The organism is Shewanella sp. 1180_01, from assembly GCF_052850535.1.
The window spans coordinates 1-57,671 of record NZ_VXCT01000030.1 but is presented as its reverse complement, the minus strand read 5'-3'; the positions used below and the strand labels follow the sequence as shown (position 1 = coordinate 57,671).

42 protein-coding genes and 1 pseudogene are annotated in these 57,671 nt (G+C 46.8%); 15 read left to right on the top strand and 28 right to left on the bottom strand.

Annotated elements, in window-relative coordinates; genetic code table 11:
• Positions 1-25: 25 nt before the first annotated feature.
• A complete protein-coding gene (locus FW758_RS15440) occupies positions 26-781 on the top strand; it encodes a DsbA family protein (protein ID WP_446445843.1) in 756 nt (251 codons plus the stop codon).
• Positions 782-958: 177 nt separating this feature from the next.
• On the opposite strand, the gene FW758_RS15435 is transcribed toward FW758_RS15440, so the two are convergent.
• The 5 genes from FW758_RS15435 to FW758_RS15415 form a co-directional block, all read right to left on the bottom strand.
• Positions 959-1,486 (bottom strand): cytochrome b/b6 domain-containing protein, encoded by a 528-nt coding sequence (locus tag FW758_RS15435; RefSeq protein ID WP_071940125.1) that lies wholly within the window; start codon positions 1,484-1,486, stop codon positions 959-961.
• Between the two features lie 125 nt (positions 1,487-1,611).
• On the bottom strand, positions 1,612-2,133 hold the full coding sequence (gene hemG, locus FW758_RS15430; protein ID WP_071940224.1) for a menaquinone-dependent protoporphyrinogen IX dehydrogenase: 522 nt from the start codon (positions 2,131-2,133) through the stop codon (positions 1,612-1,614).
• 390 nt (positions 2,134-2,523) lie between these two features.
• Positions 2,524-4,149 carry a di-heme oxidoredictase family protein gene (locus FW758_RS15425; RefSeq protein ID WP_446445842.1) on the bottom strand — a complete coding sequence of 542 codons (1,626 nt, stop codon included), beginning with the start codon at positions 4,147-4,149 and terminating at the stop codon, positions 2,524-2,526.
• A gap of 155 nt (positions 4,150-4,304) precedes the next feature.
• Positions 4,305-5,465: an imelysin family protein gene (locus tag FW758_RS15420; protein ID WP_006085915.1), complete on the bottom strand. Its 1,161-nt coding sequence runs from the start codon at positions 5,463-5,465 to the stop codon at positions 4,305-4,307.
• A gap of 41 nt (positions 5,466-5,506) precedes the next feature.
• On the bottom strand, positions 5,507-6,913 hold the full coding sequence (locus FW758_RS15415; protein WP_432367992.1) for a hypothetical protein: 1,407 nt from the start codon (positions 6,911-6,913) through the stop codon (positions 5,507-5,509).
• A gap of 266 nt (positions 6,914-7,179) precedes the next feature.
• On the opposite strand from FW758_RS15415, the gene FW758_RS15410 reads away from it, so the two are divergent.
• From FW758_RS15410 to FW758_RS15395, 4 genes are all read left to right on the top strand, one after another.
• Positions 7,180-8,388: an MFS transporter gene (locus FW758_RS15410; RefSeq protein WP_006085917.1), complete on the top strand. Its 1,209-nt coding sequence runs from the start codon at positions 7,180-7,182 to the stop codon at positions 8,386-8,388.
• Positions 8,389-8,600: 212 nt separating this feature from the next.
• Positions 8,601-9,440, top strand: a complete 840-nt coding sequence (locus tag FW758_RS15405; protein ID WP_300476861.1) for a TIGR03899 family protein — start codon at positions 8,601-8,603, stop codon at positions 9,438-9,440.
• A 142-nt stretch (positions 9,441-9,582) separates the two neighbouring features.
• Positions 9,583-11,817 carry an EAL domain-containing protein gene (locus FW758_RS15400; protein ID WP_446445841.1) on the top strand — a complete coding sequence of 745 codons (2,235 nt, stop codon included), beginning with the start codon at positions 9,583-9,585 and terminating at the stop codon, positions 11,815-11,817.
• Positions 11,814-13,712, top strand: coding sequence for a sensor histidine kinase (locus tag FW758_RS15395; protein ID WP_446445840.1), 1,899 nt, complete (start codon positions 11,814-11,816; stop codon positions 13,710-13,712). The genes FW758_RS15400 and FW758_RS15395 overlap by 4 nt, the downstream gene beginning before the upstream one ends.
• Before the next feature lie 257 nt (positions 13,713-13,969).
• On the opposite strand, the gene cysC is transcribed toward FW758_RS15395, so the two are convergent.
• The 5 genes from cysC to cobA form a co-directional block, all read right to left on the bottom strand.
• Complete coding sequence (gene cysC / locus FW758_RS15390) at positions 13,970-14,587, bottom strand: adenylyl-sulfate kinase (RefSeq protein ID WP_006082881.1); 618 nt, start codon at positions 14,585-14,587, stop codon at positions 13,970-13,972.
• Positions 14,588-14,651: 64 nt separating this feature from the next.
• Positions 14,652-16,376: an SLC13 family permease gene (locus tag FW758_RS15385; RefSeq protein WP_446445839.1), complete on the bottom strand. Its 1,725-nt coding sequence runs from the start codon at positions 16,374-16,376 to the stop codon at positions 14,652-14,654.
• Positions 16,377-16,379: 3 nt separating this feature from the next.
• Positions 16,380-17,822: a sulfate adenylyltransferase subunit CysN gene (gene cysN, locus FW758_RS15380; RefSeq protein ID WP_446445838.1), complete on the bottom strand. Its 1,443-nt coding sequence runs from the start codon at positions 17,820-17,822 to the stop codon at positions 16,380-16,382.
• An 82-nt stretch (positions 17,823-17,904) separates the two neighbouring features.
• Positions 17,905-18,813 (bottom strand): sulfate adenylyltransferase subunit CysD, encoded by a 909-nt coding sequence (gene cysD, locus FW758_RS15375; protein WP_446445837.1) that lies wholly within the window; start codon positions 18,811-18,813, stop codon positions 17,905-17,907.
• A gap of 134 nt (positions 18,814-18,947) precedes the next feature.
• On the bottom strand, positions 18,948-19,793 hold the full coding sequence (cobA, locus tag FW758_RS15370) for a uroporphyrinogen-III C-methyltransferase (RefSeq protein WP_446445836.1): 846 nt from the start codon (positions 19,791-19,793) through the stop codon (positions 18,948-18,950).
• A 445-nt stretch (positions 19,794-20,238) separates the two neighbouring features.
• On the opposite strand from cobA, the gene FW758_RS15365 reads away from it, so the two are divergent.
• Together FW758_RS15365 and FW758_RS15360 are read left to right on the top strand one after the other, a co-directional pair.
• A complete protein-coding gene (locus tag FW758_RS15365) occupies positions 20,239-21,123 on the top strand; it encodes a phospholipase A (protein WP_311998933.1) in 885 nt (294 codons plus the stop codon).
• Positions 21,124-21,316: 193 nt separating this feature from the next.
• Positions 21,317-22,873, top strand: a complete 1,557-nt coding sequence (locus tag FW758_RS15360) for a S41 family peptidase (protein WP_446445835.1) — start codon at positions 21,317-21,319, stop codon at positions 22,871-22,873.
• 88 nt (positions 22,874-22,961) lie between these two features.
• Here the strand turns inward: FW758_RS15360 and FW758_RS15355 are convergent, their stop codons facing one another.
• The 5 genes from FW758_RS15355 to FW758_RS15335 form a co-directional block, all read right to left on the bottom strand.
• Positions 22,962-24,698 (bottom strand): hypothetical protein, encoded by a 1,737-nt coding sequence (locus FW758_RS15355; RefSeq protein WP_446445834.1) that lies wholly within the window; start codon positions 24,696-24,698, stop codon positions 22,962-22,964.
• 339 nt (positions 24,699-25,037) lie between these two features.
• Positions 25,038-25,823 carry a monofunctional biosynthetic peptidoglycan transglycosylase gene (gene mtgA, locus FW758_RS15350; RefSeq protein ID WP_446445833.1) on the bottom strand — a complete coding sequence of 262 codons (786 nt, stop codon included), beginning with the start codon at positions 25,821-25,823 and terminating at the stop codon, positions 25,038-25,040.
• 750 nt (positions 25,824-26,573) lie between these two features.
• Positions 26,574-27,356 carry a phosphoadenylyl-sulfate reductase gene (locus FW758_RS15345; protein ID WP_446445832.1) on the bottom strand — a complete coding sequence of 261 codons (783 nt, stop codon included), beginning with the start codon at positions 27,354-27,356 and terminating at the stop codon, positions 26,574-26,576.
• A complete protein-coding gene (gene cysI / locus FW758_RS15340) occupies positions 27,349-29,046 on the bottom strand; it encodes an assimilatory sulfite reductase (NADPH) hemoprotein subunit (RefSeq protein ID WP_446445831.1) in 1,698 nt (565 codons plus the stop codon). The genes FW758_RS15345 and cysI overlap by 8 nt, the downstream gene beginning before the upstream one ends.
• Before the next feature lie 99 nt (positions 29,047-29,145).
• On the bottom strand, positions 29,146-30,945 hold the full coding sequence (locus FW758_RS15335; protein ID WP_446445830.1) for an assimilatory sulfite reductase (NADPH) flavoprotein subunit: 1,800 nt from the start codon (positions 30,943-30,945) through the stop codon (positions 29,146-29,148).
• A gap of 419 nt (positions 30,946-31,364) precedes the next feature.
• Here FW758_RS15335 and FW758_RS15330 point away from each other — a divergent pair, with 419 nt between their 5' ends.
• The 3 genes from FW758_RS15330 to FW758_RS15320 all read left to right on the top strand — a co-directional run bounded on the left by FW758_RS15330 (position 31,365) and on the right by FW758_RS15320 (position 34,986).
• Positions 31,365-32,891 (top strand): Re/Si-specific NAD(P)(+) transhydrogenase subunit alpha, encoded by a 1,527-nt coding sequence (locus FW758_RS15330; protein WP_446445829.1) that lies wholly within the window; start codon positions 31,365-31,367, stop codon positions 32,889-32,891.
• 11 nt (positions 32,892-32,902) lie between these two features.
• Complete coding sequence (gene pntB / locus FW758_RS15325) at positions 32,903-34,387, top strand: Re/Si-specific NAD(P)(+) transhydrogenase subunit beta (protein WP_446445828.1); 1,485 nt, start codon at positions 32,903-32,905, stop codon at positions 34,385-34,387.
• 218 nt (positions 34,388-34,605) lie between these two features.
• The gene (locus tag FW758_RS15320) at positions 34,606-34,986 is read left to right on the top strand and encodes a hypothetical protein (RefSeq protein WP_446445827.1); all 381 of its coding nucleotides are present in this window, start codon (positions 34,606-34,608) and stop codon (positions 34,984-34,986) included.
• A gap of 197 nt (positions 34,987-35,183) precedes the next feature.
• On the opposite strand, the gene FW758_RS15315 is transcribed toward FW758_RS15320, so the two are convergent.
• From FW758_RS15315 to hldE, 4 genes are all read right to left on the bottom strand, one after another.
• The gene (locus FW758_RS15315) at positions 35,184-35,768 is read right to left on the bottom strand and encodes a hypothetical protein (RefSeq protein WP_012088381.1); all 585 of its coding nucleotides are present in this window, start codon (positions 35,766-35,768) and stop codon (positions 35,184-35,186) included.
• 156 nt (positions 35,769-35,924) lie between these two features.
• On the bottom strand, positions 35,925-36,404 hold the full coding sequence (locus tag FW758_RS15310; RefSeq protein ID WP_006082899.1) for a TetR family transcriptional regulator: 480 nt from the start codon (positions 36,402-36,404) through the stop codon (positions 35,925-35,927).
• Positions 36,405-36,554: 150 nt separating this feature from the next.
• Positions 36,555-37,382: a hypothetical protein gene (locus tag FW758_RS15305; RefSeq protein ID WP_446445826.1), complete on the bottom strand. Its 828-nt coding sequence runs from the start codon at positions 37,380-37,382 to the stop codon at positions 36,555-36,557.
• Positions 37,379-38,809 carry a bifunctional D-glycero-beta-D-manno-heptose-7-phosphate kinase/D-glycero-beta-D-manno-heptose 1-phosphate adenylyltransferase HldE gene (gene hldE / locus FW758_RS15300; RefSeq protein ID WP_006082901.1) on the bottom strand — a complete coding sequence of 477 codons (1,431 nt, stop codon included), beginning with the start codon at positions 38,807-38,809 and terminating at the stop codon, positions 37,379-37,381. The genes FW758_RS15305 and hldE overlap by 4 nt, the downstream gene beginning before the upstream one ends.
• A 103-nt stretch (positions 38,810-38,912) precedes the next feature.
• Here hldE and FW758_RS15295 point away from each other — a divergent pair, with 103 nt between their 5' ends.
• The gene (locus FW758_RS15295) at positions 38,913-39,839 is read left to right on the top strand and encodes an LpxL/LpxP family Kdo(2)-lipid IV(A) lauroyl/palmitoleoyl acyltransferase (protein ID WP_220592122.1); all 927 of its coding nucleotides are present in this window, start codon (positions 38,913-38,915) and stop codon (positions 39,837-39,839) included.
• 169 nt (positions 39,840-40,008) lie between these two features.
• Here the strand turns inward: FW758_RS15295 and FW758_RS15290 are convergent, their stop codons facing one another.
• The gene (locus FW758_RS15290) at positions 40,009-41,739 is read right to left on the bottom strand and encodes a potassium/proton antiporter (protein ID WP_006082903.1); all 1,731 of its coding nucleotides are present in this window, start codon (positions 41,737-41,739) and stop codon (positions 40,009-40,011) included.
• Between the two features lie 921 nt (positions 41,740-42,660).
• Here FW758_RS15290 and FW758_RS15285 point away from each other — a divergent pair.
• On the top strand, positions 42,661-43,575 hold the full coding sequence (locus FW758_RS15285) for a L,D-transpeptidase family protein (RefSeq protein ID WP_006085940.1): 915 nt from the start codon (positions 42,661-42,663) through the stop codon (positions 43,573-43,575).
• 94 nt (positions 43,576-43,669) lie between these two features.
• On the opposite strand, the gene FW758_RS15280 is transcribed toward FW758_RS15285, so the two are convergent.
• A complete protein-coding gene (locus FW758_RS15280) occupies positions 43,670-44,497 on the bottom strand; it encodes an N-acetyl-ornithine deacetylase (RefSeq protein ID WP_446445825.1) in 828 nt (275 codons plus the stop codon).
• A gap of 217 nt (positions 44,498-44,714) precedes the next feature.
• Between FW758_RS15280 and FW758_RS15275 the strand changes: the two genes are divergently transcribed.
• Together FW758_RS15275 and FW758_RS15270 are read left to right on the top strand one after the other, a co-directional pair.
• Entirely contained in the window at positions 44,715-46,133 is a 1,419-nt protein-coding gene (locus tag FW758_RS15275) for a M16 family metallopeptidase (protein WP_259581837.1), read from the top strand.
• The gene (locus tag FW758_RS15270) at positions 46,130-47,791 is read left to right on the top strand and encodes a M16 family metallopeptidase (protein ID WP_446445824.1); all 1,662 of its coding nucleotides are present in this window, start codon (positions 46,130-46,132) and stop codon (positions 47,789-47,791) included. The genes FW758_RS15275 and FW758_RS15270 overlap by 4 nt, the downstream gene beginning before the upstream one ends.
• A 38-nt stretch (positions 47,792-47,829) precedes the next feature.
• Here the strand turns inward: FW758_RS15270 and FW758_RS15265 are convergent, their stop codons facing one another.
• The 7 genes and pseudogenes from FW758_RS15265 to FW758_RS15235 form a co-directional block, all read right to left on the bottom strand.
• Positions 47,830-48,510 carry a response regulator gene (locus FW758_RS15265; protein ID WP_012088376.1) on the bottom strand — a complete coding sequence of 227 codons (681 nt, stop codon included), beginning with the start codon at positions 48,508-48,510 and terminating at the stop codon, positions 47,830-47,832.
• Positions 48,510-50,124: pseudogene (locus tag FW758_RS15260) on the bottom strand (ATP-binding protein). Before FW758_RS15260 ends, FW758_RS15265 begins: the two are co-directional and overlap by 1 nt.
• A gap of 15 nt (positions 50,125-50,139) precedes the next feature.
• Positions 50,140-51,660: a tripartite tricarboxylate transporter permease gene (locus tag FW758_RS15255; RefSeq protein ID WP_011623841.1), complete on the bottom strand. Its 1,521-nt coding sequence runs from the start codon at positions 51,658-51,660 to the stop codon at positions 50,140-50,142.
• Positions 51,661-51,662: 2 nt separating this feature from the next.
• Complete coding sequence (locus FW758_RS15250) at positions 51,663-52,130, bottom strand: tripartite tricarboxylate transporter TctB family protein (protein ID WP_006082912.1); 468 nt, start codon at positions 52,128-52,130, stop codon at positions 51,663-51,665.
• A gap of 10 nt (positions 52,131-52,140) precedes the next feature.
• Positions 52,141-53,094, bottom strand: a complete 954-nt coding sequence (locus FW758_RS15245) for a tripartite tricarboxylate transporter substrate binding protein (protein WP_446445823.1) — start codon at positions 53,092-53,094, stop codon at positions 52,141-52,143.
• Between the two features lie 12 nt (positions 53,095-53,106).
• Entirely contained in the window at positions 53,107-54,387 is a 1,281-nt protein-coding gene (locus FW758_RS15240) for an OprO/OprP family phosphate-selective porin (RefSeq protein ID WP_446445822.1), read from the bottom strand.
• A gap of 592 nt (positions 54,388-54,979) precedes the next feature.
• The gene (locus tag FW758_RS15235; RefSeq protein WP_446445846.1) at positions 54,980-55,783 is read right to left on the bottom strand and encodes a bactofilin family protein; all 804 of its coding nucleotides are present in this window, start codon (positions 55,781-55,783) and stop codon (positions 54,980-54,982) included.
• Positions 55,784-56,066: 283 nt separating this feature from the next.
• Here FW758_RS15235 and zapE point away from each other — a divergent pair, with 283 nt between their 5' ends.
• Positions 56,067-57,401, top strand: coding sequence for a cell division protein ZapE (zapE, locus tag FW758_RS15230; protein ID WP_446445821.1), 1,335 nt, complete (start codon positions 56,067-56,069; stop codon positions 57,399-57,401).
• Positions 57,402-57,671 lie beyond the last annotated feature (270 nt).

Genomic DNA, 57,671 nt, shown 5'->3' with positions numbered 1-57,671 from the left:
CAATCCCACCGAATTTGAGGAAACTATGATTAAACAATTAGCCTTGGCTGTTACCTTAGCGATTGCGCCCTTGAGCACCTTTGCCGCCAATTTTGTTGAAGGCACACACTACACTCAAATCTCGGCAAAAGCGCCTAGCAGCGAACCTAAACTGACTGAATTCTATTCATTTTATTGTCATAACTGCTTCAACATGGAAACCAATTATTTGCCCGATATCAAGGCAAACCTCAACAAACAGATAAGTTTCGACAATAAGCATGTCGACTTTATGAATAGCGACATTGGCACCGAAGTGATGCGCTCTTTGGCCGTGATCCAAAGCCTTGATAACAAAGAAGCCTTAACACATGCCATGTTTACCGCAATCCAAGGTGCTGAGGGCGCAAACGGTCACGATCATAGTGCACCAGGCCATCAACACGAGCCGCAAATTAATAGCCGTGATGACATCAAAAAAGTCTTCGCCCAATTTGGTGTCGATGCCGCTAAATACGACGAATTAGCCGATAGCAAAAGCACCGATGAAAAGCTGGCCCTGTGGCGCACTCAGCAAAATGAATTCAAAATCGACAGCGTCCCCGCCTTTATCGTGAACGATAAATACGCAGTAAACTTAAACAGCATCAAAACCTTAGATGAGTTGATTGGGTTAATTAACTATCTTGCCGTTGAGAAAGATGCCACAGCTGCTAAAACCTCATCGGGTGGTAGCCTAGGCTGGTTATTTCTAGTCTTTGCCGCCGCGATAGGGGTGACACGTCAGCAACGTCTTAGCTAATTCCAGACACATAGGTTCGTTTAAGGTACAAGCGTTAATCCAAGATACGCGCTAGCATAAAAAATGGCCTCCAAATTAGGAGGCCATTTTTATTCGCATTCGATACAAGCTTGCAATATGAGTACTTAATTCAATCGCCTATATAAACACAGTCACTTAGTGATATTTTCCAATCTATTATTGCCTAATAAAATCGAGAATATGGCTCGCTGCCAAGACTAGATGTACGATCAAGAAACCGATAAAAGCCTGCGCAAAAATTTGATGATAACCGCGCCACGCCAGCGCTGTGGGTGTGCCTTGAAATAACAACCAAACGACACCCGTAATCCCAGTCGCCACCAGCAGTAGCATACCTATACCTTCGATGGCACTAAATAACCCTTTGCCGCCTGCGACGGGGAATTTGCCTTTTGTGAGTCCAACTATATCCTGTTTTAACTGTGCCCAATCGCCAACTAGCCAGCCAAAGTATTGGTGCCATTTGCTATGTAAGGTATTGCTGAATAAGAACAATACCCCCAGCACTGCGCACGCTAAACCTAGATACACATGCAAATAATCCCAAAAACCGGCGTTATCGGGTATCCGTCGGCCCATAAAAATCCATGGGCTGGCACAGACAAGTAAACTGCTCGATATCACAATCCACACATGCAGATACTCCATCATGACTCGGAACAAGGAGCTGAGTTTACTCATCATATTTTTTATCCTACTTAATGCTTCCTTTGTCCTTGCCCTTTGCGATGAATGCATTCGTGACGGCTTAATGAGCGCGAATAAAGTGGGCTAGGGGCAAAACGCGGCGCCGCGATTTAATGCAAAAATTAGGCGCGATGGATCTGCTCACCAAAATCAGCCACTTTCTGCCAATCCGTGTATTCCACATTCGTAACAGGATCCGTAGGTCCTTTAGTTAGCCACATGATGAAACGGATAATATTTCTATCTAAGGCGTTATAGCCTTGATAGTTCAAGTTACCACCAAAAACTCGTAATAACTGTGGCCGCCAAGTGGTTTTACTTAAGAATGCCTGCATATAAGGATTAGTTTCTGGCGTGTTTTTCTCGGGTTTACGCGCCACTAAGCTAACGGAGAAAAAACCACTGACCTTATCCGTCAACACGGCTTGATGCTTTTCGATAAATTCGTACAAGCTAGGATTATGTTTACCATGGCGAATACTGGCGCCTATGATGATTTTATCGAACTCATTGAGCGCGGGAGCGGCCTTAATATCAGCGGTAACCACGTCATTGTCCAAGGCCGTTAACTGCTGCGCGAGCTTAGTTGCAATCTTTTGGGTCTGGCCGTGAACACTAGAATAAATGATGAGAATTCTTTTCAATTTAGCCTCGATTAATCCCAAGTAAAATAACCATAAGCGGCCTAAAAAATACTGTTACTGGCGGCTTAATTTCGACTCTCTATGCCCGTTTTGCACATCAAGTGACATCACAACGCACAGACTAAATACACAAAAAGCAGCGATAGACACTCAGAGTCATTGGCATTCCAGTGGGGTTTAACTGGATATGCAAACGTAAAATAACCATTAAGATATTTCATATTAGGTGATTTACCCTGCAATTTACATGAAATAGATCACGGGCTTAGCCCCAAACCACTCAGGTATATGCGGTAGTTTTAGCAAGCTCACAAAAAAAGGCAAACCCTGAGGTTTGCCCATACTGAAATACAGTAAACAGGATGAATCGACAAATCATCTTTTCACGCCTTACAAAGACATTAAAAATGCAATGACTTGCTCACGTTCATTTTTAGATAAATTCATAAAGGCAATTTGACTCTTTTCAGCTTCACCACCATGCCACAATATCGCTTCTTCTAGAGTTGCGGCTCGTCCATCATGTAAGAAACCGGCTTGAGGATTAACCGTCTGAGTTAAACCTATACCCCATAGTGGCCTTGTACGCCATTCGTTTCCCGAGGCTAAAAAGTCTGGTCGGCCATCGGCGAGCCCTTCGCCCATATCGTGTAATAATAAATCAGTGAAGGGATATATCTTCTGTCCTTTTAAGCTATCACTCATGGCTCGTCCACCAATGTCACCACTCGTTTTAGTGGTATAAGAGGGCACATGACAAGCGGTACAATTAAGTTGAGTGAATAATCTCGCCCCCTCTCTTACATTCGGTTGAGCGACATTCCGCCTTGCAGGAACTGCCAAGGTTTCAGCATAAAAAACAACAGCATCACTGAACTCAGCTCCGACTTCAGGCGCACCATTTTCATCTTCCCCTGTATCAATAAAACCTGTTCGAGTGAGATAAGCATCGTGTAGCGCCGTACCTTTGATACTTTCATCAGGGAATAAAGGATTGGTTATGCCAATATCGCCACGCAGTGCACCTAGGGATTGTACACGCACACTTGGGGTATTCGCCTTCCAACCAAAACGGCCTAAAGACACAGGTTCTGGATCGCCCGTTTGTGCCTTCACAGCATCAAAAACATAGTTTGCCCTTGCAGAAATCCCATCATGATTTGCATCATTTTCATCGACATGTTGCAAAATATCCTCCTGCGCAATCGCTTCGAGCAAACCTAAGCCAAATACTGGCATTCCATTACGCCATCCCATTAACACATCGTCTTGCAAAAGATTTGAGGTCAAATTGGGGCTTTGCTTAGTTTCTCCTGGCGCATCATAGGGGTTTTCCACTTCAAATAGCGGCTTCTTCAATAAGACTTCAGTACCGTCTGGGTAAGTAACTGATTTTGTCTCATAAGATAAGTAAACATCCGCTTGCCCAATAAACTGATTCTGTTGCCAATCACCACGTGCTTGCAGTACGCCTCGATGAAACAGTTGTCCGCCGAAATCAGGTACTGGAATGGGTGCACAATAATCATTACTCACATCGCCTTTAATACAGACGTCATTGGCAGCCTTACTTATCCGCAAAAAGATGCCCGCATCTGATCCCAGTTTGACTCGTGCCTGACCTGCGCTGACTTGTGGAGTCGAGTTGCGTCCATCACGTTGATGGCATGCATTGCAGTTAGCGTTATTAAATACGGGGCCTAAACCATCTAACTCAGGGTGCTCAGCGTTTGGCGCCGTGGTAAAAGAAGTCTCAAAAAACTTATCGCCCGCCATGTGCAGCGCAAGTTCAGTCGCTGTTAGATTTACCGATGGTGTAGAGAAACCATGTCCTGAATTGCCTGCATCAAAGGTTGTCGTTGCGCCGCCGCTGGCAGTGATATCCGTATATTCAGGATAAACAATGGGTTCAGGTATGGGTGTATCAACATCTTGTGCATCGCCACTGCCACCACAGGCGCTCAGCTGTAAACAGCCGATGAAAAATGCAGGTAATAAAACGTGTCTGTTATTCATCAAAAATCTCACACAAATAAAATGACAAAGCAGCAACTATGCAATTGCATCCTTGCTGCTTAAGACATAACTCACCAAACGGGTTCCGTCGTTTAGCGTCATTTCATGACAATGCCAAGAACCTCTATCGCCTTAGCATTGCTCTGAATATGAAATTAAGATTTCCAACGAGAAAGTAATGGTATGACATCAGACTCAAGTGTGGTTTTCAGCTTAGTCAAGGCATCCACAGCCACTTGAATTCGCGCTCTTCCCGCATCATCTTTAATCGCTTGGCGGAAAGGCTGTTGATTGCTGCCGGCAATAGCGCGGATCTTGATAATGGCATCATCGATTTCACTGCTAACACGTGTCGCTAAGTTCGCATCGGCAGCGGCCACGAAGTTAATGATGCCCTGACGATCACTGTTACCGGTAAACTCTCCTTGATATACATTTCGTACACCAATGATGTTATTGGCAAAGTCATCTAATGAGTTCCAAGAATATTGCGACTCCACCTTTGAAGTATCAGCGGTGGCAAGGGAATCACCAAAGGGATCAGCAATCTTACCGTTACCGACCTCATCGACAATCGCAATCATGCCATTGATCAACTCTTCAACTACAGCCAATTGCGATGAGTAAATAGTATTGCCTGCTACACCGGGATTCTTCAGCAACTCAGCGTAGGGTTTAGCGGCAGCATCTTGCGGATTGTGGTTTATCTGCCAAGCATCGTCGAGCTGCTTAGTGTAATCACGGAACACTTCGGCCAGTGCAATGAGATACTCACGTTCTTTTGCTGTTAACTGACTGATAGGTTTAGTATTACCATTCACACCATCGCCGAATAATAAAAATTCAATGGTATGAAAACCTTGTACATCATCGTTCCAGCCCTTAATCGTCTCAGCATCAAAACCTGAGTTAGTATTTAGCTGTGTTTGTAGATCGGTCGTATTGAGTGGCCAGCTATCAAGATGTGGATCGATGCTAAGTGAGTCAACTGGGCCAAAAATATGTGATTCACCTTGTTCCCAAGGTAAACGTGCCGCTTTCCACGCAGCTTGAGCTGCGTCTAAATCCGCTTGTGCTGTTGAGTTAGTTAGCTTCTGAGTCGCCAGTAAAAGTGCTTCCGCTTTCGCGGCTAAGTCCGCATAACCAGCCACGATAACGTCATCGGTCAAGTTAATGATCATCTCAGTGGCGGCGTAACTAAAGCGATTATCCGGTGTAGTTGGTGTTGTGGGCGTTGAATCATCCGATCCAGAACCACCACAGGCAGCTAAGGTACTCATAAGGGCGATGGCTATTGCCGTTTTACGTAATGTCATAGTGCTTAATGTCCTATTTGTTCCATCAAAAGTGAATGTGACTAGAGCGAAAATTGATAACCCACGCCAAGGGCGAAGAAATTAGTATCTGGAATGCTCGCGACAGCCACTTGTTGTAAGCCTGCTTCCGCTTTAATCACTATCTGTGGGATAGGGAAATAGTTAATACCGACACTGGTCCAAGTATTTTCAAAACGCTGAGTCGCTGTGCCAGTTTCGACTTCCATCAAAGGATTGGAATAATCTATGTTGGCAAATACGGTTAACGGAAGAGAGGTGAAATGATTCAAATCGATGCCAGCTTCAACAAAGAAAGCCTGTGACTGCGATCCTAACTGTGCGAAGTTACCGGGCCTTAAGCCTGGCGTTGTTTTATTTGCTTGAGTAATGGCATCGCTGTCGCTCAAGGTACCGTAGAGATACTGACCGCGTAAGATCCAAGGACCTTCAACATAAGCCGCTGCGACGGACACTATGCTAACTGTGCCATCCACATTGATTTTATTACTCTTGTGACGATTACCACTGGTATTGCCATAGTAGTAAGCGACACCAACGGCGGAACCTTTTTTAAAGTTGCCGTAATCTAGACGTCCTGCAAATGCTAAATCGTCGCCATTAACATGCTCGAAGCGTTTTTGATGACCCGATGCAGCCCAATCATAGGTTCTAAAATATTCTGAATTGAGACCACTGATAATTTGGGCCTGATAGTGGAAATCGGCCATTTCACCATATATTCCGATACCGTTTTCATTCCAAACAGCGGGGATCATGGCGGCTTCGCTTCGATGACGCATCACGGTAAGATATTGATTTGGTTTGTGCAGCATACTGGTCAAGCCAATAGGAACATGGATATTACCAAATTTAATACCAAAGGCTTTAGACGGACGATAACGCAGCTCAGCCTTTTCGATCATCACCTCTCCGCCAGCTTCGACTTCTGTTTCAAATTCACCGAACTCATCAAAACCATCGTATTCTAAAGCGACGCCTGTGCCACCATGCTCATACTCTATCTCGACTTCCATGCTCCAAGCATCGGTAAATTGATAGCCAAACTCAGTGACAACACGTTCTAAATCGAAACGATTACGGCGCTCTGGTGTGGTGTCTTGGACGTTATCAAAGTACTCATCACTGGTATAAACGGCGGTACCGTAGGATTCAAATGAAAACTTGCTAAGTTTATCGGCGGCGGTTTCAACACGATCTACCGCGACACTGGTCTTAGCTTGATAGTCTGTCTGCTGAACTTGCTGCTGTTTCTGTTGCGCAGCTAATTCTGATAACTGCTGCTTTAATTCTTGTAATTGAGCCTCTTGCCTTGCGATAGCCTGCTCTAAAATCGCAGGGTCCGTCGCTGCCTGTGCAGTACAATTAACACTACCTATGAACGCAGTGACCATGATGGCCAATGAACTCAACTTTAACTCTGCTCTCATTTCTTTCTCCGCGCTGTGTAACAGCTTCCCCGTAAATGCGCGAACAAAATAGATCAATTGAGAATGATTTGCATTAGAATTTACAATTAAATTTACAAACAAATTACATTAGTATCTGATTGTATACCGGATCTGACGGCCGTATTTTTATTCAAAGAAATCGCTATCTTGATTCATAAACCACACACTCGTTAAGCGTTAAGTGATCTAGCCTATTAGCCAAAAAAGCATTAGCATTTGCACACTTATCGCCTGAGTCCATATCCATGAAATCCATTCAAACCAAAGATCCTAAAGCACTCTTGCTGTGGATGACCTTTGTAATGTCGCTCGTGTTTGCCGTTTGGCAGGCACTGCTCAATAACTTCGTGATTGAAAAAGCCCAGTTCACCGGTGCTGAAATCGGCATGTTACAAAGCCTGCGCGAGATCCCGGGTTTCTTGGCATTCACCGCCATTTTTGTGCTTTTACTCATTCGAGAACAAGCCTTCGCCCTACTCTCGCTGGCCTTGTTATGCATTGGCGTGGCGGTGACAGGTTTCTTTCCTCAAGTCATCGGCCTGTATCTGACGACGGTGTTGATGTCTGTTGGGTTTCACTATTTTGAAACCATCAACCAATCACTGACGCTGCAGTGGGTCGATAAAAAAGATGCCGCGGGTTTTATGGGGAAAGCGCTGGCGTGGCGCTCGGCCGCAGCCTTAGTGGGTTATGCCAGTATTTGGTTAGTGATGACCTGGTTGAAGTTAGACTATCAACACATGTATCTGATTATTGGTGCGTTAGGTCTGGTCATGGTGCTAACCATGACTTGGTATTACCCTAAATTTGAGACTACGGAAGTACAACATAAGAAAATCATTCTGCGTAAGCGCTATTGGCTCTATTACCTGCTGACCTTTTTCTCGGGTGCGAGACGACAAATCTTTATGGTGTTTGCGGGCTTTATGATGGTCGAAAAGTTTGGTTATAGCGTGAGTGAAATTACCGCGCTGTTCTTAATAAACTATGTCGTCAATCTGCTGTTTGCGCCTGCGATTGGGCGGTTTATTGGCCGAATTGGTGAGCGTAATGCGCTGACAGTGGAATACGTCGGACTCATCATAGTCTTCATCAGTTACGCCTTAGTCGAGCAAGCACACATGGCGGCAGCGCTGTATGTGATCGACCATTTACTGTTTGCTATGGCTATCGCGATGAAAACCTATTTTCAAAAAATCGCCGACAGCAAAGATATTGCCGCCACTATGTCGGTCAGTTTCACCATTAATCACATTGCCGCTGTGATTATTCCTGTGCTTTTGGGCTTATTATGGTTAACCGATCCCGCCTTGGTATTTTACATAGGCGCAGGCTTTGCCGTATGTTCGTTAATTCTGGCGCTCAATGTACCGCGCCATCCTGAACCGGGTAATGAAACCTTATGGTCTTGGACGAGCAAAAAAGCGAAATCCATCGCTAAAGCGGTCGAATAAAGCGGCATAATAACGGGCCTAGGAATAAGCTAAGCTCAATGTAGAGTCTAGACCTGAACGCTAAAGCGATCGCCATCTAAGCTAGGCACTCAAGCGAGCTATTCAAACAAGATACTCAAGTTAAATGCTAAAGCTAGGCAAACAAGTTAGACAGATAAAGGTGAGCGCTATGCCCTCACTTCACCCCTAATGCAGGCTCAAGGATTAACGCGATGAAGGATTCAGATATTTTAATGTTGGCAGAAGATGGCGAGTCAACATCCGAGGCATCTGCTCGCAAGAAAGCCCTGCTACTCGGCCGTCAATTAGGCTTAGCCAGTGAGCAAGAATATCGCCCTGCGAATGCTTCCATCGCCGAACGCGCCCAACATAGAGCCCGCAAATTATCGAGCCAGTATCAAGCCAATGTGGAAACCATTTTTGCCTTAGCCCTCAGTTATACGCCATCGGATGTGACTGGAGTCGATCTCGATCCCGATTGGAGTCATCAATTCTTTTTGATGGCGGAGCAAATCCATAACCGTAGGATGCAAGACTTGTGGGCACGGATATTATCGAGCGAGATAGTCAATCCCGGCAACTTCAGTCTGCGCACCTTAGCGCTACTCAAGCAACTGACCCACAGGGAAGCACAAATTCTTGAAAAGGCCCTTGGCATGGCGGCTAAGGTCAATAGCGAACAGCGTCTAAAACTCATCAGTGGCTACCGCTTGTCGGGTGGGATTGGCCAATATTTCCGTAAAACAACCTCAGTCAATTTAGGTTTATCCCAGTTTGGCCTACCCTACTCCAGCATTCTGACCTTAGTCGATGCGGGTATACTGCACAGCAGCGAGTTCGAAACTGGTTTACTCAACAATAAAACCCCCATTCAATTTGCCCTGCAAGGCATACAAATGAAGCTTACGCCCAAGAGCGGTAATCTGCTTTTTAGTTATTATCGCTTAACACCGATTGGTGATGAACTCGCCCAACTCGTGCAACCTAAGCCAGATCAAGAATACCTCAAGGCCCTGCAACTCTTGTTCGCTAAGGATTTTAAGATCGAGTAGCGACATAATCGCTTATATTATTGACTAATAAAAATATTTGCTTGAATAAACTCCATCTGTCGCAAATACTCTATGTATAAAAAATGCTCGTTTTATTTGCTGAGTGAATAAGGATGCGAATGGCATCTCAAGGATGGAGAGAATGATTAGTCAAGAACAAGATGTCTTTTTTTTAGACGAACAGTCTTCACCACAACACCTCGAAAATCAAAAAACAGTCAAAATACTCGCGGTGGACGATGACTCAAACTTCCAACGTTCAACCGCCTTTGCGTTATCTACCCTCACCGTTCTCGGCTGCAAAATTGAGCTCACCCAAGCATTTAGTTATGCAGAAGCTTGCCAAGTATTAGCGAAGGAAAATGATTTTGCGATCGCCTTAGTCGATGTGGTGATGGAAACCGAAGATGCAGGGCTACGTTTGGTGCGTGGTATTAGGGAAGTACTCGGCAACGAAAAAATCCGCATTATTCTGCTTACAGGTCAGCCAGGCATGGCCCCTATTTTCGACGTGATGCGTGATTACGACATCAACGACTATTGGACTAAATCTGAGTTATCGGCCGATAGGCTGCAAACTATCCTCACTACGAGTCTGCGTTCATATCAACAAATTAGCAGTATTGCCAATGCTAAGCGTGGCTTGCAACTGATTGCCGAGTCCAGCGGCGCACTCTACACCTCACGCAATATCAAAGAGCTTTCCGGCAAGATGTTGCGCCAGTTATCGACCTTATTGAACCTGCCCCATGGTGGCATTGTGTGCGTGAAATCAATGGGGGAATTAACTGAACAGGGTATTTCCCACCAAATCATTGCCGCATCGGGCGAGTTTGAACCTTATTTTGGCTATGCTTTACAGCAGCTTGAGCAGCAACACATACGGGCACAACTTGAACTTTGCCTGAGCCGCAGGGAATCCCGTATCGAAAATGACTTTACTTGCCTCTTCTTCCCCGACGAACTCGCAGGCGCCGATTACTCCGTTTATTTAGCCACTGGCAGACCACTGGATATCACGGAAACTGAAATGATCCGTGTGTTTAGCATGAATATTTGTGGCGGCCTGCATAGCGTGTCGCTCATGAGCCAACTAGATAAGATTGCTTTTGAAGATCCGCTCGTCAAAATCCCTAATCTCAACGTGTTGCTCCGCACCTTAGAAGGCGTGCTGGCGGAAGATATTCGCGAAAAATTTAATTTATTGATTATTGATATTGATAAGTTTTCCGACTTTAATCGTGTATTTGGTTCGCCCCAAGGTAACGAGATGCTCAAACACGTTGCCTCTTGTTTGCGCGAACACTTTGATGCTTGTGTGTTAGTCGCTCGCCTCAAGGATGATAAATTTGCCGTGCTCGGCCCTAAAACCTTAGTCACCGCTGACATTATTAGTCGACTGTTTATTCAACCCTATCAACAGGGAAAATCGAAGATCACGGTCAATATCAGCACTGTCACACTGCCGCTAGAATTAGCCGATGGCACTGCGGTTGACGCCATAACGCAAGTCAACATGGCCCTGAAAACCGCCAAAAAGTTAGGTATTAGACAACATGTGACTTACCAACAAGCCAATGATGATAATGTGGCCTATCACTTTGAACTCTTACAAGCGCTGCAACACAGTATTACCTGTAATGACATCCATATTGCACTGCAGCCGCAAGTATGTATTAAAACGGGTGAAGTCGTCGGGGTTGAAGCGCTGGCTCGCTGGACCTTGCCCAATGGTCAAAATGTGCCGCCGTTGGATTTTATCCCCATTGCCGAAGCGACAGGTTTGATCACCCAACTCGGTGAGCAACTATTCGTGCAATCTTGCCAAGCACTCTGCACACTCAATGAGGCGGGTTATACCAATTTGTGTATGGGTGTGAACTTATCGGCCATGCAGTTCGAACAGGAGAACATAGTCGATATTTTAAAGCAGCACATTGCCGACGCTAACATGCCTCTAGGTCAGATAGAAGTAGAAGTCACTGAATCGATTGCGATGCAAAATTTCGAAACCATCCGCAAGCAGTTAAATGACTTACGCTCGATAGATATTAGAGTCGCGATTGACGATTTTGGTACCGGATTTTCCTCATTAGCCTATCTCAGCAAACTGACCTTCGACCGCATTAAGATTGATAAATCCTTTATCGACAATGTCACCTCAGATGATGGCGCCGCTGCGATAGTCGATAGCATTATCTTGTTAGGACAGCGCTTCCACATGAATGTGATTGCCGAAGGCGTCGAGACTAAAGAGCAAGCGAAATGGCTAAGCGACCGCGGCTGCCACGATGCCCAAGGCTACTTTTATGCTAAGCCCATGCCACTACCGGAGTTATTAACTTGGCTTAAAAACTACCAAAAAACACCACTATGACAGCGCCATCGCAATTGACTCAGCCTACCTTCTGGGGCTACTGGCTCAGATTCATGCTGCCGTGGTTATTGTTGGTGCCCATACTCACCACTTTGCTTTATCAAAAGCGCCATGAAGATGCCATGGTGCCCTTATACCAAGAGGCGAACACCCTTTTAGGTGATGCCGCTAAAACCATTGCCTACCATATTGGTAATATTAAGCGCGACGCCCTATTTCTTGCTAAATATCAAACACTCCTCGATGCGGCGGCGGGAAATGAGCAAGATCTCACTCAGGTCGAACATTTCTTCGAGAGCTTTAGTGCCGCATCACAAAACTACGATCAAGTACGTTGGCTCGATAATAACGCCTTAGAAAAAGTCAGAGTCAATCTTGTCCAGAATCTCCCACACATAGTTGCTAAACCATTATTGCAATTGAAGGCTAAGCGATATTACGCCATCCAGAGTTTAAGCTTAGCCCCTAATAGTTTTTACTTTTCGCCCTTAGATTTGAATGTCGAAAAGGGAGAAATAGAAAACCCAATCAAGCCCGTATTAAGAGTCACCACTCCCGTGTTTTTACCTTCGGGCGAGCGCCAAGGCTTTATTGCCCTCAATTTCCTCGCCCAATCCATGTTAGACGCCATTGCCAAGATTACGGCTAACAGCAATGTCGAGCTTTCACTGCTGAATAAAGAGGGTTACTGGCTACTCTCATCCAATCCAGAACTCACCTGGGCATTTATGTTTAATCGCCCGGAATTAACCTTAGCTAAGCTCAATCCCGATGCTTGGCAACAGATTACCCAAGATAGCGAAGGTGCCTTTATCACCCCCGAAGGGCTCTGGGATTATGAAAATGTACAAGATGCGACCAACACTTCTGACCAAGATTGGAAACTTGTGATACGGGTTCCCAATGATCAACTCTCAAAGATTAATCAACGCAGCCTGCTGGAAGCGCTCAGTCTTGGGATTTTATTGCTGTTACTCGGCGGTGGGATCTGTTGGCGCGCTGCAAAGTCCATGCGAGAACGGGACAAATTGAATCAAGAGTTAACCGAGCAACAGCAAAAACTCACCCAATCCAATGCCGCGTTAGCCGAATCGTTACAGCACTTACACGACACTCAGCAACAACTCATCGAGACGGGAAAACTCTCATCCTTAGGCATGATGGTGGCGGGCGTCGCCCATGAACTCAATACCCCAGTCGGCGCAGCACAGGTCACGTTATCGAGCATGAAAAATGAATGCACTAAGCTGCAAACCGCCTTCGAAACGGGTCTTAAGCGTTCCGATGTCGACAGTTACTTTATTCACTTCCATGAAGGCGCGGAGATAGTGCAAGCCAACTTAAGCAGAGCCGCGACCTTAGTCAGTAGCTTCAAACGCTTAGCCGTCGATAGAACAAGGGAGGAGCGCCGTAGTTTTAAGCTCACGAGTCTCGTTCAAGACATGCTACATACCTCATGGCTGCGGATGAAGAAGCAATCCCATGAGCTCGAAATCGACGTTGATGCCAATATCGAACTGAACAGCTACCCAGGCGCACTCGGACAATCCCTTGAAAACCTCGTCACCAATGCGATAACCCACGCCTTCGAGGGAAGAGTAAATGGTCAGATAAAAATTTCAGCGCAGATGATAGAAGAGCAAATAGTCGAAATCACAGTCTCAGACAATGGCATAGGGATGAGCGAGGAAACGATGAAACAAATCTTCGATCCCTTCTTTACTACTCGTAGGGGAAATGGTGGAACTGGGCTGGGTTTACACTTAACCTATCAACTTGTCAGCCAACTTCTTGGCGGGAAAATTACGGTCAGCAGTACGTTAGGTAAAGGCAGCGTTTTCAGTCTGGCAATTCCAGTAACAGCCCCAGAAACCGCCGAGCTGAACCTGAATTAACCGATTATACGCAACGGCGATAGATAGCCAATATGCTGGCCGAATGTGATGCTAAAACTTGATGTCTAAACATGATGCTTGAACTATGGTGTTTGAATATAGTGTTTGAGCATAGCGCTTGAACCATGTTGCTTGAATATCTGCATTGAACATAGCGGACGCATTGCGCTCAAAACAAAACAGGAGCCCAAGGCTCCTTTTTTTTATGACCATTCAATCACTTGCTAAGGTATGGCTAGGCATAACTAGTCATAACTCTAGGCGAGCGCTTTAGCCTTATCGGCATTGATAACATTGATTGCCGTCAGATAATCAATTAAAGCGCGCACTTGAGTCGCTAAATCGCCTTTGCTGGTATCTATGGTCAATTCTGCCGCTAATGGCGCTTCATAGGGTGATGAAATACCAGTGAAATTACTGATTTCACCACTGCGTGCTTTCACATATAACCCCTTAGGATCACGCTGCTCGCACACACTTAATGGCGTCGACACATGCACTTCAATGAACTGACTGGCAGGGAAACGGGCACGAATGCTATCGCGCTCCTCACGAGTAGGGGAAATAAAGGCCGATAACACCACAAGCCCAGCATCCACCATTAATTTGGCCACTTCGCCGACACGGCGCAGGTTCTCGTCACGGTCTTCAACCGTAAACCCTAAGTCTTTACACAGGCCATGGCGCACATTATCACCATCAAGCAAATAAGTGTGGAATCCCGCCTCAAATAACGCCCGCTCTAATGCACCCGCCAATGTCGACTTGCCCGCGCCAGACAGTCCGGTAAACCACAGTAATACTGGATTTTGGCCTTTCTGTTCGGCTCTGGCGGCTTGATCTACAGGATGTTGATGCCACACGATATTTGTCATAAAAACTCCTCAATCCCCATGCTGTTAAACGGCTCACACAAGGGCAATAAACTCAAGCTAATCACTAAAATGGAAAGATGATCGGCACCATAAATATCACTATCAGGGAATACAGCACAGATAACGGCAATCCTAGGCGGACGAAGTCACTGAAGCGATAATTACCCGCGTTAAATACCATCAAATTGGTTTGATAGCCGTAGGGTGAAATAAAGCTCGCGCTGGCACCAAAGACCACGGCCATAATAAAGGGTCTTGCATCGACACCGTAATTAAGCGCAATCGCGTAGGCGATGGGGAAAGCTAGCGCTGCGGCAGCATTATTGGTAACTAATTCAGTCAACAACAAGGTCATAAAATACACACCGACAAAAGCGCCAAACACCCCATAACCATTGATAACCGAGAGCAATCCTTGGGCTAAACTGTCCGCAAGGCCAGTGCTCATCATCAAGTTAGCGAGCCCTAACGCACTCCCCACTATCACCACTAATTCCAATGGAAAACGGCGTTTAAGCTCAGCCAAAGTGACAGCGCCAATAACAAAATAACTCAGCAGCAGGAGCACTAAACCTTTAGCCAATGGCAATACACCGGTGACACTCAAAACGATCGTGACCGCAAAGCCGAGCAATACCCAACGACCACGGCGACTGTCTAAGCGCACATTCAAATCTAAGCCGCTGATCGCCGCAAATTCTGAACTCAATTTTGCGCTATTGCTGAAACCATCGCCTGGCGTCAATAACAACACATCACCGGGTTGCAGAATAATGTCGCCAAGCCCGCCCTTCAGCGGATGATTGCCGCGGCGAATAGCCATCACGGCCGCATCGAACTGTTCACGAAAACGTGACTCTTTCAACGAACTGCCGACTAAACTAGATGATGGCGCGAGCACAGCTTCAACTAAATTTTGTCCCTTAGCTTGATGCTTACCAAACCAATCTAATCCATCGAATTGATGCAATAACTCAACCGATTCCACCGCGCCACTGAAGCGCAGCACGTCGTCCGCTTGCAGCACTAACTGGGGCGGCACAGGGCAAATACAAATGCCGCTGCGTTCTAGTTCAACCAGATATAACTTCTTCAGCGCCCTGAGTTTGTTATCGACCACACTGCGACCCACTAAGGACGAGCCTTTTGCCACATGGGCTTCAAGCAAATAAGGGAGCGCCTCTTCACCCGACTCTTCCCGTCTATCTGGTAAAATGTTCGCTAGTAAGATCAATAACAACATACCAGCGACGACGATCACAACCGCGACCGGCGTGAACTCGAAAAAACCTAAGGCGGGTAAGCCGGCGTTTTCCACAAAGGAGTTCACAATCAAGTTGGTCGAGGTACCAATCAGGGTCAGTGTGCCACCTAAAATTGCCGCATAATTTAACGGCAATAATAACTTAGCGGGTGCGTGTGCTTGATTGCGACGCACAACCCCGATAAGCGACGCCACCACCGCAGTGTTATTGGTAAAGGACGACAGCAAGGCGGTCGATAGCCCAAGCTTTGCCATTGTCATAGGCAAAGAACTATTGCCTATGACTTGACTCAACTTTCCCAGCAGGGAGGTTTTTTCTAACGCCGTCGCGGCCAATACCAACAGGACGAGTGTGACTAAGCCAATATTTGTAAAGCTTGTTAATGCGGTATCGAGCGCAACCATGCCAAGCAAGTAACAGAGCAAAAATGCAAATAAAAACAATACCGCTGGATTGATACGGCCGCTAATTAAGCCAGCCACAAGACCTAAAAAAATAATCGCTAACAGCCACAAGTCACTCACAAATTAAGCTCCAAGCTTAGAGATATCTATCGCTTGCCAATGTGGGTAGTGTTTACGCACTAAGGCATTAAACTCAACTTCAAAGGCACTAAATTGTGATGCTGTTTGTTTGTTAACATGCTGACCCGATACCACCATCACTGCGGCAACCGTCGCATTGCTCAGGCGATCGATTAAGATCATTCCGCCGGTATCGCGTACTAACGAATACGCATCGAACACTATGTCTTCGGTCAGCTCTAAGGTCACGCGAGCAATCGCGTTTAACCCAAGTGTATCCGTCGCGCTGCGCGCTAAGGTATTAACATCAACCACATAATCGATAGCCCTCACAGAGGCTTGCGTCTTCTTACCGGCCACTTTGATGTCGTATAACTGGCCGAGTTGTAATGGCTTTTCATCCATCCACACTATGTCAGCGCTGATCACGTTAGCGACGGCAGGTGCAGAATCCGGTCTTGCCAGTAAATCGCCACGGGAAATATCAATTTCATCTTCCAGCGTGATAGTCACAGCTTGGCCAGCAACCGCTTCTTGTATGTCACCATCGAAGGTCACAATACGTTCAACCTTGCTGCGTTTGCCCGATGGCAAAGCGACTAACTCGTCACCGACATTGATAATGCCAGAGGCTAAAGTGCCTGCAAAACCGCGAAAATCTAAGTTAGGACGCGACACATATTGCACCGGAAAACGCACTGGCAATGAGCTGAGTTCACGTTGCGTATCAATAGTTTCTAGCAGTTCAAGCAGAGTACCACCTTGATACCAGTCGCTTTGAGTACTACGCTCAACCACGTTGTCACCATTAAGCGCCGATAACGGCACAAAGTGGATATCGAGGTTACCGAAATCTTTCACAAAATCCGTAAAGTCAGCACGAATGCGATTGAATACTTGCTCGTCAAACCCAAGCAAATCCATCTTGTTCACGGCAACAACGAAGTGACGAATCCCCAGTAATGACGCGATAAACGCATGGCGTTTAGTCTGAGTCTGCACGCCGTAGCGGGCATCGACTAAGATCACCGCCAAATCACAGGTCGATGCACCCGTTGCCATGTTGCGCGTGTACTGCTCATGCCCTGGGGTATCGGCGATGATGAACTTACGCTTATCACTTGAAAAGTAACGGTAAGCCACATCGATAGTGATGCCCTGCTCGCGCTCGGCTTGCAGACCATCCACCAGCAAGGCTAAGTCGATAGCTTCACCTGTGGTGCCCATCTTAGCGCTGTCGCTCTTTAGACTCGCCAATTGATCTTCATAGATTTGGGCGCTGTCGTGTAACAGACGGCCGATTAAGGTACTCTTGCCGTCATCCACACTGCCACAGGTTAAAAAGCGCAGTAAGCCTTTGTTCTGCTGCTGAGCTAGATATTCTTTCACACCATGGAGGGTAATTTCTGCCGCCATGCGATTGGTTTTATTGACCGCTTTGTCCATCTTATTCTCACTCTTGATCTGCTTGGCTACAGGTCGCGCTTTACCAACGCACCTTCGCGAAATAGGGTTAACCTTGCCGAGATTAGAAGTAGCCTTGACGCTTCTTCTGCTCCATCGAGGCACTTTGATCTGAGTCGATCAATCGGCCCTGACGTTCGCTTGAACGGGTTAACAGCATTTCTTCAATAATCTTCTCTAGGCTGTCGGCCTCAGAATGCATGGCGGCCGTAAGTGGGTAACAACCTAAGGTTCTAAAACGCACCACTTCTTCTTTAAACTGCTCGCCCTCGGCTAACTTCATCCGCTCGTCATCGGCCATGATTAACTGACCACCGCGCTCAACCACTTGACGTTTAGCCGCAAAATACAAAGGCACTAACTCAATGTTTTCTTGATAGATATATTGCCAAATATCCAGCTCAGTCCAGTTAGATAACGGGAACACGCGAATACTTTCGCCCTTGTTCACTGCGCCGTTATAGGTGCGCCATAATTCTGGACGTTGGTTTTTAGGATCCCATCTGTGGTGACGGTCGCGGAACGAATACACACGCTCTTTGGCGCGAGATTTTTCTTCATCGCGGCGAGCCCCACCGAAAGCGGCATCGAAACCGTATTGGTTAAGTGCTTGCTTTAAACCTTGGGTTTTCATGATGTCAGTGTGTTTCGCACTGCCATGGTCGAAAGGGTTAATCCCCTGCGCCAACCCTTCTGGGTTGATGTGCGTCAGTAACTCGAAGCCAAATTTCTTTGCCTGGGCATCACGAAACGCGATCATCTCTTTGAATTTCCAACCCGTATCAACATGCAGCAACGGGAATGGGATCTTGCCCGGATAAAAGGCTTTACGCGCTAAGTGCAACATAACGGAAGAATCTTTCCCGATGGAATACAACATCACAGGATTATCGAATTCGGCTGCAACTTCACGAAGGATCTGGATGCTCTCGGCTTCCAGTTGTTGTAAGTGGCTTAATTCACGCCCGGCCATACTATTCTCCGTTTACCTTAAATTCGCTGCGTTACCACAGCATGGGTTAGCTTAATTTTCTTAATATCTTTAACTACTTAGCATCTTTAACTCTTAGTATCTTTAACTGCTAAGTATCTTTAACTGTTTGCGGCTTAGCTTATCGACGCGGCGGCCGAGACTCTAACCGATTGAGTCTGCTCATCACTGGCATGACTCGATTCAACCGCTTCAGGTTTGAACCAATGCAAAGTGTCACTCAGCGCAACCACTTCACCTATGATCATCAAGGCTGGCATTTGTAATTCAGGATCGGCGGCAAGCTGTTCGAGCTCACCTAAACGGCCGATAAAACGACGTTGTTCTTTAGTGGTCGCCTTTGACACTATCGCAACGGGAGTGTCAGGGCTTCGGCCCGCATCGACTAAACCTTGGCGAATAATGCCGGCGTTAAGAATCCCCATATACACGACTAAGGTATTGTTAGGATTAGCATAACCTTGCCAGTCCATAGGGCGACTCTCTAACTGACAATGGCCAGTGATAAAAGTGACGCCTTGGGTATGGTCTCTGTGAGTCAGGGGAATTCCCGCATAGGCCGATGTGCCGCTGGCGGCGGTGATGCCGGGGACGACTTCAAACTCAACCCCCGCTTCAACTAAAGTTTGCAATTCTTCGCCACCACGACCGAAGATAAAAGGATCGCCGCCCTTAAGACGCACCACATTTTTACGGGTGTAGGCTTTAGTCACGAGTAACTGATTAATCTCGTCCTGTGCGGCGCTATGCTTACCCGCACGTTTACCTACGGCAATCTTTTCAGCGTCTTTAGGAATAAGATCGAGGATATCTTGACTGACTAAAGCGTCGTATAGCACTGCATCTGCGGTTTTAAGGATGCGCCAAGCCTTTAACGTCAATAACTCAACGTCACCAGGACCTGCACCCACCAGCCAGACTTTGCCTTTGGCCGCTTGGCCCGGTAAAGATAAAATTTCCATCAGCATCCCCAAGATCACTTTAGTCTGTAGAAATATAGCGCGTCTTATATTCCATAATAAATAGATAATTATTAGTTTTTATATCTTTTAGATATAAAAGAAATCACTGATATCAATTTAAAGTGGAAAAATATTAAGTTTCAAAATCAAAAATGCCTCAACACATTAATAACCAGTTGAATTTAAATAACTTAATATAGATTCATCTGTTATATAAAACGAACACCGCTCAGCTAAGTGTGTGATTCTGGCACTATGTTATTGCCAAAAATTCTACCCAAACCTGCCCCAACAGGGCGAAAACCTCACTAACAAGATAAATTGTCACCAAATGACGCAGAATTTTTACATAACCATAAATTCACTTTCTAATGGTAAGCTGGGCATAACTATCTTTGTTGAGTACGACTGACAAATACACAAATAAGCACATCAAGGAGGGCCGATGAAACGACTTTATTCAGGTATTGCAATGGCAGGGCTATTAGCTTGTACGAGTATAAATGCCGAAGAATCATTAGTAGAAGGAAGAGTCAAAGATGAACTTGCCACGGCAGAACTGCCTTTTGTAATTACACCACATAAAGTGAATTACATTTTACCTGCGACCTATAGCCCAGATCCCAACATGGCACCGTTCGCTGAAGATGCCCTCATCAATCCCTACACCTTGGATGAGTTCGAGGCTAAGTTTCAAATCAGTTTTAAATTCCCTATTTGGTACAATGTCTTTGGTGATAATGGTCATTTATTCTTTGCCTATACCAATCAATCCTATTGGCAGGTTTATAACAAAGACACCTCATCTCCGTTCCGTGAAACCAATCACGAGCCTGAAGTCTTTATGCTGTTTAATAACGATTGGAAAATCGGCAGTGTAACCAATTCCTTTTGGGGCGTTGGTGCTGTGCATCAATCGAATGGTAAATCAGGACCGCTTTCTCGCAGCTGGAATAGACTCTATGCCACTATGATTTTTGATGCCGGTCCACTCGCCTTCTCAACCAAAGTCTGGTGGCGTATTCCTGAGGATGAAAAAACCGATCCGCATCAAGCTCGCGGTGACGATAATCCCAACATTGATGACTACATAGGCAGAGCTGAGTTTATTGGTGTCTATGGTATCGATGAACATAGATTCACCTTAACCCTTAGAACAAACCTAGAAGATATCGACAGAGGTTCAGCAGAAGTAACCTGGAGTTATCCTATCGTCGGCAACTTACGCCTTTATACTCAATACTTTAATGGCTATGGCGAGAGCTTAATCGATTACAACTATCACAACCAACGTATTGGTATCGGGATTTCGCTCAACGATATTCTGTAGCAAATATAAAAGTGACAGAGTACAAAAATCAGCCATAATTTGCTGCTAATCTACAAAACCTGCTGCTAAATTGCTCAGATGGATCTGAGTTTATGGCTCAGCGGGACGATTTACATTGATCCGAATGGCATTTAAGCCGATAGTCGCACACCTTTTTGTGCCCTGAAGCCGCGCCTTAACATCATGGAGGAATATGAGTTTTAGCTACCGCAGCATAGTCATGCTACTCAGTGTCATTATTTTCGCGAGCTTACTTAAGCTCGCGTTTTTTGCTGTGCCAAAAGATAACACTGCACCTATGCTTAATGCGCAAGAGGTACGCCAGGATCTCTATGCCTTATTAGATCAAATCGAGCAACACTCAGCGTTTTATGCGTTAACGCCCGATAAAGCCAGTCCGCAACTCAAGTATATGGCGAGCCTGATTGTCGAGCAGTATCAAGATATGACTCCCAATGATCGCTTTGCCGCTGAAATCACTAAACTACTCAATAGCCTCAAAGATCCCGGCGCTCAAGTACACAACTTCGATGATCAAAGCGGCGATCTCCCGTTAACCTTACGGCCACTCAACGACCAGTGGTTAGCCTTAGATAGCAGTAATAGTCCAATCAACAACGACTTTCCCTTTGTGACTCATATCGACGGTTTACCTATGAGTAAATGGGTAGCAGCCAGCCAAGCCTATTTACCTGAACCTGCAAAACAGAGCCAAGAAATGCAGTTACCTTGGCTGAAAAAACTTAACCTGCTGCGTGAAGATTTAGGGCTCAGCATCAAGCCCTATGTGCTGGTTACGCTGATTAATGATGATCTGCAAACCCAGCAGGTGACTCTCGCCCTGCCAAGCCGCGAACCGCAGACTCAATTAGTGGAAAATAATCAAGAAGATCAGACACAAGATATGAGTGTTTTTGAATTTATTAATCAGTTATCTCAGTTTGAGCGCTCCGAATTTCAAGACACTCCAAATCAATTAGAAACAGTTAACAATACTACGGTCAAACTGAAGATCAGCGATCTGTACGCCTTTGAATTGGATAGAGATCTACAGCAAGAACTGCTCAAGGGTATGACACATCCATTACTGATCATCGACTTACGTGATGCTAGTGGTTTTAGCCCAAAGTTATTGACCTTATTATCGCGATATCAAGATGCTGATTTAAATAACACTTTAGCGCCGAACGTGATGGGATTTGCACACTATCGCCGCTCACCAGAACTGAGAAATGACTATCTGCAGCCACTCAACTTTAAGCCTTTAGCTGCGCTCGAATACAGTGTGCCTCGACTAAAATCCCTCACCCGCAACTTACCCTCAGTCGATGAAGATAAATTCAGCCCTTGGTACGTTCGCACTAAACCTGCGGTGACTCCTGAAGGGCGAAATCGCTTAGCGCTGCTCGTGAGTCCCAAATGCCGCCAAGAATGTGAGTGGATTGCCTATCGCACTAAATCTTGGTCTAGGGCGAATTTGATTGGTGAAAAAACCTCGGGCGACTTTGCTCGACAGTACCATTTTAAACTGCCAAACAGTGGATTAGACATAAGATTCAGTAGTTCATTGACCTATGACGCACAGGGAAAACTCTTGTCAGGTGCTGGGACTGAGCCCGATATTTGGCTTCCCCAAAACAGTGATATTCAATGGCAAGGATTAGTGAGTTTAGTGCGTTCCGCTAAACCAAAAACTCAGATAATTCAAACATCACAACCCACTAAGCTAGCTCAAGCTAAGCTGAATTGAATCAAAAAAAAGAGCCAGCAATCTGCTGGCTCATTTCAAACATTGATTCGTTAACTGATATCAGTTAGCTAAAGAATGGATTCTAGAATTATTTCTTTTCAGTCGCTTTAGAATTGGCAACTGAACCTATAACCAAACCTTGCTTATTCACATCAAAGCTCATTTGAACTCGCATGTTGTAATCTTTAAGCATTTTCATTTCTTCAGGGATTGGCTCGCCGCTCATTTCTAACAACGTCAGCATTGGAGTGAACATCTTGCCGTAGTCAGCAGATAAGCTGTACATGCCATTCGCAGACAGTTTCTCGCCCGCTAATTTGTTTGCCAACGCCAGACCTTTATCACCGCTATACACCACTAAATGCTGACCTTTAATCGCGAGCATAGGCTTAACACCTAACTCAGGAGGCAACATCAATATGGGTGATAAGTCAGTGGCATCGCCGTTATCGGCTAATTGCACTTCGGCCAACATAGGCGCGAAAGGTTTCACCATATTGAACAACATAGATGGATTTTCGGCGCTGAGGCTGACTAACGCATCTAAGCTTTCTAACTTAGGCTCTTGATCTTGTGTGCTCATTTTAAAGTCGAGCAATGAAACGCTCATGCCTTTCACACCGTTCGCCATACCAGTGAACATGCCTAGCATAGCTGGGCTCTGTTGGCTCAACTCAGCTTGCAACTCGGCCAGTGGCGCACAGGTCAATTGCGGCTTTTGCAGATCATCCCAAATAGCCGTTAATGAAGGTGCAACTTCGTTGACATCTAAGCCTATGCCCATAGAGAAAATAGTGCTGTCGATATCCGCCAGATGTGCAGGAATAAAGCCACGCATCTTTTGCATTGCCGCAAGAATCGGTTGATTCTTAGTTTCAACCACAAATGAGGCCGCCATATGGCTTTCTTTTTCTGTCACAGAAAACGCGGTTAAACCCGCAACCGTGCGCGGCCAATTAGCAGCAATGGCGGTTAATTCGGTGCGACATTCAGGTGTTCTAATTTGCGCTAATGGATCTTCACCGACGCTTTCATTAGCAAAAAACTTCGTCAATTGCTTAGATAACATATTGCTATCGGCTGAGGTCAACGCCTTTACAATTTCCACATGGTTGATAAAGCTGATGCTGTCATCTTTAAAACCATGGGTCTTAATAATATCGTCCAATATGCCAGAAGCGGCTAATGACTGCGGCGCCTTCTTAATACCGAATGCCATTTCTAATAATTCAGGCTCGGTAATAGAAGTGCTGAAAGTAATCGTTAATATGCCATCTTTTTGGGCAAATAACAGATCAGCTTTTTCAGTTGAAGCTTCATCCGATAATGCATAAGCGCGATAATCAACATCACCCACTTTACGCATTTCGTGGGTCACGCCACTGTCTTTTTCGGCTTTATCTAATGCAGCCCAAAATGCATCCGCTTGATTGACGTCAATCTTGAATACAGGCAAAGCACCTAGAGTATAGAAATATGGTTTAATTTCATCAGGAAAACCAAAGGTTTTCAACAGTAAGGCTGGCTCTTTAATGCCATCCATATACTGCTGATAAATGCTGACGAAGAACTTACCCATAGGGCTATCCAGCTCACCAAATTCGGCAAGCGCGTTACTTGGATATTGCTGGTAATTTCCAGAAATAGACTGTAAATACGCTTTTAACGGGAAGGGTTTTAGCTGACCCGAAAAAATCGGCGTATCAGCTGGCACATAGTCGAGCAAAGGGTTTGCAGAGGCACTCGAGCCAGCACCATTCTGCGTATACCAATAACCACCCGCACCAGCTGCAATAATTGCCGCGGCAATCACAATCTTTTTCATTTAAGAAACTCCATTTAATGACAATTCAATTTTATGAAATCAATACCTAAAGTAATCCCTAGGTATTTGAATATTTATCCGCTCTTACATATCCCTTACGCAGATAATGCAAAATCAGAAAACTAAGGTATAAATTTTGCCCGATAATTTAACATTAAACCGATACAGAAGCGAACAGGATAGGGAATCAAACCGTTAAAACGCATCAGCGTTAACCTTAATTCAACAGGTTTCCAATCTTATTTCAATTCAGTAATAAAAGATCTTTAAGTCGTCGACGATTAACAAAGTGCCCAATGACACATAAATGCATCTGGGCCAAACTCACACGTCAGACCTTCATCCCGCTTCGTGGACTTTTTTAAGCGTGACGTCACCTAACTGGCGCATTTGTTTGCGGATCCACGCGGAACGCTGCTGCACATAGGACGACGGAGGTGACACTTTATAGCGCCAAGGATTCGGTAAGATAGCTGCAAGTAATGAAGCTTCATATTGGGTCAGTTTTGCCGCAGACTTGCCAAAATAATGCTTTGATGCCGCTTCGGCGCCGTAAATACCTGGGCCAAATTCGACGATATTTAAATACACTTCAAGAATGCGCGACTTATCCCAAGTCAGTTCCATCATTAAGGTAAACCAAGCTTCTAGTCCCTTACGAAAGAAACTGCGGCTAGACCACATAAACAGGTTTTTCGCCGCCTGCTGACTTAAGGTACTGGCTCCGCGAACTTTAGTGCCTTTCTGATTGTATTTCAGCGCCGAGCTTATCGCGGCTAAATCGAATCCCGTATGCTCGGCAAAACGTTGATCTTCTGCGGCGATCACCGCCAATTGTAACTCAGGAGAAATGTGCGCTAAATCGCGCCACTGATGCATGACTTCCCCCATAGGTGCAGGTGGAAATAAGGCGCGCTCAATCCGCCAAGTCCACATGGGTGGATTAACGAATCTGAGTAGAATAACCAATAAGATTGAGCAAATTAATGCCCATACTAATCCCTTGAATAGCCAAGACAATAAACGACGAAAACCACGCTTACGTCTCTGAGGAACAGGGCTATTCGACTTATTGGTACTAGGACGCCTGACATGATCTCGCATCGCATATAAAGGGGCCGTCATTTACACCATCTCATCCGCGCACTCTCGTTTCTGATATCCAGTTAAGCTAATCCATTAGGCATTCTTTACAACAACCAAGGCTTATTAGAAAACCGTTTAAAGCGTTAAGGGAGTTGCGGGCCGATCATGCTACGACAATGGAGGAAATACCAAGGATATCTTACTCGATAATCAAAGATAGGCAGAGAAATAACCACAATAACAAATCACTATTGAATATGGCGAGGGCTTAACTTGACTTGACCTCGGCAGCTTTGACGACAGCTGACCGAGGTTGCAATGGCTGATTAACGAGGGCTAGCAAGTCAATCAAACAGCTTGTTACTCGCTGCTGCGAGTCAGGTTTTCAACGCTTTCACTGCATCCAGTCGAATGATATCAATACACAGCAAACTCAGCCCATAAATACTGATATACAACCACTTAACCTCGAAAAAGACACAAGTCATGTCTATTTCACAGTAAAACCCCTCAAAACCATCTACGGGAACTTCAAAATATAGCTCAGGCTCAACCAATGTGCATAACCCTGTGAGTAAAAATGTACAACATTTTTACTCTTGAAAAAAGCCAGCAACACTAACTCTATGAATATCAATATATCTCACTGAAATGACGCTTAAATGACATCGATTCGCTTTATCGTCAATCCAGAGTATTAAATTCAACCAAAGATAAGACCTTTCTTACCGAGATAAAAAACGCCCCAATGGCAATTGAGGCGTTTAATACTTCAAATCAATAAGATGACTAGATTTCGTAGTGCAGACCACACTCACGTTTCAGCCCATTAAAGCGCGTTTCTTCCTCTGTCATCCCTAATTCAAGTGGTTTACTCGAATGGGTATCACCAACAGAAACATAGCCTTGGTCCCAAAGTGGGTGGTACGGCAAGTCAAATTGAGTCAAATATAGGTGCACATCTTTATTCGACCACTCGATAATCGGCAGTAACTTAAAGCGAGCGCCATGAATCGCCAGTATCGGCAGCGCCTCACGGGTACTGGCTTGGCTGCGCCTCAGCCCTGCAAACCAAGTACCGACCTCAAGCTCGGCCAAAGCACGTTGCATAGGCTCAACTTTATTTAAACGGTTGTATTGCTCTAACCCGTCTAACCCTTGCTCCCACAACTGACCAAAGCGTGCCTCTTGCCATGCGGCTGTCATCGGCGCTTGATATACTTTTACATTCAGTGATAAACGCTGTGTCAGCTCATCGATAAACTGATAGGTTTCAGGGAACAAATACCCTGTATCCGTGAGGATAACCGGAATATTCGCCTGTGCCTGGCTCACCATATGCAGCATCACTGCGGCTTGAATACCAAAACTTGACGACAGTGCATGATTACCGGGCAAATAAGTTAAGCCCCACAACACGCGCTCTTGTGCGCTTAATCCAGCTAAGAACTGATTTATGCGCTCAAGCTCCATCGCTTGCTCAGCCTTGGGCGCACTCAATAGCGCCGTTAACTCGGCCGTGCTGACCACAGTCGGCACTGTATCACTGGTTTTTTGTTGATGATCAGCCATGAAAATCCTTAGCGGCATCAATCACCGCCTTCACAACGCCTACGCGGACGGTGAAGTTACCAAAGGTTTCGCCTGCATCACGCTCGACGGCGTAGCGGCCAAACAGGGCATCCAATTCGGCGAGAATTTCCGCCTCTTGGATATTTTCTCTGTGCATCTTGTTCAGACGAGTCCCTTCAAAGCTTGCGCCTAAGTACAAGTTGTAACGGCCTGGCGCCTTACCCACAAGCCCGATTTCAGCGGCAAATGGACGCGCACAACCGTTTGGACAACCTGTCATCCGCACCACAATCGCTTGCTCACTGATGCCGTGTTTTGCCTGCAGCGCATCGATATGATCGATAAACTCAGGGAAGTAACGCTCAGCTTCCGCCATTGCTAATGGACAAGTCGGCAAGGCCACACAGGCAATCGAGTGACCGCGGGTTTGCGTCAACACTTGGCCCAGTAGTCCGTGTTTACGTGCTAAGCCTTCAATCGTAGCTTTATCTTCTACCGCGACACCTGCGATGATCATGTTTTGATTCGAGGTCATGCGGAAATCGCCTTTGTGGATCTTAGCTATTTCACGCAGTCCCGTTTGCAGGGTTTGGCCTGGTAAATCTTTAATGCGGCCGCTTTCGATAAATAAGGTTAAATGCCATTTACCGTCAACACCTTCAACCCAACCATAACGATCGCCGCGATCGCCAATCACTACATCACGCTTAGGCTCAAACTTCACCCCAGCGCGCAGTTCGACTTCGGCTTTAAATTTCTCATAGCCATGGTCGACGATAGTGTATTTAAGGCGTGAACGTTTACGGTTAACACGATTACCCCAGTCGCGTTGCACTGTCATGACAGCTTCGGCAAACTTCATCACGTCGTCAGTTTTGATAAAACCAAAGTCGTCAGCCAGACGTGGGAAAGTCTCCACCTCGCCATGGGTCGAGCCCATGCCGCCGCCCGCGGTTAAGTTAAAGCCAACCAACTCACCGTTTTCAGCAACGGCGATAAAGCCTAAATCGTTAGTGTAAACGTCAACATCGTTATCGGGAGGAACCGCAACCGCCATTTTGAACTTACGTGGCAGATAAGTTTTGCCATATACAGGTTCAACGGTTTCATCTTCGGTCGAAAGTAGCTTTTCTTCATCTAACCAAATTTCGGCGTAGGCGCGCGTATGGGGCAACAGATGATCTGACAGTTGTTTCGCCACCGCATAGGCTTGCTCGTGCAGTTTCGATTCCACCGGATTAGGATTACACATCACGTTACGGTTAACGTCACCACAAGCGGCAATCGAATCCAGCGCTTCACGATCTAAGTCTTGAATAATGGTCTTCAAGTTACGCTTAGGAATACCGTGGTACTGGAAGGTTTGACGGGTCGTTAAACGAATGCTGTTTGAGCTGGTTAAGGTCGACGCAATTTTGTCTACGCCTAACCATTGCTGTGGAGAACAAATACCGCCAGGTACACGGGCACGCAACATAAAACTATATAAAGGTTCGAGTTTTTGCTCTTTACGTTCGTTACGTAAATCGCGGTCATCCTGCTGATAGAAGCCATGGAATTTGATCAACTGCTGATCGCCGTCACTGAAACAGCCGGTTACCGCAGAATCTAAGCCTTCTTTAATCGTACCGCGCAGGTAATCACTGTCGGTCTTTAGGTATTCGTTTAACGCTAACTTTTGCTCACTCATGGCAACTGCCTCTTCAAATTCGGTTCGCTAACTGCACAGGTCATCACGTGTGCAGCTTTGGCTATTTTTATGCGTTTCTTATATGCGCAACGGTTGAGATTAATACACGTCTTTTTGGTAACGTTTATCGCTGCGCAGTGTTTCAAAGTAGGCTTCAGCCGCTTCGTTATTCAAACCACCGACTTCGACAGCCACCTCAATCAAGGCTTGGTGAACATCTTTGGCCATACGTTCAGCATCACCACAAATGTACAGATGCGCGCCGTTTTGCAACCATTGCCACAGGGCTTGGCCTTGTTCTTTAATGCGGTGCTGCACATAAACTTTATGGGCTTGATCGCGTGAGAAAGCTACGTCGATACGACTTAAATCGCCATTTTTCAAATACTGTTGCCACTCAGTTTGATACAAGAAATCCTGCTCAAAGTGTGGATTGCCGAAGAATAACCAGCTATCACCTTGAATACCTTGGGCCACGCGCTCCTGCATAAAGGCGCGAAACGGCGCAACACCTGTGCCTGGGCCAACCATAATAACTGGTGTGTCTGGATTCTCGGGTAAACGGAAATGCTTGTTCGACTCAACATAAACCTTAACCTGAGTGCCTTCCTGCGCAGAGGCTAAGAAGTGTGACGCGCCGCCAAAACGGGCCGCGCCGTGACGCTCATCTTCCACTAACGCTACGGTTAAATGGACTTCGGTTTCCACTTCACTTTGGCTTGAGGCGATAGAGTAAAGTCTTGGGGTTAATGGGCGTAGTAACTCAAGCAATCTTGCCGCGCTTAACGTGACAGCGCTATTTGTTAACGGATACTGGGCGACTAAATCAGCAAATTGATGCTTAAGGATAAAGTGACGCACTTGCTCTTTATCTTCGCTCAATGCTAGCAGCTCAGCGCTGCCGCTCAGTTCGGCCCATGCTTTGACTAATCCAGGATACAACTGAGTCAGCTCTTTCTTCTCAAGCAAAGCTTGCTTAAGGGTCAAAGATTCTGTGCCTAGGGTCACTAACTCATCGGCGGCCAACGACAGACCCGCTAAGACTTCATCGACTAACACTTCGTTATTACTAAACCACACACCAAGAGCATCGCCCGCTTGATAGCTTAAGCCTGAATCGCCAAGGTCGATTTCAACGTGGCGCACATCTCGGTCTGAACCGCGGCCGGTAATTTTTTGGCTCGCTAGCACTTCAGCGCTATAGGGGTTTTGCTTAGTAAACTCGCTTTCGCCAATCGTTTTAGCGGTACCGATAGATACCACACTGGCGGAAGAGGTTTCGATAAGCGGCTTAACGGCCTCTAACACATCGGCGTGCCACTGACCGGCGGCGGCCTCATAGTCCACATCACATTCAACCAAAGGTAACAATGACTTAGCACCCAGTAGCGCTAAACGAGTACTAAAGTCTTTACCGGTTTGGCAGAAGAATTCATAACTTGAATCCCCCAGCGCAAGCACTGAGTAATGTAGATTGTCTAACTTAGGCGCACGTTTCGATGCTAAAAACTTATGTAATTCAATCGCGTCATCCGGCGCTTCACCTTCACCATGGGTGCTGACCACCAGCAAGAGCACAGTTTCTTGTTTCAGTTGGCGAACATTGTATTCGCCCATTGAAGCCAGATTGACCGCATAACCTTGTGCCTGCGCCTTATCAGCGAGCGCTTTGGCGACACCACGGCCATTACCCGTTTGGCTGCCATAGAGAATCGTCACTGTTTGAGCAGTTTGCGCCTCTGCGGCGGGAGCTAGTTGGCCAGCATTGGCGGTGGCAGCAAGATAACCACTCACCCAAGCCAGTTGCACAGCACTTAACTCAGAAGTGAGTTGTTTTAGCTTCTCGACTTGTCCTTGAGACAATGGCGAAGCCAGCGATGAAAGTTCTTTTAACAACATGAGACGGCCCTATGACAGTGTAATGTCCACAAGCTTATCGCGGTTTAAGAAAAGCAAAAAAGAATAAAATCGGATTTTTAATTCCATTTTGGAATATACAAAGTGCAAAATTTAAGCTACAAAAGTGTGCACTGGTTAAAAGTTTTTGATCCGACCAGTGCAGAAACGGCCTGCTTGAGAAATATGCACTTGTGCCAAGCTAAAGTATTGCCACAATGGTCATGAGCCTGTCGAACAGAAATTTCTGTTGCCCACAGAATAGTTTGTTTTTAAAACAAAAAGTGTCCATCCTAGATTGAATGCCCGAACTGACTCGAATCACCAGCCGAGTAATCGCTTGCGATGACAGATTTTGCAGTTGAGTACGATGAAGGAAGCACAGCAGGCGGAACGATTATATAAACCATCAGGGAGTAGTCATGCAGATTGGAATACCGAGAGAAAGTCTCGCCGGTGAAACTAGGGTCGCCGCGACTCCAGCCACCGTCGAGCAGCTTAAAAAACTCGGCTTTGAAGTTGTTATTGAGGCCAATGCGGGTCAACTGTCAAGTTTCGATGATGCAGCCTTTGAAGCTGCAGGCGCGAAAGTGACAACTGACGTTTGGCAAGCCGATCTGATTTTTAAGGTCAATGCGCCAAACGACGCTGAAATCGAACAAATCAAAGACGGAGCAACTGTCGTCAGCTTTATTTGGCCCGCACAAAACCCTGAGCTGGTTGCGAAGTTAGCTAAACGCAAGATCAACGTGATGGCGATGGACATGGTGCCACGCATCTCCCGTGCCCAGTCACTCGATGCCCTTTCCTCTATGGCCAACATTGGCGGTTATCGCGCCGTTGTTGAAGCCGCGCATCAATTTGGCCGTTTCTTTACCGGTCAAATTACCGCGGCCGGTAAAGTGCCGCCCGCTAAAGTGCTAGTGATTGGTGCTGGTGTGGCAGGCCTTGCTGCCATTGGTACTGCGGGTTCGCTTGGCGCCATAGTGCGCGCCTTCGATACCCGCTTAGAAGTGGCCGAGCAAATCGAATCCATGGGCGGCCAGTTCCTTAAACTGGATTTTGGTAACGAAGAAGGTGGCTCATCCGATGGTTATGCTAAAACCATGTCGGATGAATTTATTGCCGCCGAAATGGCGTTGTTTGCTGAACAAGCCAAAGAAGTCGATATCATCATCACTACGGCGCTGATCCCCGGCCGTCCTGCGCCTAAACTCATCACTAAAGCTATGGTTGATAGCATGAAGAGCGGCTCAGTGATCGTCGATTTAGCCGCTGCAACTGGTGGTAACTGCGAATACACGCAATCGGGTGAGCTGTTTGTCACCCCGAACGGTGTAAAAGTGATTGGTTATACCGATCTACCCGGTCGTCTACCGGCGCAATCGTCACAGCTTTACGGCACTAACTTAGTCAACCTGATGAAGTTAATGTGTAAAGAGAAAGACGGTACTGCCAGCATCAACTTCGATGATGTGGTCATGCGCAACATGACTGTGATTAAAGAAGGTGAAGTGACCTTCCCGCCACCACCGATTTCGGTTTCTGCGGCGCCAGCAAAACCTGCCGCAAAAATCGCGCCTAAAGACACCACCCCGAAAGCGCCATCTAAGCTCAAATACGTGCTCGCCGCCTTAGGCGTTGCCGGATTTGCAGCCGTGGCATCGGTTGCACCGCCAGAGTTCCTGTCCCATTTCACGGTATTCTTGCTGTCCTGCGTCGTGGGTTATTATGTGGTGTGGAACGTATCCCACTCACTGCATACGCCTTTGATGTCAGTCACTAACGCGATTTCGGGCATTATCGTGGTCGGCGCTCTGTTGCAAATCGGTCAGGGTTCAACTTTGGTCACTGTACTGGCGTTTATCGCCGTGCTGATCGCCAGTATTAACATCTTCGGTGGCTTCACCGTCACTCAGCGCATGCTGAAGATGTTCCGTAAGGATTAAGGGGGTTTAACGTGTCTCAAGGACTGGTAACAGCAGCTTACATTATTGCCGCCATTCTCTTCATCTTCAGTCTCGCGGGACTGTCGAAGCAAGAGACGGCAAAACACGGCAATTTATTCGGTATCTTAGGTATGGCAATTGCCCTACTGGCTACCATTTTCAACCCTGATACTAACGGTATTGCGTGGATCTTAATCGCTATGGTGATTGGCGGTGCGATTGGTATCCGTTTAGCATTAAAAGTCGAAATGACTGAAATGCCTGAACTGGTTGCCATCTTACACAGCTTCGTCGGTATGGCCGCGGTATTGGTTGGCTTTAACAGCTTTATCGACTTACACCCACAGGAAGTGTCGCAAGTTGTCGTGGCTGTCGGTGGCGATATTAATACGACCCTCGCCGCAGTGCACGATGCTCTAAGTGAAGCGGCCAAAGCCGCCAGCAAAGAACATCTCACTGGCGCCATGCTTAACATTCACTTGGTCGAAGTCTTCCTCGGGATCTTCATCGGTGCGGTCACCTTCACAGGTTCTATCGTTGCCTTTTGTAAGTTACGTGGGCTGATTTCATCTAAACCTTTGATGCTGCCACATCGCCACAAGTTGAACCTAGTGGCAGTGCTCGTGTCTTTCGCCCTATTGGTGTACTTCGTCCAAACTGGCGGCACTATGCCGGCACTGCTATTGATGACCTTGATTGCCTTCGCCTTTGGCTGGCATTTAGTCGCATCGATTGGCGGCGCAGATATGCCAGTGGTGGTGTCTATGCTGAACTCCTACTCAGGTTGGGCAGCAGCGGCAGCGGGCTTTATGTTGTCGAACGACCTCTTGATTGTCGTTGGCGCATTAGTGGGTTCATCGGGTGCAATTCTGTCTTACATCATGTGTAAGGCGATGAATCGCTCGTTTATTTCTGTAATCGCTGGTGGCTTTGGCACAGATGGTGTGTCCTCGACTGCCGATGAAGAAATGGGCGAATACCGTGAAACCAACGCCGAAGATGTGGCGGATATGCTTAAAAATGCCACCTCTGTCATCATCACCCCAGGTTACGGCATGGCTGTGGCACAGGCGCAATATCCTGTGGCTGAAATCACCAAAAGACTGCGTGATCTTGGTGTGAAAGTCCGCTTCGGCATTCACCCAGTTGCAGGCCGTTTACCCGGCCACATGAACGTACTGCTGGCGGAAGCGAAAGTCCCCTACGATATCGTGCTTGAAATGGACGAAATCAACGACGACTTTAACGACACTGACGTAGTACTAGTCATTGGTGCGAACGACACGGTTAACCCTGCGGCAATGGAAGATCCAGGTAGCCCAATCGCAGGCATGCCAGTGCTCGAAGTGTGGAAAGCGCAAAACGTCATCGGCTTTAAACGCTCGATGAACACAGGTTATGCTGGCGTGCAAAACCCACTGTTCTTTAAAGACAATACCCAAATGCTATTTGGGGATGCGAAGGCCAGTGTCGAAGCGATTTTAAAAGCGCTTTGAGCCTGATGTAACCTTAACAGAGTGTAAATCGCTTAGGCGAAACACACTGTTTCAATGATAAAAAGGGAGCCGCTGGCTCCCTTTTCATTTCACATTTTTTTAAGCCTTTTAAGCTAGTCTCCGAACCCATAGGATGTGAGTTTTTTTCCCACAATCCCCATCGTTTTCGCCGGCAAAAATACGAAGTGGAATCTAACGCTATTTGAAGGAAAGAGTGAATGCTACTTGGACTGTTTATCCTGTCTGGCGTATTAATCAAAACCTCATTACTCGGACTTGGCTGGATATCGATTGCCATCGGCCTGAGTGGATATCTGTTATGTCGATGGTTCGATTTCAATTTGGATATCAAACTAATTGATAAATTTAGACGCCTTTTCATCACAGGTGCGGCTCTGCATCTTCTGGTCTATATCGGCTTAATCACTAAGCTTTTCCTTATCGACAGCTTAGAAGACTTACCCACATTCCTGATAAGTCACTTAATGTTTCACCACATCATCAGCGCTGCTATTGCTGCCACATTAACCTTCTTGGCGATTCGCATCTATTTACAGCAGCAAAAACTAACTCAAGCCTATCGACAGGAATTAAGCTAACTCAACAAGGTTTTGATGACAAATGCCGAAGGAGAAAGACTGGTTAAATTCATCATTAGCTTAAGTGGCATAAAATAATGGGGTACTAAAACAGATCATGCAGAGGTGGTGTCAGCAACACTGAATTCATCAATGAATTCAAACATCAGGGATAAGAATGACCCCTGATGTTTAGGGAGGAGCTAAGCCAAGATACGTTAGTCTACGGTAATATCGTTATCGCTAAGCTCTTTTGACAGGGTTTCATAATTCGTTTTAAGCTTCGGCAAAGTATCTTCTTGGATCTTACTCAGTACATTTTGCAGCAGGCCCTTACCGTAGGAAACACTGTAGTGGCGAGTTTCAATATCGCTAATGATCTGCTCAGACTCTAAATAAAAACGACGAATATCGGACAAGATGTGGCTCGGCGTCTCTAGGGCATTGGCTGAATAGCGCATATTCTCCCAAACAAACAGTCCCATTTGCGGGTGCATTTTCACTAAACTATTACCGCTCACTGTTTCAACCGTGTCGACATAACGGCTCAAAGTCGCCACGTTGTCACTCACTTCATCATAGAGCGCATGGCGCAGATGATAGTTGTTTTGCATATTACTTAAGTTATCGAACTTAATCGCCTGCGATAAACCTTCCTGTGCGGCCAAATACACCCCGACAACCGTCGCAATGATCATAAAGATCTGACTCACCCAAAAACTGGTTTTGATGAGCTCTGTATTATCGAGCTTGATGTTACGTTTGGGAGCCTCGGCGGCATTAGAGCTGGGTGTCATGTCCATATGTTTATCCTGTCAAATCAAGAGTAAAAGGCGGTATAACGCAATAAAGGGCATATCTTACACGACTAAAGAATGAGTTTCCTCAGTAAAAATCACGATTTTTACCTATAAAAAAGGAGCCATCAGGCTCCATTTTTATATTAATTGGTCAGTCTATTATGCTGCTTTTGCCACATCGAAATTGGACAATAACATCACAGCAGTACGGCCTAATAAGTGGTTGATCGTGCGATCGCCCGCTAAGCCTAACTCAGCAATCGCTTGCTGACGTGCTGTGCTCACCGCTCTAAAGAGGGTGATTTCATTGTTGGCACCACCACAAAGACTAAAGAACAGTCTCAATACTGCGCGGTAATGTTCTTCCTGCATTGCCTGCATCCACGATGTTTCTAATGCCTCTTGGCTAGAAAAATCCAGAGCCGCAACAAATAGATTGCCGATACGGCTATCTAAACGAACGAGAAAATCGCTCTTGCGTGGAAAATGGTGACTAATACCTGTACGGCTAATACCCGTAGCTTCAGATAACGTGGTATAAGACATAGTCTCAAAGCCGATAGTCAAAATTTGTCTTAACGCTTCATCCATAATCTGATTTATGGTTTGCTCAGTTTGTACTCGCGAGCGCTTAGCCATAGTAAAGTCTCCCCTCTTTTTTTAGGGGGAAAGCTTACCAAAGCCGCTCAGGGATTACTGCTGTTCACTCGGCTGCAACCAGCGTATTTCGCTTTTGTTCAGCTAGGGTTCAGTTTAAAACAGGCCTAAACGCCAATTCCGTTAACACATTCATAACATTGAATTTTGTACCAACCAGTTATGCGCTTTTTCCTCACCCATAAGTAAAACGAAGGTAGGTTGTAGATAGTGTCCAAGATCGGCTTTTCGCCAAAATAGATATTCAGGAAGGGGTTGCAACACACTCGCGCCAAAAGTCCGTTGCATTAAGCTCGAATACTCGCCTAATAATCTCGGCTCTAATTGCTCAGCGTTAGGATAAAAATCCGCCAGAAAATCCCGATAATCGGTGAATCTCGCCACTTGAGCCACTTCGTAGTGATGCAACACTTGTATCATCATAGGCGAACTCCAGTGCGACAAGTATTGCGGACTTGTTAACGCATCGAGATTGCGTCTATGGTATTGCTGCCATGCCAAGGCAAAATCACCTCGCTCCCGCGCGATACGCCAAACCAGATAAATATCGGCTAGCCATTCATGCTGATATGCGCTCAATTGAGTCGGTAATACTGTGCCTTGCAGGGCAAGGTTCTCCAAATGCCCGAGCTCATGCCATAGGGTTAATTGCGGCTGTTCGAGCAAAGGTAATTGATAGGTCACTAGATCGACACTGGCTAACTGCACTTGCGGCGACTGCAACTCGTTGACTAAGACTAGGCCCGCAATCTTATTGTCATCGACGGGCATGACCATGGCGCCTCGCTGGCCTAAATCGCGCCTAAATTGATCTAACGTAGCGGGCAGCTGCGCCAACACTTGCTTAGGCAATAATGCCAAGCAAGCGCCAAGCTCTGGTAAAGGGCAAATCAAAGCCTGCTTATCGGCAATGGGCGTCCAAGACAAGCTAGATGCAAATACCAGAGCAACTAAGCTCACTGATTAGCCATGATATTTTGAATAATCGCCGTGGTTGAAATACCATCCTCAAAGCCCAGCACTTGTACTTGACCACCGGCGGCAATCACTTCAGCGCCGCCTGCGATGTCTTCGAGCTTATAGTCGCCGCCTTTAACCAGTAGATTTGGCAGCAAGCGAGTGATAATACGTTGCGGCGTATCTTCACTAAAAGGCACCACCCAATCGACAGAGGCTAAGCCCGCCAACACGGCCATACGACGATCAACCTGATTGACTGGACGACCATCACCCTTTAGGCGTTTAACCGAGGCATCATCGTTTACTGCAACAATCAAACGGTCGCCTAAGGCTTTGGCTTGTTTGAGGTAACTCACGTGGCCCGCATGCAAAATATCAAAGCAACCATTGGTCATCACCACACGCTCACCGCGCAGTTTAGCCTGCTCTAAGGCATAGGCGAGCTGATCTTCACTCACCACACCAAAACCCGATTCTCCATGATGCAAAGCCAAAGCTTCAATAAGCTCAATGCGGCTCACGGTAGAAGTGCCAAGCTTACCAACCACTACGCCAGCGGCGGTATTCGCAATTGCGCAAGCCTGCGGTAAATCGGCGCCCGCAGCTAATGAGGTTGCTAAGGCAGAAATCACAGTATCGCCAGCACCCGTCACGTCATAGACTTCACGGGCAACGGTAGGAATGTGCAGCTCGGGCGCATTGGCGGTCACTAAGGTCATGCCCTTTTCAGAGCGGGTGACTAAGATGGCATCAAAATTATGTTGCTTGAGTAAGCCACGGGCTTTTTCCAGCAGATCCGCTTCAGAGGTTACTGTGCCAACAACGGCTTCAAACTCGCTCATATTCGGGGTGATCAACGACGCGCCCTGATAACGGCCAAAGTCACTGCCCTTAGGATCGACTAACACCATCACACCTTTAGCACGGGCAAGCGCAATAAAATCTCGCGGCTGATCGATAGCGCCCTTCGCATAATCTGACAACACCACCACATCGACAGAATCGAGTAAGGCCTCGGATTGCTTGAGCAAACGCACACTATCGGCCTTGTCGAAGGCTTCTTCGAAATCGAGTCGGATCAATTGCTGGTTACGTGATAACACCCGTAACTTAGTGATGGTTGGCTTGTCAGCAATGGTTAACCATTGGGGTTCAACCCCTAAGGTTTGCACGCCAAGCGTTAAGGCATGGGCGGTATCGTCTTGACCGACGAGCCCAGCAAGTTGGACTTGACCACCTAAGGTCGCGATATTGAGCGCCACGTTGGCCGCGCCGCCGGGTCTGTCTTCGACTTGATTAATCTTCACCACAGGTACGGGGGCTTCAGGGGAGATACGTCCCGTAGGGCCAACCCAATAGCGGTCTAACATCACATCGCCGACGACTAACACTCTGGCTTTTTCAAATGCTGGCAGAGAAACCTTCATAGTGCTCTTATCTTTATGCAGAAATTAAACCGTGATTGTACCTAATTTTCAGTAAAAATTGAGTTAGAATAAGCAGTAATTTTCAAAAGTAGTGAGTATTTTTGTGGTCGAGAAAGCCGAGTTTTCATCTTCTTTATATCATCCTAAGCATTGGCCCATGTGGTTTGGCGTATTCTTGATGCGTTTAACTCAGCTTCTACCGCTCTCATGGCAGATGAAACTGGGTAAAGGTTTAGGTCGCTTAGTGATGAAATTTGCAGGCAGTCGCACTCATACGGCGCGCCGTAACTTGGCCCTTTGCTTCCCTGAAATGTCAGAAGCACAGCGAGAAACCCTGCTCAAGCGTAACTTTGAAGAAACGGGCAAAGCCATTTTCGATACCATCAATGCATGGTGGTGGTCCGATGAAAAAGTGCAGCAGCACATGAGCATCACAGGTAAAGAACACGTGCAAGACACTCTCGATGCTGGCCACGGCGTTATCCTGTTTGCAGTGCATTGTTTACCGCTGGAAATGGGCGCACGTATCTTCGGCCAATTCCAACCCGGCGTGGGGGTCTATCGCCCACACAACAATCCTGTGATGGAATACCTCCAAGTTAAAGGCCGTTTACGCTCGAATAAAGGGCTTGTTTCTAAACGCGACTTGCGCCAAATGGTGCGTTGCCTGCGTAATCCCGATGTGATTTGGTACACGGCCGATCAAGACTTTGGCCGATCAAGCGCGGTATTTATCCCGTTTTATGCCATGCCAGATGCGGCAACGATTACGGGGGCTACCACGTTAGCCAAACTCGGCAAAGCCAAAGTCTTGCCCTTTTTTGTGGAACGTACCGAAGGTGATGAGGGTTATCGGATTGAAGTGATGCCACCGCTGGATAATTTCCCCGGCGAAGATGAGTTAGCCGATGCTATTCGCGGTAACAAGATTATCGAATCCATCATAGATAAAAACCGCGCCCAATATATGTGGTTGCATCGCCGCTTTAAAACCCGCCCAGATCCAACGGACAAATCTTTATATCAGTAACTCATTCCGTTTTTGAATACAAAAATGCCAGCAAATAAGCTGGCATTTTTTATGGCGACTTTCGATTACAATTGTCGATGATAACTTTCAATGGCAATTGTCGATGACAACTTTCAACTTCAACTCTCTATGACAACTCTCTATGGCAAGAAGCATCTAGCGCATGGGATTACAGCGAATGCTCGGTCGGTAAACGAATACCCACGTTAGTAACTTTGCCTTCATACAGCCCCGCCACCACCCAATGCAGCGATTGCCATTGGAACTGATCGCCCAGCACAGGATTTGCGCCAAGCTGTGACACTACCAGATCGGCGACTGTCATATCATCGGCGAGATTATCTAAGCTCAAGCCATAAATTGGGGCGAGATCCGCAAGCTTAACATCTGTTTCAATAAAGAAATCACCGAAGAAGCGTTGCACTTCTTTATTTTCTGGCGCTTGGCTAAAGAGGTTACTCAAGGCTTCTAAACTTTTCTCCTGACCCAGCACACAGAGTATATCTCCCGCTTCGAGGCGAGTACTGCCCGACGGATGCAGTAGAGTGTCATTCCTAAATACCGCCGCAATCCGTGTTCCATCTGGCATAGCTAAGCGTTTTAGCGGCTCACCAATGCACCACTTACTTTCACTCAAACGATAGACAAACACTTCCCATTCACTGCTCGGGTAAATTTCAACTCCCGAACGCGAAACGGGCAACGGCTTTGGGGGCAGTTCCACCTTAGCTAAACGCGCCGCAGTGGTCAAAGACGCACCTTGAACCAGTAACGATACTAATACGACGAAGAAGGCTAAGTTGAAGTACAACTGAGCACCCGGCAAGCCCGCCATCATAGGGAACACCGCCAAGATGATAGGTACTGCGCCGCGTAGTCCTACCCACGAAATAAACCAGCGGTCGCGACTGCTGAAGCTCTTAAAGGGCAATAGGCTGATCCACACAGCGACAGGACGGGCGAATAGAATCATCCCAAATGCCAGTGCAAAACCTGGGATCAGGATATCGACTAAATCTGAAGGGGTAAGCAATAACCCTAATACCAAGAACATGCCGATTTGGCTGACCCAAGTCATGCCATCCAGTACGTTTAAAATCGCATGGCGACCACGAGTCGGCTTATTGCCGAGGAAAAGCCCGACTAAGTAAATCGATAAAATGCCACTGCCGCCGAGTTTGTTAGACGCAGCATAAATAATCAGACCACCGCTTAAGACTAAAATAGAGTACAGGCCGTCGGCTAATTTGCTCAAATTAACCAGCTTCCACAGCATCCAGCCGCCGCCTAAACCTAAGCAAATACCCAGACCAAATTGCTTAATAAAGCTGATAAACATAAAGCTGAAGGACATCTCAGTGTCCACATTGGCGAGAATCGCAATCAGCGTCACGGTTAAAAACACCGCCATAGGGTCGTTACTACCAGACTCGATTTCTAAGGTTGCCCCAACCCGCTCGTTGAGACTGCGCCCTTTCAATAAGGAGAATACTGCGGCGGCATCGGTCGAGCCCACAATCGCGCCCACCAGCAAACCTTGCAACCAATGCAAGTCAAACAGCCATGCGGCCATCATGCCAGTGATACTGGTTGTGATAGCGACGCCAAAGGTCGCTAGCGATAAAGCAGGCCACAGCGCCACCCTAAAACTGGCGACACGGGTACGCATTCCACCATCGAGTAAGATGATAGCTAGCGCTAAGTTACTGACTAAATAAGCGGTGGAATAATCATCAAACAATATTCCGCCAGGGCCATCTTCACCGGCCAAAATACCCACGGCGAGGAAGATCAAAAGAATCGGGATACCCAAACGGGAAGACATTGGACTGAGTAAAACACTCACTGCAGTTAGCAAGGCGCCAATCAGAAAAAAACTATTGATGGAATTTGCATCCACAAACGCCTCCTTATACAGGTTGTTTAGTTAAACGATAGACAAATCACCGAGGTTAAAAATGACTCAACTTACAATTTTATGATTTTATATTAGCACAAAAATAGCGAATTATTGGAGCGTTAAATATTAAATTTCAATCATCTACATAGAAAACGCCATAAATGTCACTTTGCATTAACCTTGAGATAAAGGCTAACGTAAAACCTAAAGAACCGCAGAACATTTTCACACGACTTATAAAAATTAAAATAAATAAATATCAAATAGTTAAAAACAACAAGCTAAACGTAAACTTAAACCATTCAAGCTAAATCAAGCTCATAAACCTGTATAAACTAAGACTATCATAGTGAATTCAGCGCCAGACAAAACAATGTCGACTGAAACGGCGAATATTCGAACATCACCCTCAAGCCAATTGTTTTCACTCCATTTATCCGACAATCGGCTCAGCTAGGCGGACTTTGTCAGGTTGAGCATCACCCCCGTTAGAAAAGTACTTTAAAAAAGTCTCGCAAACGCTGTTTCGCAAAACCAATCAATTCAGCCACCCTTAATTCGCCATCAAAGAAGACACTATGCATAACGCCAATATTTTAGACTGAGCGATCACCATAGAAGCGTTGCAACACAGCAACTTAGATCAGGGATTTGCAGCACATAGAACAATAAAGCAGGCACAGGGTTTAATGATAAGCCGAAATACTGACAATCTTAGTCGCCAAGGAAAACCGTTAAAACAAAAATTAAGCGATAAATACGCTGTACGGATCATATTTCAGTTGAAATAATGTCCAAAATAAGGAAGGATGCGAGCTTCGCGCGCCAGTGCATTTTGCTCGTCAAATTGCCGCTCTCGTTTTAAGAGAGAAAGCTGCGTTAAACACGCTTTTTTATTAACAGGAATCGTAGTATCCGCTTATGAGTATGCTTCGCACCACAGCTTTATTATTGACTTTGGTTTTCCCTAGTCTGTCCGCTTTAGCAACGGAATATCCTTTACCAGCCGCCCAAAGCAGGCTAATTGGCGAGAACCAGTATTATACGGTTCCAGAGGGTAAACACACTCTCGAAGATATTGCTGCCAAATACCAGCTCGGTCTCAGTAACTTACTCGAAGCTAATCCAGGTGTAGATCCATTCCTGCCAAAGCCTGGTAGCCAACTGTTAATTCCATTACAACTGATCCTACCTAACGCTCCCCGTGAAGGCATAGTGATCAACGTGGCCGAAATGCGTTTGTACTACTATCCAAAAGGCAAAAAGACAGTTGAAGTCCTGCCTATTGGTATTGGCCAGATTGGTAAAGACACGCCAGAAAACTGGGTGACCTCAGTACAACGTAAGCGTGCCAATCCAACTTGGACACCGACACCACGCATTCGTAAAGAATATGCTGCTAAGGGTGAAATCCTGCCAGCAGTATGGCCAGCGGGTCCAGACAACCCTATGGGACTGTATGCGCTGTATATCGGTAATTTGTATGCGATTCACGGTACTAACGCGAGTTTCGGTATAGGTTTACGTGTGAGCCAAGGTTGCGTGCGTTTACGCCATGAAGATATCGAGCATCTATTCAAGACTGTACCTGTGGGCACCCGCGTACAATTCGTGAACCAGCCGATTAAAGCAACTGAAGAGCCAGACGGTAAGCGCTACTTAGCCGTGCATCAACCTCTGTCTCGCACTGTGGCTGAGTTTGAATCCAATGAGCCAGTCGCGATTTCATTACCTAGAGATATCGCCAAGTTTATCGCTAAAGCTGACACTAATTCTTCTGTGATCAAAAAGCTGCTCGATGAGCGTACCGGTGTGCCAATGCGAATTAATCAATAATTCACTGGCAAATATCACCTAAAAAAATACCCGCTATCAGCGGGTATTTTTTTGTCATTTATTAGATGATTAAACACCTAATAGAATAACAAGATCAATCACATAAAGGTGCACATAGGGCTAAGAAGTGAGTCATAGCAGCACTGTTTGCCAATACGCGTTGGTCGAAGTTTTGCAGCGCTGGTGTTTCGGTACAAGCACCCACACGGGCACCGCTTCGCACTAAACACGCTTCAAACGACGTATCGAAGTGATTGAAGATCAAGCCATCCTTCACAGGACACGCATCAATCTCGCCATCCACAGCAATCGGGAAATAACCGCCTAAGGTATCGCGCAAATCGAGGCTAAAGCGTCCTGGCACTTGGCTTGGCTCAAAAGAATACACATAGGCTTCACGGCTCAAGACATCTTCGTGGCAAGTTAAAATACCGTCACGGCAAGCGGCAATCAGTAACTGCGCATGATCTAACAACAACTTACCTTCCACCGACGTATGTTCGTTGGCTTTAGGTTTACCATTCTCAAATACAAAACCGCGATTTGGATTTTCACCGTATTTGTTAAATCTATGGCCGCGGCTGAATCCGGTTGGATTAACGAGGGGCAATAAACTCAAGTTCACCCGTTCAAATAGGTCTGGTGAAGCTTCACTCAAAAAATGCAGCAAACCCCAAGGGCCAGCAGATTCTTCGCCATGAAATCCTGCGCTGATCAATAAAGAAGGTAAGCCTGACTTAGCGGCGGGAGACTGATACAAGCTAACCTTGTATTTACCGACTTCACCCAAATTCTTCTCAACCATGCCCAAACGGGTCATTTCCTGCTCAAGCAGCAGATAAAAATTATCAATATCAGTGCTTTCACAGTTAAAAATATCGCTTTTCCACTGAAAGGATTCGAACGGGGATCTGCTTACCATATCTTGTACTTATGCCAGAAAAAGAACTGTGCCATCATAGCAGTTCTTTTTAAAAACTGAATGCTATTCAACTGATTTCGATGAAATCCGAGCAGTCGCTAACCACATCGCAATCGGTATCGATACCTGTTGATGGGTTAATCGCCACTTGGTAACGGCATTCAGCTTCGATGAGTTATTTAACGAATTCAAAAAATATGCTCGGCAGGATGCACTTATGAAAACTCACATCGCCTTTTTTATCGCCCTTGCGACCAGTGCTTTTAGCAATACGCTGCTGGCACAATGCAACGCCGAGTATGATGCACAAGCCTTATACGCGCTCGAAGCGAACCTAAAAACCTACACACTCGAAAATGGCTTGACGGTGCGGTTACTGCCCATGGCTGATAAACAGACAGTCACAATCGCCAGCCAATTTAATTTAGGCGCCCGCAACGAAGCTGAGGGCCAAAGCGGTTATGCCCATCTGTTTGAGCACATGTTATTTAAGGGCAGCGAAAATGCCCCCGGCGATACCTATGCCCAGCAGCTCAGTGCCTTAGGTGCACGTTTTAATGCCAGCACACATTTTGACTACACCAATTACTATGTGACGCTGCCAAGCCCAGCATTAGAACTGGGGCTGTATCTCGAAGCCGACCGCTTTATCCGTCCAAGCCTTAATGCCACTACCGTTAAAAATCAGCAGGAAACCGTACTGCAGGAAATGGCGCAAACCATAGATAATCAGCCCTATGTCCGCAGCGCGATGGCGTTCTTACTCGATCAAGTGCAAGGCACGCCCTATGGCCACGGTATTATTGGTAGTCGCGAAGATATCTTGCAAGCCACACCTGAAAGTCTCACCGCCTTTCACCGTGCTTATTATCGCCCCGACGCGATGCAGCTTTCCCTTGTCGGCAAGTTAAGCCCACAAACCCTGCAATGGATTGAGCAAGATTTGGCGACTTGGCCTAAACCAGCGACGACTAAGCCTAGATTCACTGAGCTGAACATCCAGCCTAAACAAGTGCATGCTGAGTTAGTCGATGAGCGCGGACCTTGGCCTGGATTACTACTCGCTTGGCATACCGTAGGTAAAAATCATCCCGATGCGGCAGCGATTCAACTGCTCGAAGGCTATTTATTTCAAAATACCGCCAGTGCAATCGCGAAACTCAGCCAGCATAATCCCGCGCAGATGCTCAGCTATTCCCTGCCCTTTGAGCTAGAAAATCATGGGATTGCCAATATTGTCTTAGTTCCACGCGCTCGCACTTCACTCGATGCCTTAGTGGAAAAAGTGCTGGGGCTTGTCGCACAAACGCAGCAAGAGACTCTGGATGAAACCAGCCTGTGCACACTTAAACAAGTGTGGTTAAACAATCGATTACAACAACTCAGTGACACCCAAGCATTAGCCACGCAGCTTTCGGCGACCTCAGTTCAAGATAAAGACCATCCCTTTAGCGCGCAGTGGCTGCGGATCAATGCTGTCACGGCAGGCGATATCCAAAGAGTCGCAAAACAGTATTTTACTCAAAACTATGTACGGGTCGACCTACTGCCACCTTGGTATATTCGCTGGGGAAAAACGCTGCTGGAATGGCTGCCTGGTGATATGAGCGACAGCCTAGAGGATGCGGTATTATGATGAACCTAACTCCTGTAACTCACGGACGACCTAAACAACTACAAGGCTTAATGTGCTGCGCAGCGGCGTTATTACTGAGCGCCTGTCAGCAAACGCAAATCGTCTTTACACCGACTGAACCACCGAGCTTAGGTAGCTTCAACACGCCCTATCCTTTAGACAATCATTTACCCAAAAGCGGCGTCATCATCCCCGCAACGGATCCAATGTTTAGCGATGAAGTCTATACCGAATTGGATTTACCCTATCAGTTACATAGACTTGCCTCAGTACAAAGCAATCATGATCTAAACAGTAATAACCTAAGCACTCATGCTCTAAGCAATAACAGTCTAAGCAACAGGGTCAGTTTAGCAGCGATAAGTCCGCAGGCTCCCTTCAATAATCCCGATATTTTACAGATTGCCTTGCAAGAAAAAGCCCGCGCACTGGCGATTAGCCTCGCAGATCCCTGCCTTGAGACCTCCAGTATTCGCGTCAGCTTGCATAGCATAAATCTAAGCCTCACCTGCCCCGACGATGTTAATCATATCTACGGTTTGCTAGTGCAATTTTGGCAGCCAAATGCCTTTATTGATGCGACAACCGCCCCCGTCGATGTTGACAATATTCGCCGTCAACTCAAGCTCAATAAGCACTTGAATGCTTTTAGTGGCGCCGAAATAGATAAAGTGTGGCGCGAAAAACTGCTGGGGCCTGAACATCCCTATAATCGAGTGCTCAATAATGATGAGCTATTCGATTCGCTTAGCCTAACGCAACTGCAACAGATCCAGCAGCAGGCGGCATCGCAAGCACAGTGGCATTTATTTCTACCCAACAAGCAGGCTAAAAACGCCGAATTTAATCTTCAAGCCAGCATTAAACAGTGGCCTATGTTGACGACATCCTTGCCTAAATCCTTGTCTAAATCGTCATCGCACGCGGATAAGCTAGAAACAACCACACCTAAGCAAACCCAAAAGATTTACCTTATCGATGCGCCGGGCAGTGTGCAAACTCAAGTCCGCCTAGGTTATCGCATAGACTATCGCATAGACCATTCCATAAATCATGCCATAGGTCATACCGTAGATAGTGAATTAGGCGATATGTCCGAGACGAGTCAACTCAGTTCACAGGAAATAGCCTTAAGCTGCCGCAGTTTATCCGCGCTGATGGGACGCAGTTTTTCGGGCAGACTCTATTATGATTTGCGGGAAAAGCGCGGTCTCACCTATGGCATTTACGGTCAATGTGCCAATGCGCCGCTGTCCAGCAGCATCAAGTTTTACGGCAGTACAGCCATAGAACATACGGGCGCGTTTGTGGTGGGCATACTCGATCACCTCGCGCTCGTTAAAACCCAAAGTGCCAGCCAAGGCGAAATAAATGCACTTAAAACCTATTTGATGGGTGAGGATTTACTCAGCCAAGACAACAGCATTCAGCGTGAAAACCAATATCTCCAACAACTTGCGACAGGATTAACCCAAGTTGATGTGCAACAGCTGAATGCAGAGTTGCAGGCTCTAACGCCAAAAAGGCTGCAGCAGTCAGCCAACGGAGCATTTAGCGGTGAGCCATTGATTATCTTGCGGGGCGATATCGATAGAATAATCCCAGACTTAACCTCTAAGCTGCCAGAGTGGCAGCTTGAAAGGGTCAAGGTGGACTAAATTCTGAATGCAAAAAAGCTAAAAGCTAAATAGTAAGACTAGCGCACTCTGTGGTAGCAACGTTCTGGGCGACCGATGGAACCATAACTCTGATCCGCCGCCAGCTCATTGCATTCCAACAAAAACTCTAAATAACGCCGCGCGGTAGAACGGCTAACGCCTAGCTTTTCACCCACCATTTGCGCCGTGAGTTTATCCTGCGGCTTAGCATCAAACACTTCACGGATTTTCTGTAGGGTCAATTGGTCAACCCCCTTTGGCAAACGAGCAGCAGCCTTAGTCGTCCCTGTCGGCACTTCCATAAAGGCATCGACTACGGATTGAGTCAGCTCTTCGGTGGCAGAAAGTTTGAGCTGCCGGCTCTCAAATCGACTCAGGGCTTGATCTAACCGGCTCAACAGTACAGGTTTCACCAAAAAATCGAACACGCCCAGCTGCATGGCTTTTTCTAAAATCTGCACTTCCTTGGCCGCAGTGAGCAATACCACTTCGCTGCGGATCCCTTGGCTGCGTAATTCTGCCAGTAAATTCAAACCATTACCGTCGGGTAAATACACGTCTAGCAGTAAGAGGTCCGGCGTGATGGCGCCCAATAAAGACCGCGCGGTACTGATATCGCTGGCCATGCCAATCACTTTATAACGATTGGTCGAGAACAAATATTGCGCAACCAAATGGGCGACTTCGACTTCATCCTCGACGATGATCACTGTATGCATTAAACGGTACCTACTTCAGGTATAAGGTTTAGTGGGAATATACACAGAAAAACGCGCGCCACCTAAATCTGAGTCGGCAAACTCTAAGCTGCCATGGCAGGCACACAGGTAGGTATTGACGATATACATGCCCACACCGTGCTGCGCCCCTTGCTTAGAGCTGTAATCTGGATCGAATATCGTGCTGTACTCGGTTTTAGAAATCCCATCGCCACTGTCTTCCACATCAAAAATCAGGTTAGAGGCGGTTTCATCTAAGGTCACGACCACGCGGCGGGGCTTATGATTGTTCGCCCTGTGCACGGCCTCAATGGCATTATCGATAAGATTGCCCATAATCGACACCATCCGCTCTAGCATAATGGCGTCTTGCACATCGCTGAGTTGACTATCTGGGCTGATTTGAAACTCAATATTGAGCTCTTTCGCCTTGTGATACTTACCCAAGAGTAATCCGGCGATCGTCGGCTCATGGATTTGCGACAGTAATAAATGGATTTGAGCCTGCCAACCTTGGCTTTCTTGACCGATAAATTCGACCGCTTTGTCGTAGGCTTTAAGTTGCAACAAGGCGCCTAGAGTATGGAGTTTATTCGAGTAATCATGGGTTTGCACTCTGAGCATTTCGGCAAACTCTTGCACTTTGGCCAGTTGTTGGCTCAAGCGCTCAATTTCATCGGCGGGGCGCATCGTCAGCAGCAAGCCATCATTTTGATCCCGCACCTGAAACGGCACCCGCGACATCACCAGCCATTGATCATTGGCAAATAACTCGAATCCCCTGATGGTTTTGTTTTGGTTCGTCAGTAGAAAGTCGGCGTGCTGCGGCAATAAATCACTCAACATCAGAGTATTAGGTTGGCAGGTCGGAGATAAAGCTAAAATCTCCCGCGCCCTTTGATTCAACTTGCGGATACGGCCATCGGCATCCAATGCCACCACGCCCATTCGCACTGTGTTAAGAATGGCGTCCTGCTCGACGAATAAACGGCCAATTTCAGCAGGTTGCAAGCCGAACAACATCTCCCGCACTTGCCGTCCCATCCAAAAAGCCACCAGCACGCCCATCAATAACACCCCTAGGACTGTCATGATAATTTCAGGAATACGTTTATCGATTAACGCGCCCACGGACTGACTCAAAAAGCCCACGGAAACCAAGCCGATAATTTGACCTTGCTCGTCCAGCACTGGCACTTTACCGCGAATAGAACGACCTAAACTGCCCTGCGCCTCGGAGATATAAGACTCCCCTTCTAATGCCGCTTGGCTGTCACCGCCCTCCATCTTCTTGCCAATTTTATCTGAATCTGGGTGCACGATACGGTATTTATGAGTATCGCCCACCACGATAAAATCGGCCTTAGATGCTAGACGTATTCCTTCTATCGCGGCCAGCAATTGTGGGCTCGAATGCCCAGTCTGCAAAGCCGTAATCACATCGGTCCGTGTCGCGACCGCATGGGCCAGCCCTAATGCCTTAGCGCCCGATTGCTCAGTAATACTGCGACTCAAAATTTGATAGCTGATGCCGCCAAATAAGGCGCACAGCAACAAACTCAGGCAAGTCACCCCACTGATTAACCACGTTTCTAAGCGCTTAGGGCGTCTCATTAGCGTACCTTTACATTAAGAGGCTTTCGCCAATTTATCACTACGATGACTACGAATAAAACCGATCAATGGCACAGCCAGCATCGCAATTGCCACAATCAAGATAGTCAGTGTTAGCGGGCGTTCCCACAGGAAGCTCAAAGAACCATCGGAGGCGATCATAGCACGGCGGAAGTTACGCTCAATCATATCCCCAAGGATGAAGCCCAGTAGCAGCGGCGCCATCGGAAATGCCAGCAAACGTAGCACCACAGCAACAATCGCAAAACCTATCATCAAGAACAGATCGAAGGTATTAAATGAGACTAAATACACCCCAATCAAACTGAAGAACAAAATCATCACAGTCAGAATCGACTTAGGCAAAGCCAGCACTTTGGCAAAATAAGGGATCAGCGGTAAATTCAGCACCAGCAGAATAATATTGCCAAAATACATAGAGATAATCACAGACCAAAACACGTCTGGACGCTCTTGCATCAACATAGGGCCAGGTTGAATACCATAAGCGATCAATGCACCGAGCATGATTGCTGTGGTACCCGACCCCGGAATACCTAAGGTCAATAACGGGACAAATGAGCCAGTACAGGCCGCATTGTTAGCCGACTCAGGCGCCGCAACACCGCGAATCGAGCCCTTACCAAACTCATCGCGTTTCGCGCCGCGGGATAAATTACGCTCAGTACCGTAGGCCATAAAGCTGGCAATCGTTGCGCCTGCGCCCGGTAATACCCCAATCAAAAAACCAAAAATCGACGAGCGACCAATCACAGGCGCTATCTCTTTCACTTCCTCTTTGGTTAAGCGAGTGCTACCAATAGGCTGCGCTGAAAAGTTGATGTTTTCTGTCGACTTCGGCGGCTTAATCACATTCATTAACGCTTCCGACAGGGCAAAAGTTGCCATAGCGATTAACAGAAAACTGATGCCATCGAGTAAATCTGGCTGACCGAAGGTGAAGCGTTCCATCCCCGAGAAAGGATCGATCCCCACTGACGAGAGCAACAAACCTAAGTGAGTCATCATCATGGCCTTGAGGAAATCGCCACGATTCGAAAACGCTGCAATGGCCGTCAAACCGAGGAACATCAAGACCACATAATCGCCCGATTGAAAGCTCAGTGATACTTGCGCTAATAACGGCGCCGCGACCATCAGCATAATGGCGCCGATAGTGCCGCCGGTAAACGAAGCATAGGCCGCAATCGCTAATGCTTTGCCCGCCATACCTTTTTGCGCCATCGGATAACCATCAAATGACGTCGCAACCGTTCCTGCCACGCCCGGGGCGTTGATCAGAATTGATGAAGTCGACCCACCAAAAATAGCGCCGTAGTACACGCCCGCCATTAGGATCATCCCTGAGCTGGGGCCAATGCTGTAAGTCACAGGGATCATCAGAGCGATCGCTGTGATCGGCCCTAATCCCGGCAGCATACCGATCACTGTGCCGACCAAGCAGCCTAAGACCACATACATGAGGTTTTGCAATTCAAACGCGGTCGATAGACCAATAAACATTGCATCGAACATAGTTAACTCCAAAGAGAACCTGAGGCCAAGTAGATACCTAAGACTTGCGTCATCAACACCCAGAACACCAACACCACGGGCACAGAGGCGAGCAGCAAAATCTTAAAGCGGCGCTCTCCCATCAACCAAAATCCAGCGACCAAAAACAATAAAGTAGCGACAACAAACCCCAACGGTTCCAGTCCGGCGGCATACAAGACCATAAGCACAATCAGCGCCGCGGTTTGTTGTAAGGCGGCTTTAGTCAGCAGCGCCCCCCGCTGTTGAACCGTGTTTCCTTTCAGCAAGACGGCAACCAGAGAAAACAGACTAAACATCAGCCCCATGGCAGCATAAATCTTCGGCATAGTGGAAGACGTCACGACTTCAAATTCTTCAAACGGCAATAAGGGAATTTGCCATGCCAGCACGCCATATCCGGTAAACACGGCGACAAATAGCAAGGAACCAATCAGATCACGATTCAACATCTGTCACTCCTTACTTAATAAAGCCCAGTTGCAACATAGTGGCTTTAAGCTGTTGCTCCTGTGCTTCCAATGACTTAATGAATTCGGCTTGGGGTTCAAACAAATTGATCCAACCATTACGGGCACGCACTTGTTCCCATTCTGGCGTCTTAATCAGCGCCGCAAACTTGGCCACATACTCATCAACTTTGGCTTTAGGCGTATCGGGTGCCGCAAAAAAGCCGCGCCAGTTAGTAAACGTCATGTCATAACCGAGGGATTTAATCGTCGGAACCTCTGGATGCTCGGCAACGATTTCAGGTGCTGTCATCGCAAGGATCCGCCCTTGACCACTGCCTGCAATTTCTAACGCTTCACTGAATCCCGTCGACAATAAAACGACTTCGCCTGAGAGTAAGCCAGCCTTAGCTTGACCGCCCGCATCGTAGGGAACATAACGTAAACGACCGCCATCTAAGCCCGCCGCCGCAATCGCTTGCGCCGCAACTAAGTGATCCATACTGCCGCGCGCTGAGCCGCCAGCGATATTGAATTTTTGTGGATCCGCCTTAAAGGCCGCCAACACGTCGTCCCAGGTTTTCAACGGTGAATCATTACGCACCACAAAGGCACCGTAATCGGCGACTATGCCTGCAACCGGCGTTAAATCACGATAACTAAACGGGATTTGCCCAGAAAGTGCACGAAGCACAATCGGAGTCGAGTTAACCAGTAAAATGTCGCCCTGTTTGTTTTTCGATTTGATCATAGAGGCTATTGCACGACCGCCACCGCCGCCCGAAAGGTTCTCAAAAGAGGCATTACCATCAATTTTCGACTTCACTAAGGCTTCACCGACGCCACGCGCCGTGGTATCCCAACCACCGCCTGGACCGCCAGGAATGATAAAGTGGATATCAGCACTCGCCATGCCAGAGACACCCAGTAACAGCGCACTCATGACTAAAGATTTCATTTTCAACATGATTCATTACTCCTAAAACACGTATTGCAAACGGGCAGCAAAGGCATCGCCCACATCTTCATTGCCGACTAAGGCAATCGTGCCTGCGCCATCGACGGTAGAATGGATGTAGTTAGCCATCACTTTGATTTTTGGATTAAAGTAGTAAGACACGCCTAAGGTATAGGTCTGAGCTTTAGTACCTTGAAAGTCGGAGCTTGCATCCACGCTAGAGAAACGTGCTGCCAATTCCCATGCATCGGTTACGCCCTTAGGCTGAGAAAACACCGCGCTGCCCTTGGAATAGCTACGCTGTTCGCCCGTTAAGAAATAACTCGCCTGCAGGTAATACGCCTGATAACGCTCACCATCGAGCACTGACTGAGGATCTTGGGTGTTTAAACTGCGCTGGGCGTATTCGCCCTGCAACAACAAGGCATTATGTTGAAATGCCAGCTCTAAACCCGCTTGGTTTAGTTGATCAATCGCCGCAGTTTCACCACCAGCGACATAGTTAATCAGGCGAGTATTCGTCTCGCGCAGTTCGCCGCGAGCAAAGCTGGCAGACAAGTCATCGCCGCCCATTTGACGCGCTGAGTACCACAAGCCAGCATGCAGCACTTGGCCCGGTTCTTTGGCCTGTGACCAAGTCACTCGCGAGCTAAGGGCATAGTTCAAATCATCAGTTTCATCTTTGCCATCGCTACCAAAGGCATCGTTTTTATAAACACCCAAAGCGTAACGTAAACCTGTGCTGGGGAAATACTGATAGGCAGAAACACCCCAGCGGAAGTACGGCGACATAGTATCGGCGAGGCTAGAACGTTCGATCAGTGCAATGTGATTACTGCTGGTGAGCGCATCAAGGCTGATATCCTCACGCAACTTACCAAATTGCAGTTTAGGGCCATTCTCAAAACCCGAGTAACGCATCCGAGCCATGACGATTTCAGCGGTATTTTCAGCAAATTCAAGCAACAGCTTGTAATCCCAATCCTGTAATTCGCCTTCAACAAAGGTACGGACTCGGCGGGGGAAAATATCCTGCGCGCTACTGCCGTTATGTTCGGCGTTATAGGCACCATTGAAGAGGTTGTAATCGAGTTGAATGCGACCCCCTATCTCAAAAGCTGGCGCGCTAGGCTTAGATGGAGTAGCAGTGGCATTCGCTGCCTGCTGTTGTTTTAGCTGGTTAACTTCTTGAGTCAATTGGGTGAGTTGTGCTTGGAGCTCTTGTGGCGTTAAGTCTTGCGCATTCGCAAAACCAGTAAAAGCCACAGCGGTTGCCGCGGCAAGTAAGGTCAATCTAGGCATCAATGCCTCCTGTATTGCAGTCTGCCATTCCCTGTGGGAGTGCCTGTGTTATTAGAATTGTGTCAGGTCTGTGACGGACTACTTCCTCGCCCAGAGGATGAAATGTATCGTTAACATTTCGTTAAAGATATTTAACGCACTTAATCTTCATTAAGGGATTTAAGGTGACTAAAAATCATAAAGTTCATGAACAAAATGAACTTAACTCAAGGGAAACGGCTTGAAGTGCACAAAACGGGTAAGAATGAGAGATAACTCAATGAAAATATGGCATGAATATTAGCGGACGCTGAATGTTAACAGATGAGTGAAATCACAGAGAAATAGGACGAATCTGCTCTTATGAAGTTAAACCAAGCATAGAAGCCACTCACAAAAGCAAAGCGCCGTTAAGCGCCTCAGAGGGAACTTGCACCAATACTTGAAAGGATATTGAATAGGATTGAGCTGGATTTCGGCGATAAGCATTAGCAACGATGAGCAAATAAGAATGGTCGAACAAAAAACACCAAATGCTAGACCCAAGGATGCGAGTACTTATTTGTTCGAGCTAATTGATTCAAGCTAATAAATTCGAGCTTTCGCTTAGCAATCAGAGCTTATTGCCTGCATTCTCGCTGGTAGGCGCGGTGCCATTATCACCCTGCGCCATCTGTGCATGGCCTTGTTCCATCTGCTGTAAATCTTCCATCGCCGAATCCTGCGATAAAGCCAGCGGATCGGGTTCTGCGGATAACGCCGCCGTATTGTCGGCATGCGCGGTATCTGGCGCAGTCATTTGTTCTGTAAGTAATGGATTGAAACCCTTTTCAACATCCAGCTCCTGAGTCACGGGAGACACTTCAGTATTGAGCGTGCTATCACTCACATTCGGTAACCAGTCACGCAATTGTTCGGGTCCAAAACTAAAGCCCAAGGCGATGACGACCGTTGCCGCAGCAACATACAACCAAGGGCGAATCGCCCGATTATCGCCTCTTAATGAGCCATTTTCACTGGCATATAAGTGCGCATCCGAGCGTTGAGCTCCTGGCGCGATCGCTTTTAGCATGTCAGGCAAGGCATCAAGCTCGGGACCTTTAATCCGCTGACCAATAAACTGGCCGCCTTCGTAAATCTCCATCTGATGGCTGGCAACTTCACCGTCAACCACACCAGAACTGGTAATAATCAACTTATTACAACAGACTCGCCCACTAAATACGCCGCACACCCGCAACTCATCACAGCTGACTTCACCGGAGATCTCGCCGCCAAGTTCGATCTTAATTTGTCCCGCTGAGCCAATCTTGCCCTGCAATTTACCTGCAATTAATGCCGTGCTCTCTAACTGGATGTCACCCTCAATCGAGGTTTGCGCACTGATAAAAGTAATGCCATTGCCTTTGCTAGCCATAGGATTCATTCCATATCATTATTTTTGTGACAAAGATGTTAAGGTAAAAGTCCCCGAGAATAAAGCACTGGTTTCGTTTAGTATTTGACCTAAGCCTCAGAGCGGGATTTAAGTCACGCCAGCGACTATGTTACCCTGAACATCTTGCAATATGGCTCCCGAGTACCTAAGTATGAGTAGCATGATGTCTCAAAAAGGCGAGCGCTGATATCGCGCTAAATCAAAGCTAAAGCACACACTGACTGCAGTAAACACCTTAAACAACCGCCAACGAGACCCCGACATGGCTCATTCAAACTTCGCTAGCTCGCAATCGATAACGCCAATGATGACGCCACTGGAAGTGTATCGCGCCAAAGTGAGCGAAAATCTAGTTGACGATCCGGCGCAGCAACAGGCGGTGTTGGCGCTCGATATGTTATTTAAACAGTTGATGCCACAAGCCTATTCAGCACGCCTCTCCCATTCACAATCCATCAAAGGCTTGTATCTGTGGGGTGATGTCGGTCGGGGTAAAACCTTTCTGATGGATTTGTTTTTCGATTGTTTGCCGAGTCATGGCAAGTTAAGACTGCATTTCCACCGCTTTATGGCACGGATACACAATGCACTGCGTGAGCATTCGGGTAAACGCGATCCGTTAACCCTGATTGCTAAAAATCTCGCGAAAGAGTGCAAGGTGCTGTGTTTCGATGAATTTTTTGTCTCAGACATTGGCGATGCCATGATACTCGCAGGGCTATTTGAGTGCCTATTCGAACAAGGTGTGGTGCTAGTCGCGACCTCAAATATTCCTATTGAGCGCTTATATGAGAACGGCTTAGCCAGACACAGATTTTTACCTTGTATCCAATTGCTGCATACGCACACGCAAATGCTGCATCTCGATGGCAACCAAGACCACAGAATGCACGCCATCAATGCCGCATTAAACAACGGGATTGGCATTGATAGCGCTGAAATGAGTACCTCGATTTCCCGCAATATCGGCATTACCGGAACACTCGATTTTGAGCAGATTTTTGACAAGCTAGTGAATGGGTTAACGCCAAATACACTCAGTATGAGCGCTATTGGCATTAGCGATACTGGCATTAGTAGTACTGGCATTAGCGGTTCTAGCATGAGTGATAGCAAAATGAGCAATGCTAGCCTCACCATCTGCAACCGTGAAATCCCAGTGATCCGCGCAGCTTTAGAGCCCACAGACAACGCTGTTGCTTGGTTCGACTTTTATGCCCTGTGTGACGGCCCGAGATCCCAACTCGATTACATCGAAATCGCCAGTCGATTTAAGATCTTAATGGTGAGCGGTGTTCCCAAACTGGGCGGCGAAGTGAAAGGCTGGATCCGTGCCCGCGGCACGGAGGACGGCACAGGAGAAAACCAAGCCGCAACGACGGGCGAGCGCAAACTCTCCTACGCCGCCAACGACGACCCTGCGCGACGTTTTATCAGCTTAATTGATGAGTTATACGATCAAAATGTCAGCCTTTATCTCAGCTGCGACGTGCCACTGAGCGAACTCTACCAAGGTGGCGCACTTAGTTTTGAATTCCGCCGTACCTACAGCCGATTAATAGAAATGAGCCGACATGAATTACCGCAAAACAATTGATTATTTATCGCTTCGCATAAATAAGAAAAGAGATAAAAAAGAGACAAGAAATAAGCACCACTCGTTTACGTCTCATTTATCCATTTATTATCGAACAATCCTGATCACAAGAAATAAAAACGCTCAAAGGAACAGTCGATTACAAAGGTTTTATACAAAAAGAATACTAACTGTTTGAACACTCTCTTTAAATGCTGATATTAAACATGAAACTAACGACCTAAATTGCTTTATTAGAGCCTGATTAAACCAGCAAAAATTCACTTTAAC

Excerpts from the sequence above, each read along its gene's own strand:
- FW758_RS15440 (WP_446445843.1), top strand. The coding sequence starts at position 26 with ATGATTAAACAATTAGCCTTGGCTGTTACCTTAGCGATTGCGCCCTTG.
- FW758_RS15435 (WP_071940125.1), bottom strand. The coding sequence starts at position 1,486 with ATGATGAGTAAACTCAGCTCCTTGTTCCGAGTCATGATGGAGTATCTG.
- FW758_RS15425 (WP_446445842.1), bottom strand. The coding sequence starts at position 4,149 with ATGAATAACAGACACGTTTTATTACCTGCATTTTTCATCGGCTGTTTA.
- FW758_RS15420 (WP_006085915.1), bottom strand. The coding sequence starts at position 5,465 with ATGACATTACGTAAAACGGCAATAGCCATCGCCCTTATGAGTACCTTA.
- FW758_RS15415 (WP_432367992.1), bottom strand. The coding sequence starts at position 6,913 with ATGAGAGCAGAGTTAAAGTTGAGTTCATTGGCCATCATGGTCACTGCG.
- FW758_RS15410 (WP_006085917.1), top strand. The coding sequence starts at position 7,180 with ATGAAATCCATTCAAACCAAAGATCCTAAAGCACTCTTGCTGTGGATG.
- FW758_RS15405 (WP_300476861.1), top strand. The coding sequence starts at position 8,601 with ATGAAGGATTCAGATATTTTAATGTTGGCAGAAGATGGCGAGTCAACA.
- FW758_RS15400 (WP_446445841.1), top strand. The coding sequence starts at position 9,583 with ATGATTAGTCAAGAACAAGATGTCTTTTTTTTAGACGAACAGTCTTCA.
- FW758_RS15395 (WP_446445840.1), top strand. The coding sequence starts at position 11,814 with ATGACAGCGCCATCGCAATTGACTCAGCCTACCTTCTGGGGCTACTGG.
- cysC (WP_006082881.1), bottom strand. The coding sequence starts at position 14,587 with ATGACAAATATCGTGTGGCATCAACATCCTGTAGATCAAGCCGCCAGA.
- cysN (WP_446445838.1), bottom strand. The coding sequence starts at position 17,822 with ATGGACAAAGCGGTCAATAAAACCAATCGCATGGCGGCAGAAATTACC.
- cysD (WP_446445837.1), bottom strand. The coding sequence starts at position 18,813 with ATGGCCGGGCGTGAATTAAGCCACTTACAACAACTGGAAGCCGAGAGC.
- cobA (WP_446445836.1), bottom strand. The coding sequence starts at position 19,793 with ATGGAAATTTTATCTTTACCGGGCCAAGCGGCCAAAGGCAAAGTCTGG.
- FW758_RS15365 (WP_311998933.1), top strand. The coding sequence starts at position 20,239 with ATGAAACGACTTTATTCAGGTATTGCAATGGCAGGGCTATTAGCTTGT.
- FW758_RS15360 (WP_446445835.1), top strand. The coding sequence starts at position 21,317 with ATGAGTTTTAGCTACCGCAGCATAGTCATGCTACTCAGTGTCATTATT.
- FW758_RS15355 (WP_446445834.1), bottom strand. The coding sequence starts at position 24,698 with ATGAAAAAGATTGTGATTGCCGCGGCAATTATTGCAGCTGGTGCGGGT.
- mtgA (WP_446445833.1), bottom strand. The coding sequence starts at position 25,823 with ATGACGGCCCCTTTATATGCGATGCGAGATCATGTCAGGCGTCCTAGT.
- FW758_RS15345 (WP_446445832.1), bottom strand. The coding sequence starts at position 27,356 with ATGGCTGATCATCAACAAAAAACCAGTGATACAGTGCCGACTGTGGTC.
- cysI (WP_446445831.1), bottom strand. The coding sequence starts at position 29,046 with ATGAGTGAGCAAAAGTTAGCGTTAAACGAATACCTAAAGACCGACAGT.
- FW758_RS15335 (WP_446445830.1), bottom strand. The coding sequence starts at position 30,945 with ATGTTGTTAAAAGAACTTTCATCGCTGGCTTCGCCATTGTCTCAAGGA.
- FW758_RS15330 (WP_446445829.1), top strand. The coding sequence starts at position 31,365 with ATGCAGATTGGAATACCGAGAGAAAGTCTCGCCGGTGAAACTAGGGTC.
- FW758_RS15320 (WP_446445827.1), top strand. The coding sequence starts at position 34,606 with ATGCTACTTGGACTGTTTATCCTGTCTGGCGTATTAATCAAAACCTCA.
- FW758_RS15315 (WP_012088381.1), bottom strand. The coding sequence starts at position 35,768 with ATGGACATGACACCCAGCTCTAATGCCGCCGAGGCTCCCAAACGTAAC.
- FW758_RS15310 (WP_006082899.1), bottom strand. The coding sequence starts at position 36,404 with ATGGCTAAGCGCTCGCGAGTACAAACTGAGCAAACCATAAATCAGATT.
- hldE (WP_006082901.1), bottom strand. The coding sequence starts at position 38,809 with ATGAAGGTTTCTCTGCCAGCATTTGAAAAAGCCAGAGTGTTAGTCGTC.
- FW758_RS15285 (WP_006085940.1), top strand. The coding sequence starts at position 42,661 with ATGAGTATGCTTCGCACCACAGCTTTATTATTGACTTTGGTTTTCCCT.
- FW758_RS15280 (WP_446445825.1), bottom strand. The coding sequence starts at position 44,497 with ATGGTAAGCAGATCCCCGTTCGAATCCTTTCAGTGGAAAAGCGATATT.
- FW758_RS15275 (WP_259581837.1), top strand. The coding sequence starts at position 44,715 with ATGAAAACTCACATCGCCTTTTTTATCGCCCTTGCGACCAGTGCTTTT.
- FW758_RS15270 (WP_446445824.1), top strand. The coding sequence starts at position 46,130 with ATGATGAACCTAACTCCTGTAACTCACGGACGACCTAAACAACTACAA.
- FW758_RS15265 (WP_012088376.1), bottom strand. The coding sequence starts at position 48,510 with ATGCATACAGTGATCATCGTCGAGGATGAAGTCGAAGTCGCCCATTTG.
- FW758_RS15255 (WP_011623841.1), bottom strand. The coding sequence starts at position 51,660 with ATGTTCGATGCAATGTTTATTGGTCTATCGACCGCGTTTGAATTGCAA.
- FW758_RS15250 (WP_006082912.1), bottom strand. The coding sequence starts at position 52,130 with ATGTTGAATCGTGATCTGATTGGTTCCTTGCTATTTGTCGCCGTGTTT.
- FW758_RS15245 (WP_446445823.1), bottom strand. The coding sequence starts at position 53,094 with ATGTTGAAAATGAAATCTTTAGTCATGAGTGCGCTGTTACTGGGTGTC.
- FW758_RS15240 (WP_446445822.1), bottom strand. The coding sequence starts at position 54,387 with ATGCCTAGATTGACCTTACTTGCCGCGGCAACCGCTGTGGCTTTTACT.
- FW758_RS15235 (WP_446445846.1), bottom strand. The coding sequence starts at position 55,783 with ATGGCTAGCAAAGGCAATGGCATTACTTTTATCAGTGCGCAAACCTCG.
- zapE (WP_446445821.1), top strand. The coding sequence starts at position 56,067 with ATGGCTCATTCAAACTTCGCTAGCTCGCAATCGATAACGCCAATGATG.